The 51,682-nt window shown below is 73.8% G+C and carries 54 protein-coding genes, 1 tRNA gene and 1 riboswitch; of the genes, 21 read left to right on the top strand and 34 right to left on the bottom strand.

Going from position 1 to position 51,682, the window contains the following annotated elements:
* The 3 genes from thrC to lysA all read right to left on the bottom strand — a co-directional run.
* Positions 1 to 554: threonine synthase (thrC, locus tag VFG42_RS08930; protein ID WP_324907450.1), on the bottom strand; the 554-nt coding region annotated here is incomplete at its 3' end.
* 9 nt (positions 555 to 563) lie between these two features.
* A complete protein-coding gene (locus VFG42_RS08925; protein ID WP_324907448.1) occupies positions 564 to 1,784 on the bottom strand; it encodes a homoserine dehydrogenase in 1,221 nt (406 codons plus the stop codon).
* Between the two features lie 4 nt (positions 1,785 to 1,788).
* Positions 1,789 to 3,060: a diaminopimelate decarboxylase gene (gene lysA, locus VFG42_RS08920; RefSeq protein WP_324907446.1), complete on the bottom strand. Its 1,272-nt coding sequence runs from the start codon at positions 3,058 to 3,060 to the stop codon at positions 1,789 to 1,791.
* Between the two features lie 25 nt (positions 3,061 to 3,085).
* Here lysA and VFG42_RS08915 point away from each other — a divergent pair, with 25 nt between their 5' ends.
* The gene (locus VFG42_RS08915) at positions 3,086 to 3,796 is read left to right on the top strand and encodes an alpha/beta hydrolase family protein (RefSeq protein ID WP_324907444.1); all 711 of its coding nucleotides are present in this window, start codon (positions 3,086 to 3,088) and stop codon (positions 3,794 to 3,796) included.
* A 22-nt stretch (positions 3,797 to 3,818) separates the two neighbouring features.
* On the opposite strand, the gene VFG42_RS08910 is transcribed toward VFG42_RS08915, so the two are convergent.
* Positions 3,819 to 5,021: a murein hydrolase activator EnvC family protein gene (locus VFG42_RS08910; RefSeq protein WP_324907442.1), complete on the bottom strand. Its 1,203-nt coding sequence runs from the start codon at positions 5,019 to 5,021 to the stop codon at positions 3,819 to 3,821.
* A gap of 109 nt (positions 5,022 to 5,130) precedes the next feature.
* On the opposite strand from VFG42_RS08910, the gene htpX reads away from it, so the two are divergent.
* Both htpX and pspAB read left to right on the top strand, forming a co-directional pair.
* A complete protein-coding gene (gene htpX / locus VFG42_RS08905; RefSeq protein WP_324907440.1) occupies positions 5,131 to 6,057 on the top strand; it encodes a zinc metalloprotease HtpX in 927 nt (308 codons plus the stop codon).
* Between the two features lie 6 nt (positions 6,058 to 6,063).
* Entirely contained in the window at positions 6,064 to 6,636 is a 573-nt protein-coding gene (gene pspAB / locus VFG42_RS08900) for a PspA-associated protein PspAB (RefSeq protein WP_324907438.1), read from the top strand.
* An 18-nt stretch (positions 6,637 to 6,654) separates the two neighbouring features.
* Here pspAB and VFG42_RS08895 read toward each other — a convergent pair whose 3' ends face one another.
* The 3 genes from VFG42_RS08895 to VFG42_RS08885 are packed head-to-tail and all read right to left on the bottom strand — an operon-like array spanning position 6,655 to position 9,390.
* A complete protein-coding gene (locus VFG42_RS08895) occupies positions 6,655 to 8,298 on the bottom strand; it encodes a GAF domain-containing SpoIIE family protein phosphatase (RefSeq protein ID WP_324907436.1) in 1,644 nt (547 codons plus the stop codon).
* A gap of 16 nt (positions 8,299 to 8,314) precedes the next feature.
* Positions 8,315 to 9,001 (bottom strand): cobalamin B12-binding domain-containing protein, encoded by a 687-nt coding sequence (locus tag VFG42_RS08890; protein WP_324907434.1) that lies wholly within the window; start codon positions 8,999 to 9,001, stop codon positions 8,315 to 8,317.
* Positions 8,998 to 9,390, bottom strand: coding sequence for an ATP-binding protein (locus VFG42_RS08885; RefSeq protein WP_324907432.1), 393 nt, complete (start codon positions 9,388 to 9,390; stop codon positions 8,998 to 9,000). Before VFG42_RS08885 ends, VFG42_RS08890 begins: the two co-directional genes overlap by 4 nt.
* 109 nt (positions 9,391 to 9,499) lie before the next feature.
* Here VFG42_RS08885 and VFG42_RS08880 point away from each other — a divergent pair, with 109 nt between their 5' ends.
* Entirely contained in the window at positions 9,500 to 10,546 is a 1,047-nt protein-coding gene (locus VFG42_RS08880; protein WP_324907430.1) for a hypothetical protein, read from the top strand.
* Here VFG42_RS08880 and pspAA read toward each other — a convergent pair.
* The 3 genes from pspAA to VFG42_RS08865 all read right to left on the bottom strand — a co-directional run bounded on the left by pspAA (position 10,494) and on the right by VFG42_RS08865 (position 12,239).
* Entirely contained in the window at positions 10,494 to 10,796 is a 303-nt protein-coding gene (gene pspAA, locus VFG42_RS08875) for a PspA-associated protein PspAA (protein WP_324907428.1), read from the bottom strand. The genes VFG42_RS08880 and pspAA overlap by 53 nt on opposite strands.
* A complete protein-coding gene (locus tag VFG42_RS08870) occupies positions 10,793 to 11,551 on the bottom strand; it encodes a PspA/IM30 family protein (RefSeq protein ID WP_324907426.1) in 759 nt (252 codons plus the stop codon). The genes pspAA and VFG42_RS08870 overlap by 4 nt, the downstream gene beginning before the upstream one ends.
* A 67-nt stretch (positions 11,552 to 11,618) precedes the next feature.
* Entirely contained in the window at positions 11,619 to 12,239 is a 621-nt protein-coding gene (locus VFG42_RS08865; RefSeq protein WP_324907424.1) for a hypothetical protein, read from the bottom strand.
* Positions 12,240 to 12,243: 4 nt separating this feature from the next.
* A riboswitch (cyclic di-AMP (ydaO/yuaA leader) is annotated at positions 12,244 to 12,388 on the bottom strand.
* A 191-nt stretch (positions 12,389 to 12,579) separates the two neighbouring features.
* Here VFG42_RS08865 and VFG42_RS08860 point away from each other — a divergent pair.
* From VFG42_RS08860 to VFG42_RS08830, 7 genes are all read left to right on the top strand, one after another.
* Positions 12,580 to 13,782, top strand: coding sequence for a cell wall-binding repeat-containing protein (locus VFG42_RS08860; RefSeq protein WP_324907422.1), 1,203 nt, complete (start codon positions 12,580 to 12,582; stop codon positions 13,780 to 13,782).
* On the top strand, positions 13,779 to 14,099 hold the full coding sequence (locus tag VFG42_RS08855) for a hypothetical protein (protein WP_324907420.1): 321 nt from the start codon (positions 13,779 to 13,781) through the stop codon (positions 14,097 to 14,099). The genes VFG42_RS08860 and VFG42_RS08855 overlap by 4 nt, the downstream gene beginning before the upstream one ends.
* Positions 14,100 to 14,166: 67 nt before the next feature.
* Entirely contained in the window at positions 14,167 to 15,189 is a 1,023-nt protein-coding gene (locus tag VFG42_RS08850) for an LLM class flavin-dependent oxidoreductase (protein ID WP_324907418.1), read from the top strand.
* Positions 15,186 to 16,517, top strand: a complete 1,332-nt coding sequence (gene xseA / locus VFG42_RS08845) for an exodeoxyribonuclease VII large subunit (RefSeq protein ID WP_324907416.1) — start codon at positions 15,186 to 15,188, stop codon at positions 16,515 to 16,517. The genes VFG42_RS08850 and xseA overlap by 4 nt, the downstream gene beginning before the upstream one ends.
* Complete coding sequence (gene xseB / locus VFG42_RS08840) at positions 16,517 to 16,747, top strand: exodeoxyribonuclease VII small subunit (RefSeq protein ID WP_324907414.1); 231 nt, start codon at positions 16,517 to 16,519, stop codon at positions 16,745 to 16,747. The genes xseA and xseB overlap by 1 nt, the downstream gene beginning before the upstream one ends.
* Positions 16,744 to 17,802 carry a hypothetical protein gene (locus tag VFG42_RS08835; protein WP_324907412.1) on the top strand — a complete coding sequence of 353 codons (1,059 nt, stop codon included), beginning with the start codon at positions 16,744 to 16,746 and terminating at the stop codon, positions 17,800 to 17,802. The genes xseB and VFG42_RS08835 overlap by 4 nt, the downstream gene beginning before the upstream one ends.
* A gap of 99 nt (positions 17,803 to 17,901) precedes the next feature.
* Complete coding sequence (locus VFG42_RS08830) at positions 17,902 to 18,696, top strand: 3-hydroxyacyl-CoA dehydrogenase family protein (RefSeq protein ID WP_324907410.1); 795 nt, start codon at positions 17,902 to 17,904, stop codon at positions 18,694 to 18,696.
* Here VFG42_RS08830 and VFG42_RS08825 read toward each other — a convergent pair.
* Positions 18,681 to 19,619 carry a LysR family transcriptional regulator gene (locus VFG42_RS08825; protein WP_324907408.1) on the bottom strand — a complete coding sequence of 313 codons (939 nt, stop codon included), beginning with the start codon at positions 19,617 to 19,619 and terminating at the stop codon, positions 18,681 to 18,683. The genes VFG42_RS08830 and VFG42_RS08825 overlap by 16 nt on opposite strands.
* 74 nt (positions 19,620 to 19,693) lie before the next feature.
* On the opposite strand from VFG42_RS08825, the gene VFG42_RS08820 reads away from it, so the two are divergent.
* Positions 19,694 to 20,326 (top strand): glutathione S-transferase family protein, encoded by a 633-nt coding sequence (locus tag VFG42_RS08820; protein ID WP_324907406.1) that lies wholly within the window; start codon positions 19,694 to 19,696, stop codon positions 20,324 to 20,326.
* A gap of 396 nt (positions 20,327 to 20,722) precedes the next feature.
* On the opposite strand, the gene VFG42_RS08815 is transcribed toward VFG42_RS08820, so the two are convergent.
* The 8 genes from VFG42_RS08815 to VFG42_RS08780 all read right to left on the bottom strand — a co-directional run bounded on the left by VFG42_RS08815 (position 20,723) and on the right by VFG42_RS08780 (position 31,112).
* The gene (locus VFG42_RS08815) at positions 20,723 to 22,054 is read right to left on the bottom strand and encodes a hemolysin family protein (RefSeq protein ID WP_324907404.1); all 1,332 of its coding nucleotides are present in this window, start codon (positions 22,052 to 22,054) and stop codon (positions 20,723 to 20,725) included.
* A gap of 83 nt (positions 22,055 to 22,137) precedes the next feature.
* Complete coding sequence (locus VFG42_RS08810) at positions 22,138 to 22,989, bottom strand: glycosyl hydrolase family 8 (protein ID WP_324907452.1); 852 nt, start codon at positions 22,987 to 22,989, stop codon at positions 22,138 to 22,140.
* A 122-nt stretch (positions 22,990 to 23,111) separates the two neighbouring features.
* Entirely contained in the window at positions 23,112 to 24,710 is a 1,599-nt protein-coding gene (locus VFG42_RS08805) for a glycosyltransferase family 2 protein (RefSeq protein ID WP_324907402.1), read from the bottom strand.
* Entirely contained in the window at positions 24,707 to 27,445 is a 2,739-nt protein-coding gene (locus tag VFG42_RS08800; RefSeq protein WP_324907400.1) for a glycosyltransferase family 39 protein, read from the bottom strand. The genes VFG42_RS08805 and VFG42_RS08800 overlap by 4 nt, the downstream gene beginning before the upstream one ends.
* Positions 27,442 to 28,602, bottom strand: coding sequence for a polysaccharide pyruvyl transferase family protein (locus VFG42_RS08795; protein WP_324907398.1), 1,161 nt, complete (start codon positions 28,600 to 28,602; stop codon positions 27,442 to 27,444). Before VFG42_RS08795 ends, VFG42_RS08800 begins: the two co-directional genes overlap by 4 nt.
* A complete protein-coding gene (locus VFG42_RS08790; protein WP_324907396.1) occupies positions 28,562 to 29,770 on the bottom strand; it encodes a glycosyltransferase in 1,209 nt (402 codons plus the stop codon). Before VFG42_RS08790 ends, VFG42_RS08795 begins: the two co-directional genes overlap by 41 nt.
* Complete coding sequence (locus tag VFG42_RS08785) at positions 29,767 to 30,564, bottom strand: glycosyltransferase (protein ID WP_324907394.1); 798 nt, start codon at positions 30,562 to 30,564, stop codon at positions 29,767 to 29,769. The genes VFG42_RS08790 and VFG42_RS08785 overlap by 4 nt, the downstream gene beginning before the upstream one ends.
* Before the next feature lie 257 nt (positions 30,565 to 30,821).
* A complete protein-coding gene (locus VFG42_RS08780; RefSeq protein WP_324907392.1) occupies positions 30,822 to 31,112 on the bottom strand; it encodes a 4a-hydroxytetrahydrobiopterin dehydratase in 291 nt (96 codons plus the stop codon).
* A 13-nt stretch (positions 31,113 to 31,125) separates the two neighbouring features.
* Here VFG42_RS08780 and VFG42_RS08775 point away from each other — a divergent pair, with 13 nt between their 5' ends.
* A complete protein-coding gene (locus tag VFG42_RS08775) occupies positions 31,126 to 32,016 on the top strand; it encodes a cobalamin-binding protein (protein ID WP_324907390.1) in 891 nt (296 codons plus the stop codon).
* A gap of 2 nt (positions 32,017 to 32,018) precedes the next feature.
* Here VFG42_RS08775 and VFG42_RS08770 read toward each other — a convergent pair whose 3' ends face one another.
* The 6 genes from VFG42_RS08770 to VFG42_RS08745 form a co-directional block, all read right to left on the bottom strand.
* Complete coding sequence (locus tag VFG42_RS08770; protein ID WP_324907388.1) at positions 32,019 to 32,855, bottom strand: rhomboid family intramembrane serine protease; 837 nt, start codon at positions 32,853 to 32,855, stop codon at positions 32,019 to 32,021.
* A 49-nt stretch (positions 32,856 to 32,904) separates the two neighbouring features.
* Positions 32,905 to 33,648: an anti-sigma factor domain-containing protein gene (locus VFG42_RS08765; protein WP_324907386.1), complete on the bottom strand. Its 744-nt coding sequence runs from the start codon at positions 33,646 to 33,648 to the stop codon at positions 32,905 to 32,907.
* Complete coding sequence (locus VFG42_RS08760) at positions 33,645 to 34,226, bottom strand: RNA polymerase sigma factor (protein WP_324907384.1); 582 nt, start codon at positions 34,224 to 34,226, stop codon at positions 33,645 to 33,647. The genes VFG42_RS08765 and VFG42_RS08760 overlap by 4 nt, the downstream gene beginning before the upstream one ends.
* A gap of 63 nt (positions 34,227 to 34,289) precedes the next feature.
* A complete protein-coding gene (locus VFG42_RS08755; protein ID WP_324907382.1) occupies positions 34,290 to 34,646 on the bottom strand; it encodes a hypothetical protein in 357 nt (118 codons plus the stop codon).
* Between the two features lie 7 nt (positions 34,647 to 34,653).
* Positions 34,654 to 35,196, bottom strand: a complete 543-nt coding sequence (locus VFG42_RS08750; protein ID WP_324907380.1) for an RNA polymerase sigma factor — start codon at positions 35,194 to 35,196, stop codon at positions 34,654 to 34,656.
* Positions 35,197 to 35,218: 22 nt separating this feature from the next.
* Complete coding sequence (locus VFG42_RS08745; protein WP_324907378.1) at positions 35,219 to 36,883, bottom strand: 1-acylglycerol-3-phosphate O-acyltransferase; 1,665 nt, start codon at positions 36,881 to 36,883, stop codon at positions 35,219 to 35,221.
* Positions 36,884 to 36,930: 47 nt separating this feature from the next.
* Between VFG42_RS08745 and VFG42_RS08740 the strand changes: the two genes are divergently transcribed.
* Complete coding sequence (locus VFG42_RS08740) at positions 36,931 to 37,467, top strand: hypothetical protein (RefSeq protein WP_324907376.1); 537 nt, start codon at positions 36,931 to 36,933, stop codon at positions 37,465 to 37,467.
* A 19-nt stretch (positions 37,468 to 37,486) separates the two neighbouring features.
* A tRNA-Thr gene (locus tag VFG42_RS08735) sits at positions 37,487 to 37,559 on the top strand.
* A gap of 96 nt (positions 37,560 to 37,655) precedes the next feature.
* On the opposite strand, the gene VFG42_RS08730 is transcribed toward VFG42_RS08735, so the two are convergent.
* From VFG42_RS08730 to VFG42_RS08710, 5 genes are all read right to left on the bottom strand, one after another.
* The gene (locus VFG42_RS08730) at positions 37,656 to 38,795 is read right to left on the bottom strand and encodes a hypothetical protein (protein ID WP_324907374.1); all 1,140 of its coding nucleotides are present in this window, start codon (positions 38,793 to 38,795) and stop codon (positions 37,656 to 37,658) included.
* Between the two features lie 192 nt (positions 38,796 to 38,987).
* On the bottom strand, positions 38,988 to 39,578 hold the full coding sequence (locus tag VFG42_RS08725; RefSeq protein ID WP_324907372.1) for a DNA-3-methyladenine glycosylase I: 591 nt from the start codon (positions 39,576 to 39,578) through the stop codon (positions 38,988 to 38,990).
* A 16-nt stretch (positions 39,579 to 39,594) separates the two neighbouring features.
* Positions 39,595 to 39,975: a cupredoxin domain-containing protein gene (locus VFG42_RS08720; protein ID WP_324907369.1), complete on the bottom strand. Its 381-nt coding sequence runs from the start codon at positions 39,973 to 39,975 to the stop codon at positions 39,595 to 39,597.
* Positions 39,972 to 41,312 (bottom strand): right-handed parallel beta-helix repeat-containing protein, encoded by a 1,341-nt coding sequence (locus VFG42_RS08715; RefSeq protein WP_324907367.1) that lies wholly within the window; start codon positions 41,310 to 41,312, stop codon positions 39,972 to 39,974. Before VFG42_RS08715 ends, VFG42_RS08720 begins: the two co-directional genes overlap by 4 nt.
* 13 nt (positions 41,313 to 41,325) lie before the next feature.
* Complete coding sequence (locus VFG42_RS08710; RefSeq protein WP_324907365.1) at positions 41,326 to 42,450, bottom strand: multicopper oxidase domain-containing protein; 1,125 nt, start codon at positions 42,448 to 42,450, stop codon at positions 41,326 to 41,328.
* Positions 42,451 to 42,586: 136 nt separating this feature from the next.
* On the opposite strand from VFG42_RS08710, the gene VFG42_RS08705 reads away from it, so the two are divergent.
* Entirely contained in the window at positions 42,587 to 43,219 is a 633-nt protein-coding gene (locus tag VFG42_RS08705; protein ID WP_324907363.1) for a TetR/AcrR family transcriptional regulator, read from the top strand.
* A 13-nt stretch (positions 43,220 to 43,232) separates the two neighbouring features.
* On the opposite strand, the gene VFG42_RS08700 is transcribed toward VFG42_RS08705, so the two are convergent.
* The 4 genes from VFG42_RS08700 to cysS form a co-directional block, all read right to left on the bottom strand.
* The gene (locus tag VFG42_RS08700; RefSeq protein ID WP_324907361.1) at positions 43,233 to 43,610 is read right to left on the bottom strand and encodes a hypothetical protein; all 378 of its coding nucleotides are present in this window, start codon (positions 43,608 to 43,610) and stop codon (positions 43,233 to 43,235) included.
* Between the two features lie 9 nt (positions 43,611 to 43,619).
* Positions 43,620 to 44,267, bottom strand: coding sequence for an RNA polymerase sporulation sigma factor SigH (gene sigH, locus VFG42_RS08695; RefSeq protein WP_324907359.1), 648 nt, complete (start codon positions 44,265 to 44,267; stop codon positions 43,620 to 43,622).
* A gap of 333 nt (positions 44,268 to 44,600) precedes the next feature.
* A complete protein-coding gene (gene rlmB, locus VFG42_RS08690; RefSeq protein ID WP_324907357.1) occupies positions 44,601 to 45,497 on the bottom strand; it encodes a 23S rRNA (guanosine(2251)-2'-O)-methyltransferase RlmB in 897 nt (298 codons plus the stop codon).
* On the bottom strand, positions 45,494 to 46,861 hold the full coding sequence (cysS, locus tag VFG42_RS08685) for a cysteine--tRNA ligase (RefSeq protein ID WP_324907355.1): 1,368 nt from the start codon (positions 46,859 to 46,861) through the stop codon (positions 45,494 to 45,496). Before cysS ends, rlmB begins: the two co-directional genes overlap by 4 nt.
* 129 nt (positions 46,862 to 46,990) lie before the next feature.
* Here cysS and VFG42_RS08680 point away from each other — a divergent pair, with 129 nt between their 5' ends.
* From VFG42_RS08680 to VFG42_RS08660, 5 genes are all read left to right on the top strand, one after another.
* Positions 46,991 to 48,250 carry an alpha/beta fold hydrolase gene (locus VFG42_RS08680; protein WP_324907353.1) on the top strand — a complete coding sequence of 420 codons (1,260 nt, stop codon included), beginning with the start codon at positions 46,991 to 46,993 and terminating at the stop codon, positions 48,248 to 48,250.
* Between the two features lie 148 nt (positions 48,251 to 48,398).
* On the top strand, positions 48,399 to 49,373 hold the full coding sequence (locus VFG42_RS08675; protein WP_324907351.1) for a lysophospholipid acyltransferase family protein: 975 nt from the start codon (positions 48,399 to 48,401) through the stop codon (positions 49,371 to 49,373).
* 3 nt (positions 49,374 to 49,376) lie between these two features.
* Positions 49,377 to 49,865 carry an SRPBCC family protein gene (locus tag VFG42_RS08670; protein ID WP_324907349.1) on the top strand — a complete coding sequence of 163 codons (489 nt, stop codon included), beginning with the start codon at positions 49,377 to 49,379 and terminating at the stop codon, positions 49,863 to 49,865.
* A 32-nt stretch (positions 49,866 to 49,897) separates the two neighbouring features.
* Complete coding sequence (locus VFG42_RS08665) at positions 49,898 to 50,599, top strand: response regulator transcription factor (protein ID WP_324907347.1); 702 nt, start codon at positions 49,898 to 49,900, stop codon at positions 50,597 to 50,599.
* A gap of 14 nt (positions 50,600 to 50,613) precedes the next feature.
* On the top strand, positions 50,614 to 51,682 hold a 1,069-nt coding region (locus VFG42_RS08660; protein ID WP_324907345.1), incomplete at its 3' end, for a histidine kinase dimerization/phospho-acceptor domain-containing protein.

The raw sequence follows: 51,682 nt of genomic DNA, 5'->3' as shown, positions 1-51,682 counted from the left end.
TTGCCGACCGGGATGCACAGCGCGTCGAGCTCGCCGGCCAGGTCCTCGGCGATCTCGAACGCGGCCGTCTTCTGGCCTTCGACGCGGAAGTCGTTGACCGAGTTCACGAGCGAGATCGGGTGACGATTGACGAGCTCGCGGACGAGCTTGAGCGCCTCGTCGAAGTTGCCCCGCAGCGCCACCACGCGGGCGCCGTGCATGAGCGCCTGGGCGAGCTTGCCGGTGGCGATCTTGCCCTCGGGGACGATCACCGCGCCGCGGATCCCGGCGCGCGCGGCGTAGGCGCTCAGCGACGCCGCCGTGTTGCCGGTGGAGGCGCACAGCACGGCCTCCGCCCCGTTGCGCACGGCGTCGCTCACCGCGCACGTCATGCCGCGGTCCTTGAAGGAGCCGGTCGGGTTGGCCCCCTCGATCTTCAGCCAGACGTCCGCGCCCACGCGCTCGCCGAGGCGCGGCGCCGGCACCAGCGGCGTCGATCCCTCCTGCAGCGAGATCACGGGGTCGTCGGGCGCGAACGGCAGGCGGTCGCGGTAGCGCTCGATCAGGCCGGGCATGGGCGCTTCTCAGAACTCCTCGTCGATGACGCGAATCGCCCGCGGACGGGTGCGGACGAACTCCAGGCCGGCGATCATCTCGACGGCCGCGAACAGCTTGGACTCCAGGACCGGGTGGACGACCATCACCAATCGGGCGTCCCCACCCATCCCCTTCTGGACGAACGACTTCACGCTGACGCCCTGCAGGCCGAGGATCTGCGCGATCTGGGCCAGGACGCCGGGCTCGTCGGCGACCTCCACGTGGAGGTAGAACGACGACTTGACGTCGGTCACGAGCGTCAGGCGTTGGCTGGGCTCCGGCGTGGAGGCGGGCGGGATCATCGCGCTGACGACGTCGCCGAGGACGGCCGACGCGGTCTGCGGGCCGCCGGCGCCGGGGCCGCTGAGCGTGATCTCGGTGATCGCCGGCGACTCGATCGTCACCGCGTTGAACGGGCCGTTGATGCCCGCCAGCGGGTGCGCGCCGTAGAGGAACGCCGGGTGGACGCGGACGCTGAGGCCACCGTCGACGCGCTCGGCGGTGCCGATGAGCTTGAGGCCGAGGCCGAGGTCGCGCGCGTACTGGAGGTCGTCGGCGGTCAGGTGCTCGATGCCCTCGTAGGGCACCTCGGAGAGCGAGACCGGCGTGTCGAAGGCCAGGCGCGCGAGGATCGCCATCTTGGCCGCGGCGTCCTTGCCGGTGACGTCGTCGGTCGGGTCCGCCTCGGCGTAGCCCAGGCGTTGCGCCTCGGCCAGCGCGTCGGCGTACTCGGCGCCGGTCTCGGCCATCCGGCTGAGGATGAAGTTCGTGGTGCCGTTGACGATGCCGTGCAGGCGCTCGACGTGCGCGGCGGCCAGCGACTCCTGCAGGACGCGGACGACCGGGACGACGCCGCCGACCGCGGCCTCGAAGCGCAGCTGCACGCCGTGCTCGCGGGCGGCCGCCCACAGCTCCTCGCCGTGCTCGGCCAGCAGCTGCTTGTTGGCGGTGACGACGTGCTTGCCGGCGCGCATCGCGGCGAGGACGTACTCGCGTGCGGGCTCCAGGCCGCCGATCAGCTCGACGACGAGGTCCGCGTTGTCCAGGACGGTCGGGAAGTCGCCCTCGGAGCGGCGCAGGACGCCGGTGATCTCGGGGCGCAGGCCGGTGACGTTGGCGACGTCGTCGGCGCGGTCGGCCAGCAGCGTCGCGAACGCGCCGCCGACCGTGCCGCGGCCGAGCAGGCCGATGCGGAAGGGCTGGGACATGGGGCTAGAGATCCCTCCGGGTCAGGTCCTCGTAGGTCTCGCGGCGCACGACCGCGCGGTGCTCGCCGTCGCGCACGAAGACGATCGGCGGGCGCGGTTGGCCGTTGTAGTTGTTGGCCATCGCGTGGCCGTAGGCGCCGGTGACCGGGGTCGCGACGACGTCGCCGGGGCGGGTGTCGGGCAGCAGCGCGTCGTGGATCAGGATGTCCGACGACTCGCAGTGCTTGCCGGCGAGGTGGCGCGGCGCCTTGGGCGCGTCGAGCGGCTTGCCGAGCACGACCGCCTCGTAGCGCGCGTCGTAGAGCATCGGGCGCAGGTTGTCGCTCATGCCGCCGTCGGTGGCGACGTAGTCCACCACGTTGTGCTTGACGGACTGCACGGTGTAGAGCGTGACGGTCGAGTGGGCGACGAGCGCGCGGCCGGGCTCGTCGGCGATGCGCTTGCCCGGGCCGAGGATCTCGCGCAGGAGCGCGACCTTGGTCTCGACGTAGTGCTCGATCGTCGGCGCGGACTGCTCGTCGAGGTAGGCGACGCCGAGGCCGCCGCCCATGTTGTAGGTCCGGAAGTCGCCGAGCGGGGCGACGGCCTCCAGCGCGGCGCGGAAGGGCTGGAGGTCGAGGATCTGCGACCCGATGTGGAAGTGCAGGCCGTCGAGGTCGAGCTTGTCGGAGGCCTGGGCGATCGCGATCGCGCGGCGCGCGTCGTCGAGGTTGAACCCGAACTTGGTGTTGGGGCCGCCGGTGGAGATCTTGGGGTGGGTGTCCGGGGACACGCCGGGCGCGACGCGCAGCAGGATGCGCTGGCGAGCGCCGGGGCGGATGAGGTCGATGAGCGCGTGCAGCTCGTCGAGGTTGTCCACCACGATGTCGCCGATGCCGGCGTCGAGGGCCTGCCGCAGCTCGGCGCCGGACTTGGCGTTGCCGTGCAGGTGGATCTTCTTGGGGTCGAACCCGGCGTTGAGCGCGAGGTGCAGCTCGCCGCCGGAGGCGACGTCGCAGGCCAGGCCCTCCTCGGCGAAGAGGCGCAGGACCGCGGTGGCCGGGAACGACTTGGAGGCGAAGTGGACCTCGAAGTCGTCGGCGTGGTGCCGGAAGGCGTCCAGGAACGCGCGGGCGCGGGCGCGCAGGTCGTCCTCGGCGACGACGTAGGCGGGCGTGCCGTAGACGCGCGCGAGCTCACGGGCGTCGACGCCGCCGAGGGTCAGCGTGCCGTCGGCGTCGAGGGTCGTCCCGAGGGGCCAGACGTGAGGGATCTGCGTGGTCGGCGTCGTCGCCATGGGCGGGGCGGCATGATGTCAGTTCGTGCGCACCGTTCGAGCTGAGGGCCCCGTCGAGACCGGCATCTCTGACGGCTTGTCATGGGCTCGCTTCGCCCCGAGCCGCGACCGAGAGCCGATCGGCGCGGTGGTGATCCTCCACGGGGCGGGCTCCCACAAGGAGTCGCACTACGACTTCGCGCGCGCCTGCGCGGCCGGCGGCCTCGCCGCGCTGGCCTTCGACGCGCGCGGGCACGGCGAGTCGGAGAGCCCGATGGACGGCCGCGCGATCGACGACGTCGCGCGCATGGCCGACCTGCTGCGCGAGCGCGGCGACGTCGAGAAGGTCGTCCTGCGCGGGTCCTCCATGGGCGGCTACCTCGCGCTGGCCGCCGCGGCCGAGGCCCGCGCCTCCGCCGTCGTCGCCATCTGCCCCGCGCCCGCGCTCGGCCTCGCCACCGGCGTCCGCGCCCGCCGCTTCCCGTTCCCGACCGACCGCGACGCGCTCGTGACCATGTTGAAGGCCAACGACGAGACCGCCGCCATCCGCGCCCTCGACGCCGCCGGCACCCCGGTCTTCCTCCTGCACGCCGAAGCCGACGAGATCCTCCCTCCCGACCTCTCCCGCGACCTCCACGCCGCCGCGCCGGCCCACTCCACGCTCACCGTCGTGCCCGGCGGCCACCACCGCTCGATCCAGCACGACGCCGAGCTTCAGGGCGAGACGGTGCGGTGGATGTCCCGGGCGCTGCGCTGAGCGCGTTCGCGCGGCGGCGCCGCTACAGGTAGTTCATCGGGTTCGTCACCGCGCCGTTGATCCGCGCCTCGAAGTGCAGATGGGGGCCGGTGGAGAAGCCGGTGTTGCCGGAGAGGCCGATGATCTGGCCTTGGGAGACGTGTTGGCCGACCGAGACGAGGATCTTGGACTGGTGGCCGTAGCAGGACGAGAGGGTCGCCGTGTGCTGGATGCAGGTGTAGTTGCCGTAGCCGCCGGCGGGGCCGGCCAACCGCACGGTGCCGCCGTCGGCGGCGCGGATGGGCGTGCCGATCGGGACGGCGATGTCCATGCCCGGGTGGCAGGCCTCCCAGGCGCGCCTCTCGCAGAAGGGCGCGGTGATCGGGCCGTTGACGGGCCAGATGAAGCGGCCCGAGCCGCCCTTGATCGGGCCGGCGGGCAGCGAGCCGGAGAGCTGGGCCTGGACCTTGGCCGACTCCTTCTGCAGCTCGTCGAGGTGGTCCTCCAGCTCGTGGCGCTCGCCGCGGACCTTCGTCAGCGCCTTCTGCTTGCCGGCCTTGGTGTTCTCGTAGCCGACACGCGTGCCGATCAGCTGGTTCTTGACCTGCGCGACCTGGTCGCGGCGCTGCAGCACGATCGCGGTGAGCTGCTGCTGGCGCGCTTCGAGCTTGTCGAGGCGCGCCGCGGTCGACGTCGCGTCCTTCTTGGCGCTGCGCACCAAGGTGATGATCTTGTTGTCGGCGTCCTGGATGCGGTTCAGGAACTCGCCGCGCTCCAGCAGGTCGGCGAAGCCCTTCGAGTTCAGCACCACCGTGACGAGGTCCGGGGCGTCGGCCTCGTAGATGTCGGTCAGCCGCGCGGCCAGGATGCGGCGGCCGTCGGCGAGCTTCTTCTTCAGCCGCGCCAGCCGCGCGCGCTCGTCGCGCAGGTCCTTCTGGGTCTGCGCCAGCTCGGCGCGGCGCGCGTCCAGGTCGGTCTGGATCTTCTGCTCGCGCGTCTGCAGCGTGGAGATCGACCCCTGCAGCTTGCGGATCTTGCTCGAGTACGCGGCGATGTCGGACGAGAGCACCTTCTCGGTGCCCTTCCGCTTCCCGATCTTCCCGCGGGTCGTGTTGATCTTCTGCTGGAGGGAGCCGGCGCGGGCCTGCGGCGAGTCCGCCTCGGAGCCCAGCGGCAGCACGAGCCACAGCGCCCCGCAGAGGACCAGCGGGAGGACCGCACCCGCGAGCCAAGAGCGCAGGCGCATGCGACCGCGCATGCTAGGCCCGCCACGGCCGTCACCCTGCAACTCCGCGTGCGGGCCCGCTCGGGAGACGTTCAGAATTCCCTAAGCCCCGATCACTACCCTTACGCCCATGAACACGTCGTTCGGTCGCGACACGGGCCTGCAGGTCCGGATGCTCGTGACGATGCTGCTGCTGGGACTGGTCTACGTCGTCTTCGCCGGCGTGCTCTTCGCGAGCACGAGCGGCGCCGTCGCGCTGATCGGCTGCGCGCTGCTGCTCGGCTTCCAGTTCTTCGCCTCCGACAAGCTCGCGCTGCGCTCGATGGGCGCCCACGAGGTCTCCCCGCAGGAGGCCCCGGAGTTCCACGCGATGATCGAGCGCCTCTGCGTGCAGGCCGACATCCCCAAGCCGAAGGTGGCGATCGTCAACTCGCCGATCCCCAACGCGTTCGCGATGGGCCGCTCGCCCAAGAGCGCGACGGTCTGCGCGACCACCGGGATCATGGACCTGCTGTCGCCCAGCGAGCTCGAGGGCGTGATGGCCCACGAGGTCACGCACATCGTCAACCGCGACGTGATGATCATGACCATGTGCGGGTTCTTCGCGTCGATCGCGTCGATGATCGTGCAGTTCGGCTTCTTCTTCGGCGGCGGGTACGGCGGCGGCTACTCCAACAACGACGACGACGACGGCCCGTCGTTCATGGTCATCATCTTGATCTCGGCCATCGTCTGGGTCGTGTCGTTCTTCCTCATGCAGGCGCTGTCGCGCTACCGCGAGTTCGCGGCCGACCGCGGCGCCGCGGTCATCACCGGCCGCCCGTCCGCGCTGGCCAGCGCGCTGCTGAAGATCAGCGGCGTCAACGAGCGCATCCCGCAGGGCGACCTCCGCGCCCACTCCGAGATGAACGCGTTCTACATCGTGCCCGTGCAGGTGAAGGCGTCGCTCTACAACCTGTTCTCGACGCACCCGCCGATGGAGAAGCGGATCGCGGCGCTCGGTCGCCTGGAGTCCCAGCTGCAGTCCTCCGGCCCCGTGCGCCCGGCGCTCGCGTAGTCGCACATGGGCTTCCTCGACGCCCTCCTGGGCAAGCGCAAGGTCAAGGGCCCGGCGCCCGACCGGCTCTTCGCGATCACCACCGCGTCGATCGCGCTGGAGACCGGGCCGGGCATCCGGACCCGCGGCAGCGCCGCGATCGTCTTCCAGCCGCTGGCCACCGGCGACTTCGCGCAGATCGTCTCCGAGATGGAGGAGGTCGTGCGCGGCACCGGCGAGGAGACCGGCACGACGCTGACGACCTCCGACGACACCTACGGCTACCGCTGGATGGTGCTCAACGACCCCGACGTCGAGGACCTCGCGGTCGGCGTCAACGCGGTCTCCGACGCGCTGGAGCTCGGCGGCTACGGCAACCGCGTGCTGTGCGCGGTCTTCGCCTTCGAGGACGCGTCGAGCAGGCCCGTCTACTTCATCTACAACTACAAGCGGGGCACCTGGTACCCGTTCGTCCCCGCGAGCGGCGAGCAGCAGCGCTCGACCGAGCGCGAGCTGCAGATCAAGGCCCAGATCGGGAACGAGCTGCCGGTCGAGCAGGAGCTCGAGCGCTGGTTCCCCCTCTGGGGCATCCCGATCTAGGCGCCGGCGGCGGCGGGCTCAGCCGCGCGCGACGGCCAGCAGCGCCACGTCGTCGGGCCAGACGCCGCCGTCGGGCGCCAGCGCCTCCAGCACGCGATCGCAGAGCACGTCCAACGCGTGCGGCGACGAGGCGACGACCGTGCGCAGCGCCTCGAGGCTGCGGTCCAGGCGCTCGTCGCGCCGCTCGACCAGGCCGTCGGTGTACAGCAGCAGCCGCGCGCCGTGGCCCAGGCGCAGCCGCTCGGCCGCCTCGGCGGCGGGGGCGCCGCAGCCCAGCGGCGGCGTCAGGACGCCGGTGACCAGCCGCGTCCCCGCGGCGTCGGTCAGGACCGCCGGCGGATGCCCGGCCGACGCGATCGCCAGCTCGCCGTCGGCGTCGATCGTCATGAACAACGCCGTGGCGGTGATGTCCATCGCCCCGACGAAGCCGTCCAGCCGCGCGAGCACGCGCGCGGGATCCGGGTCCTCCAGGGCGTAGGCGTGCAGCGCCGCGCGGACCTGGCCCATCGCGGCCGCCGCGGCCAGGCCCTTGCCGGCGACGTCGCCGATCGCCAGGCCGACGCGATCGCCCGGCAGCGCCACCGCGTCGTAGAAGTCGCCGCCGACCGGGCCCTCGGCGCCCCGCGGCAGGTAGCGCGCGGCCAGCCGCACGCCGGCGGCCGCGGGCAGGACGCGCGGGAGCAGCGAGCGCTGCAGCGTCTCGGCCAGGTCGCGCTCGCGCTCGCGCAGCTGCGCGTGGCCGATGGCCAGCGCGGCGCGGTCGCCGACGGCCTCCAGCAGCCGCAGGTCGTCCTCGCCGAAGCGGCCGATCTCGCTGGTCGACACGTGCAGCGTGCCGATCACCTCGCCGTCCAGGCGCAGCGGCACGCCGGCCAGCGAGCCGCTGAAGCGGCGGTGCTCGGAGGCCAGGCCGTCGACGAGCGAGATGTCGTCGAACACCATCCCCCGCCCCGCGGACGCGATCAGGCCCGAGACGCCGGTCCCCATGTGCGCGTAGTCGCCGACCAGGCCCTCCATGCCCAGCGCGGCGCGCACGCGCAGCCGGCGTCGGTCGTCGTCGTCGGACAGCAGGACGGCGGCGCGCTCGCCGCCGAGCGCCTCGCGCGCGAGCACCAGCATCCGCTCCAGCGCGACGTCCAGCGACGTCGCGGTGAAGCCCGCCAGCGTGATCGCCTCCAGCCGCCGCAGCCGCTGGCCCGCCTCCTCCGCCCCGGCCTGCGCGCGGGTCACCTCGCGCTGGCGGCGGCCGAGGTCGCGCTGGCTGGCGATCAGGTCGTCGTTGAGCCGCAGGACCTGCTCGACCAGGCGGTCGCGCTCGTCGCCGTGGGGCTCGGCGACGACCAGCACCTCGCCGTCGGCCATCGCGCGCACGTGCACCAGCCGGTCCTCGGCCGCGGTCGAGCCGCCCTGCCAGAAGCCGATCGTCAGGCGCGCCCAGGCGTCGGCGGGCGCGCTCGCCAGGTGGGTGGCCAACGCGGGGCGCTGCGGCGCGGCGACGACCGCGTCGAAGCGCTCGCCCGCCAGCGCACCGCCCGCCGCCGCCTCCAGCGCCGGGTTGGCGTCCCGCACGACGCCGTCGCGGTCCACGCGCGCGGCGTAGAGCGTGCGGCTGGCCCAGAGCAGCGCCCGCAGGACCTCCTGGTCGAACTCCTCGCGGCTCATCGTGGTGGGGATGAACCTAGTGCAGCCGCAGCGCCAGCTCGCGCAACAGGGCCTCGGGATCGGCCGCGAAGACGTCGGCCCCGGCCAGCAGCGCGCGGTCGCCGTGGCCTTCGTAGGCGCGGCCGCCGGCGATCAGCAGCGGCGGGGCGTCGAGCTCGCGCAGCCGCGCGAAGACGTGGCCGGCGGCCAGCAGGTTGAACGACAACGAGGTCGAGAGCGCCACGACGTCGGGCTCGCGCCGCGCGGCCAGCGCGACGATCTCGCCGACCGGCGTGTCGGGGCCGAGCAGCAGCACGTCCCAGCCCGAGGCCTCCAGGAAGTCCGCGACCATCCGCGCGCCGATGCCGTGCAGCTCGCCGGGCGTCCCGGCCACGATCGCCCGGCGGCGCCGGCCGCCCGCGAATGCCGCGGCGGCGTCCTCCAGCGACGGCGCCAGCCGCGCCAGCACGGTCTGGGTGATCTGCGTCGCCAGGTGCTCCTGCGCGACGCCGATCCGCGCGGTCTCCCACAGCTGCCCGATCTCGACCATCGCCGGGGTGAGGACGTCGAGGTAGACCTGCTCGGCGCGCGCCCCGCCGTCCAGCGCGGTGGCGATCGCGTCCCACGCCCCGCGCGCGTCGGGGGCCAGCAGATGCTCCAGGTACCGACGGCGCACCTCGCCGAGATCGACCGTGCCCGCGGCGGAGGACGTCCGGCCCGTCAAGAAGACGCGCTCGGGCCCGGCGCGCCGGCCGCCAGCTCGAACCAGACGTGGGTGCTGCCCTCGCGCACGCCCCAGCGGCGCGAGAGCGTCTCGACCAGGTGCAGCCCCCATCCGCCCTCGACCGTCGACGGCCGGTCGCGCGCCTTGGGGACGAAGCCGTGGCCCTCGTCCACCACCTCGCAGCGCAGCTCGCCGCCCTGGACGGCGTCCAGCAGCACGCGGACGTGCTCGCCCTCGCCGTGCCGGACCGCGTTGGTGACGACCTCCGACAGCAGCAGCCGCGCCCGCTCGGCGCACCGCGCCTCGACCGCGTCGCCCAGCTCGTCCACCATCCGGCGGGCGACCGCGGGGGCGCGAGGGTCTCGGGGGATGTCCTGGGCGACGATCACGTGCGCGGCTCGGAGGATAGGTACCCCGGCGGCAGACGCACCACGCGGCGCGGCGCCGACGGACCGGAATCCCCCCGGGATCGACGGCCCGTGGCGTAGCATGGCCCCGATGGCCGGCGATCCCCAGTTCGGGCCGGCCCCGGACCCCGGCGCCCCTCCGCGGGCGCAGACTCCGCCCACCACGCGCGATCCGGTCGCGCTGCGCGAGGCGGTCACGGCATCCTCGGCCGCCGGCGAGGAGCCCGGCGCCATCTACGCGCGCGTGCTGCGTCCGCCGCTGGCCGAGGCCGAGGCGACGAGCGTCGCGGGCGGTGGTGGCCCGATCGCCGACGAGCGCCGCGCGCTGGCGCGCTCGGGCGCCCAGGCCGCGCTGGCCGAGCTGGTCGGCCGCCTGCCGACCACCGACGAGGGCCTCGGCCGCCGCGCCGCGGTGCTCGTGCCCGCCGGCGTGCTCGGCGAGCTGGACGGCCAGGCGCTGGCCGACGCGCTGGACGCGGGCGGCTGGGGCGTCACCGCCGTCGCGCTCGACCAGGACGCGGAGGCGGTCGTCGAGGCGATCGGCGCCGCGCGCGCCGAGGTCGTGGTCGCGCCCGCCGGCGACGCCGCGCAGGTGCTCGCCTCCCAGCGCGCGCTCTCGCTGCTGCGCCGCGTCACCGCGCCGCCGCTGATCGTCGGCGTCGCGTTCGCCGCCGCCGACCACCCGTCCGGGATGGCCGCCGACCACGTCGTCGGCACCACCGACGCGCTCGCGCCGCTGCTGCGCCGACGCATGGGCCGCGGCGGCCACGGCGCCGTGCCGTGGGGCGTGCGCCTCGGCCGCGACGGCGCCCGCCTGACGGTCGCGCCGATCGGGCTGCTGGATCCGCCGTCGGTGGCGCGCCTGCGCGAGATCGTCGAGACGCGCCGCACGCTCTACCCACGGATCGTGCTCGACCTCCGCGAGCTGATGGCCGCCGACGCCGAGGGCCTCGGCGCGCTCGTCGCCTGGGACGCCGAGCGGCCGTGGGATCCGACGGTCGCCGCGCTGGGCGACCCGCGGACGGTGGCGGCGCTGGCGGAGGCAGGGCTGGCCGACGCCCTGCCCCTCGCCGAGCCGAGCCGAGCTAGTTGTCCTGGGCCGCGGGCTCCGTGTCCGGAACCAGGCCCTCGCCGTTGAAGTCCTGGCCGGCCTCGTGGAACGTGAGGTCGGCGGGCGGCAGGATGATGTGCGAGCCGCGCAGGTCGTCGTCGGCCAGCATCTTGCCGTTGGAGCGCACGAAGTCCAGCAGCGCCTCGAAGGCCCGGTAGAAGCCGGACTCGTCGCCGGAGTCGACGGCGGCGACGGTCGCGTCGTCGAGGTCGTTGAGCTGGGAGTGGAGGTCGTCGGAGAGCTCGAACTGGCCCTCGTCGGAGATGCGCACGATCACGCCTGGCCCTCCTCGAGCTGCTTGTTGGCGTCGCCGCCGCCGGAGCCGGAGCCCAGCTCGGCCTTCATCTTGGCCAGCTCGTCGTCGACCGCCGCCCCGCTGGACAGCTCGCGCAGCTGCTTGTCGATGTCGTCCTCGCCGGAGCCCAGCTGCGTGAGGTCCTCGAACGTGCCCGCGGCCTCCAGCTCGGAGACGGCGTCGGCGCGGGCCTTCATCTGGTCGGTCTTGTCGACCGCGCGCTGCATCGCCAGCCCGACGTCGGCCATCTGCTCGCCGACGCCCGTCGCGGCCTCCGAGATGCGCACCTGCGCCTCGGCCGCGCTGTACTGGGCCTTGATGACTTCCTTCTTGGTGCGGAAGGCCTCGATCTTCGCGCGCAGCTTCTGCTCGCTGTCGGTCAGCTTCTGCTGCTGGGCCTCCAGCTCGGAGACCTGCGAGTCGAGGTTCTGAAGCTCGGTCTGGGCGACGTTCTTGCGCTCCAGCGCGACGCGCGCCAGCTCCTCGTTGCCCTGGGACAGCGCCTGCCGCGCCTGCGTGTCGAGCTTGACGACCGACTGCTCCAGCTTGGTGGACTGCATCTGCAGACGCTTCTTCGCCGTGACGACGTCGGCGATGCCCTTCTTGACGTTCTGCAGCGACTCCAGCTGCTTCTGGTAGCTGTAGTCGAGGGTCTCGGCCGGGTCCTCCGCGCGGTCCAGCAGCTTCGAGATCTTCGCCTTGACGACCGTGGAGAAACGGCCACTCACACCCGGCATCGGGCCTCCGTACGAATCGGGGGAAGGGGGAGGCTCCTAGCCTACCCAGCCCCAGGCCTTCGGTGGCCTAGAAGCCGATCGGGTGACGTGCGGTGAAGCCCTTGGTGCTGCGCAGGACCGGGCGCCAGCGCGGGCCCTTGGCGCCGGACGGGTCGCCCGCGGCCGAGGTGTCCAGGCGCAGGCCCGCGATGACCACGAACGCGTGCGACGGGTTCGTGTAGATCGTGAACCACGTGCCGGCGCCCTTGGCGCCCCACTTCATGAAGGACGAGGAGTCCAGCGGCTTGCTCAGCAGGTCGGCGCCGTGCAGCGCGTAGGAGACCGTGCCGGAGCAGTCGTAGCCGCGGGAAAGGAACCTCGAGTTGTGCCCGCCGCCGTAGACGTAGGGCTTGCCGACGATCGCGTTGGCCGCGGCGATTGCGTCCTTGACCTCCTGCGGGGCGGTCGCCGGAGCGGCGGCGTAGCCGGTCGGGAGGACCGTCGCCGACTGCTCGGGCGTCAGCTGCGTGGTGGCCGGGTTCGGCTGGCCGTAGGCCGCGCCGCCGGTGGCGACCGCCGGGTCGACGACGGTGGCCGGTGCGCTGCTGGTCGTGTCCGTGCCGCCGGTCGACGGGGTCGTCTGCGCCGCCGCCGTGGAGGCGAAGGCAAGCGAACCGGCGATCGTCAGCGCAAGGGCGTATGCCCGCAAGGCAGTTTCCTCTTTCGTCGGCCTGCGGGGTTAGCTGACGGGCTAGCGCTAAAAGAGCCTGCGCCTCCCATGGCGAGCCATGAGATTCGCCCCAAACAACCTGGGTCCCCCGCCCCGGGCTCCTCACCCGGGTTCGGCGTGGGCGGAAACCTACACCACCGGGACGAAAGATGCACATCGACGTCCCGCAATGCAGGTTGCACTCCGGGGGTCGGCTCCGAAATGCGGGGTGAAGAGGCCGATTGTCACCCGGCGGACCGATGATCCCCCGGTCGGGGAGGGGTTCGGAGGCCGTTGGCGGCGCGGTCGCCGCGCCGGACGCCGTAGCCTCTCCGGCCTCATGCGCTCACCGCGAATCGTCCTCGCGGCGCTGCTCGTCGCGCTGCTGGCCGTCGGCTGCGGCCGCAGCTCCGCCCCCAACGGCGGCCAGAAGGATCGCACCACGCCGACGACCGGCGCGAAGGGCACCGAGCGCACCGCCGCGACCGACCTCGGCTTCCCGACGTTCGCGACCAAGAACACGACGCGGATCGGCGGCGCCGACCCGGTCGCCGACGCGGCGGCTGCCGCGCGCGCGGTGTACAGCGGCGCCTCGCGGATCACGCGGCCCCGGGCGGTCGTGCTGGCCGACGACTCCGACTGGCGCGTCGGGCTGGCCGCGTCCGTGCTGATGTCGTCCCCGATCCGCGCGCCGCTGCTCTACGCGCACGGCACCGACGACCTGCCCGCCGCGACGATCGACGCGCTGAAGGCGCTCGCGCCGACCGGCTCCAAGGACGCGGGCGGCGCCCAGGTCATCCGCGTCGGCGACGTGCCCGCGCCCGACGGCCTGAAGACCACCGACCTCAAGGGCGCCGACCCGGTCGCGCTCGCGCGCGCGATCGACGCCTTCCAGTCCGCCGCGCGCGGCACGACGTCGGACCGCGTGATCGTCGTCGGCTCCGACGACCCGGCCTACGCGATGCCCGCCGCCGCGTGGGCGGCCAAGGCCGGCGACCCGGTGCTGTTCGTCGACAAGGACTCGATCCCGCCCGACACCAAGGCCGCGATCTCCGCCCACCAGCAGCCCAAGATCTACGTGTTGGGCCCGAAGTCGACGGTCTCCGACAAGGTGATGACGCAGCTGAAGAAGCTCGGCTCCCCGACGCGCATCGCCGGGCCCGACCCCGCCGCCTCGTCGGTCGCCTTCGCGCGGTTCCTGGACGGCTCGTTCGGCTGGGGCGTCGTCGACCCCGGCCACGGCTTCGTGTTCGCCAACGCCTCGCGGCCCGGCGACGCCGGCGCGGCCGCGCCGCTGAGCGCCTCCGGCACCTACGGACCGCTGCTGGTGTCCACCAGCGCCGACCAGCTCCCGCGCGCGCTGTCGAGCTATCTCCTGGACGTCCAGCCCGGCTACACCAGGGATCCGGTCCGCGGCGTCTACAATCACGGTTGGATCGTCGGCGACGAGTCCGCGTTCAGCGTGGGCGTGCAGTCGGCGATCGACTCCCTTCTGGAGATCGTCCCCGTCAACGAACGCGGAAGCAACGACAGCACCTCATGAGCCAGGCCGAGAGCCCCGACCGCCTCAACCGCGACGTCACCGTCGATGACGTCCGTCAGCTCATGGGGGCCTCCACCCCGCACTTCGCGCTGCAGCTGCGCAACCGCATCGCGCGGCTGATCGACCCGCTGCCCGCCGACCATCCGGCGCGCGCGCTGGGCGAGCAGGAGATCGCGCGCCTGACGCGGCTGGGCTTCAGCGGCGAGACGCGCGGCCACGCGGCCGAGGCGGGCCTGCCGCCGCTGCGCTCGGTGACGGGCGCGGGCAACGTCGGCGGCGTCGGGTCCGAGACGCCCGAGCCGCACACGACGATCTAGCCCCGCCGGGACCTCCGGACGTCCGCCGCGGCCCTGAGCGGCCGGGCCCGGCGATACCCTCGCGACGATGCGCGCGGGAGCCTTCCTCGCCTATTGGCCCTGGTTCACGCCTGCCGAGCAGGTGGAGTTGGCGGTGCTCGCCGACCGGCTGGGGCTGGACAGCGTCTGGGTCGCCGAGGCGTGGGGCCAGGACGCGGTCAGCGTGCTCGGCCTGCTGGCCGGCAAGACCGACCGGATCGCGCTCGGCTCGGGCCTGATGCAGATCCCGGCGCGCAAGCCGACCGCGACCGCGATGGCCGCCGCGTCGCTGGACGTGCTCAGCGAGGGCCGCTTCCGGCTCGGCCTGGGCCTGAGCGGACCGCAGGTCTCCGAGGGCTGGTACGGCGTCCCGTTCGTGAACAACTTGAAGCGGACGCGCGAGTACGTCGACACGGTTCGGCGCGTGCTGGACCGCGAGCGCGTGTCGCTGCCGCTGGAGGGCGGCGCGGACGGCACCGGCCTCGGCAAGCCGCTGAAGCTGCTGACCCGCACCGTGCAGGACCACCTCCCGATCTACCTCGGGGCGATCGGGCCCAAGGCGGTCCGCCAGACGGGCGCGATCGCCGACGGCTGGCTGCCGTTCATGCTCGACCCGCGGGAGCCCGAGACGTTGTTGGGGCCCTTGCGCGAGGGCGCGGAGGCGGCGGGCCGGTCGCCGGCCGACATCGACGTCGCGCCGGTCGTGCCGCTGGCCGTCGACGAGGACCTCGCGACCGCCCGCGACGCCGTCCGCCCGTGGCTGGCGTTCTACCTGGGGTCGATGGGCGCCAAGGACAAGAACTTCTACGTCGAGCTGGCCGAGCGCCAGGGCCACGGCGCGGCGGCGCGCGACGTGCAGGCCCACGCGCTGGCGGGCGATCGCGCGGGCGCCGTCGCGGCGGTGACCGACGACCTGGTCGACGCGGGCGCGATCGCCACGACGCCCGCGGGCCTGGACGAGCGGCTGGCGATCTACGAGCGCGCGGGCGTCACGACGCTGGTCGCGGTGCCCTGCGGCGAGGACAAGCCCGGCGTGCTGCGCGCGCTGGCGGCGGCGACGGTGACGCGATGACCGCCGGTCCTCTCCCACGTCCCGAAGGCATCGCCGGCTCCGCGCTGGCCGGCCCGTTCCCGGTCGGCAGCTACGCGGAGAAGCTGCGCGAGTACCTGCGCCAACGCGCGCGGGTGCAGCTGTTCGGCGAGGTCTGGAACTTCCGCGCCAGCAAGGCCAAGGTCTACTTCGAGCTGCGCGACGGCGACGGCGCGGTGCCGTGCTCGATGTGGCGCGACGCGTTCGAGCGCGCGGGCTTCGCGGCGACGACGTTCGTCGACGGCTGCGCGGTCGTCGTCGCGGGCGGGCCGGACTACTACCCCGGGTCGCGCACGTCGTCGCCGTCGTTCTCCTTCGACGTCACCGCGCTGCGGATCGCCGGCGAGGGCGACCTGCTCGCCCAGATGGAGGCGCTGCGCCGCGCGCTCGGGGCCGCCGGGCTGTTCGAGCCGCAGAAGCGCCTCCCCCGCCCCGCGCTGCCGCGCTGCATCGGCGTCGTGACCGGCGAGGGCGGCAAGGCGCGCGACGACGTGCTGGCCGGGCTGCGCCGCCGCGGCTGGGCGGGCAGGTTGGTGTGGGCGTTCGCGCCGGTGCAGGACCGGCACGCGGCGCCGCGGATCGCGCGGGCGCTGCAGGACCTCGCGGCGGTCGAGGAGGTCGACGTCATCATCGTCGCGCGCGGCGGCGGGTCGCTGGCCGACCTGTTCGCGTTCTGCGACGAGACGCTCTGCCGGACCGTCGCGCTGCTGCGCGTGCCGGTGATCGCGTCGGTCGGCCACCACACCGACCGGACGCTGATCGACGACGTCGCCGCCGTGTCGTGCTCGACGCCCACGCACGCCGCCGAGAGCGCGGTCCCGGCGCACCCGGTCGAGGCGCGCGCGGCGCTGGCGCGGTGCGCGACCGCGTTGGAGGCGCACGGGCGCCGCGCCGTGGTGGGACGGGCGCGGCACCTCGCGGCGCTCTCGCGCGCGCCCGCGCAGGCGATCGCGCGCCACCGGACCGCCCTGCACCAGCGGCTCAAGGAGCTGCGCGCCGCGTCACGCCGCCGGGTGGCGACCGACCGCGAGCGCGTCGCCCGCGGCGCGCTCGTCCTGGAGCGCAAGGCCGGCGCCGCCGCCGGCCCGCAGGACCGCGCGCGCCGCGCCGCGCTGGACTCGCTGGCCGCCGCGCTGGCCGCCCACGACCCCGAGCGCACGGTCGCGCGCGGGTACGCGATCGTCGACGACGGCGCCGGCGGGATCGTGACCAGCGCCGCCCGGGCGCGCGAGCTGGGCGACGTCCGGCTGTTCTTCGCCGACGGGCCGGTGGACGCCAAGATCAACGACGACAACAAGAAGGGCTCGTGATGTCTTCCGAGACCGAGACCATGTCCTACGAGACCGCGACCGCGCGCCTCGAGACCATCATCAAGCGCCTGGACTCCGGCGAGGCCGGGCTGCGCGAGACGCTCGACCTCTGCCAGGAGGGCCGCGGGCTGGTGGAGTTCTGCGCCGGCGAGCTGGACGCGGTCGGCCAGGGCCTGGAGGAGCTGCGCCTGGACGAGCTCGTCGCCCGGCTGGAGCAGCGGCCCGCATGAGCGACTCGCTCTGGTCGCGGATCTCCGGCCTCACGCTGGAGATCGAGGACTACGCCTTGGAGCGCCTGGAGCGCGCGGTCTCGTCGGACTTCACCCGCGTCTCGACGGTGATCCGGCTGCGCGGCGGCGACGGCCACGAGGGCCTGGGCGAGGACGTCTCCTACGACGCCGACGACCAGCGGGCGCTGCAGGAGGCGGGCGCGACGCAGCCGCTCGCGGGGTCCTGGACGCTGGAGTCGTTCTGCGACATGTTGGCGGGGCTGGACCTGTGGCCCGAGCCCGCGCGCCACGACGCGTCGGTGCAGTACCGCGTGTGGGCCTACGAGTCGGCGGCGCTGGACCTCGCGCTGGCCCAGAACGGGCTGTCGCTGCAGGACGCGCTCGGGCGCCGCGCCGAGCCGCTGACGTTCGTCTGCTCCCTGCGCCTCGGCGAGCCCGCGACGGCCGAGCCGCTGCGCACGCGCCTGGCCAAGTACCCCGGGTTGCGGTTCAAGCTGGACCCGACGAAGTCCTGGGACGACGCGCTGGTGGCGGAGCTGGTGCGGACGGGCGCGGTCGACACGGTGGACTTGAAGGGGTTGTACGTGGGGTCGGTCGTCGACAACACGCCCGACCCGGCGCTCTACCGCCGCGTGGCCGAGGCCTTCCCGGACGCCTGGATCGAGGACCCCGGGTTGACGGACGAGACCGACCCGGTGCTCGAGCCGTACCGCGACCGGATCACCTGGGACGCGAACATCCACTCGGTCGACGACATCATCGGGTTGCCCTTCGCCCCGCGGATGGTGAACGTCAAGCCCTCCCGGCTCGGCGGGATCCGGCCGCTCTTCGCGGCGTACGAGCACTGCGAGGGGCACGGCATCCGCATGTACGGCGGCGGCCAGTTCGAGCTGGGCGTCGGGCGCGGGCAGATCCAGTACCTCGCGTCGATCTTCCATCCCGACGGGCCCAACGACGTCGCACCGGGCGGCTACAACGACGTCGATCCGCCGGCCGGGTTGCCGTCCTCGCCGCTGCCGGTGCTGGCGAGCGCGACGGGGTTCCGCTGGGGATAGGGGTGTTGGTGGCGGCGCCACCAACTGACCGAACCGTCGACTGGCCAATCAACCAGGGTCGCCGCGCGCGGCCCCTCCAATCTGTAGAACTCCGCATCTATGGATGAGAGACTTGGCATCGTCGGCAGCGGCGCCATCGCCTGCGGCCTGGCCGCGGCGGCGGCGCAGCACGGAGAGGTCGTCCTCTGGGCGCGCTCGGACAACTCCGCGGATCGCGCGCGGAAGACCGTGGACAAGGCGACCTCGAAGATGGAGGACGTAGACGGCGCCCAGGTCACGATCGTCCAGGACCTGAGCGAGCTCGAGGGCGCCGACATCGTCATCGAGGCGATCGCCGAGGACGTCGAGGCCAAGGCCGAGCTGTGGGGCCGGCTGAGCGAGGTCGTCAACGGCCACACGCTGCTGGGCTCCACGACGTCGTCGCTCTCGGTGGCGCAGATCGCGTCGGCCAGCGGCGCGCCGGACCGCTTCGTCGGCCTGCACGTCTTCAACCCGGTGCCGCGGATGAAGCTCGTCGAGCTGGCGTTCCCGGCCGAGGCCTCCGCCGAGACGCGCGAGCGCGCGACCAAGCTGGTCGAGACGCTCGGCAAGACGCCGGTGATCGTCCCCGACATCCCGGGCTTCGTCGTCAACCGCCTGCTGTTCCCGTTCCTGTTCAGCGCCGTCGCGCTGCAGGAGGAGACCGGGCTCTCGTCGGAGGCGATCGACACCTGCATGAAGCTCGGCGCCGGCCACCCGATGGGCCCGCTGGCGCTGCTGGACTTCGTCGGCCTGGACGTCTCCAAGGCGATCGGCGAGGCGATCGGGGCCGACGTCCCGGCGTCGCTGAGCCGGCTCGTCGACGAGGGCGCGCTCGGCAAGAAGACCGGGCGCGGCTTCTACACGTACGACTGAGACGCCGCCCGCGCCCGCGGCGCGGCCGGCAGCAGGGCCTCGGCGGTGGTGCGCAGCGTGCGCACCACCGCCGTCGCGCTTTCGGGGCGCGGTCCCGCGACCGCGGTGACCGCGCTGAGGACCCGCGTCGGCGCCGCGCCCGCCAGCGGCCGGGCGACCGCGCGCTCGCGGTGGGCCAGCGCCAGGAACGGCACGAGCGCGACGCCCGCGCCCGCGGCCACGAAGCCCTGCACCGCGCCGTAGTCGGCGCTGGAGAAGACGACGTCGGGCTCGAAGCCCGCACGCGCGCACGCGGCGCGCACGACGCCGGCGCAGAACGCGGTCGGCGCCACCCACGGGTCGGCGGCCAGCCGCGCGAGGTCGATCGCCTCCTCCCCGGCCAGCGGGTGGCCGGCGGGCAGGACCGCCCACAGCGGGTCGTGGGCGACGACCGTGCGGTCGAGCCCGGCGAGATCGGTGTCCCCGAGCGCGTTGGGCTCGAAGACGACCGCGACGTCGCAGGTCCCGGCGCGCACGGCGGCGACCGCCGCGACCGGATCCTCCTCGGCCAGGTGCAGCTCGACGCCGGGGTGCTCGGCGCGGTAGCGCGACATCGCCGCGGGCACCAGCGCGGTCCACGCCGACTCGAAGGCCGCGACGCGCACCGAGCCGCCGCGCACCCGCTGGAGGTCCTCCAGCTCGGCGCGCGCCGCCGCGAGCTGGCCGAGCACGAGCGCCGCGTGGCGGTCGAGCACCGCGCCGGCCTGCGTGAGGCGCGTGCCGCGCGGCCCGCGCTCGACGAGCACCGCGCCGGCCTCGCGCTCCAGCGCCGCGATCTGCTGGGAGATCGCCGACGGCGTGTAGCGCAGCTCGGCCGCGGCGGCGGCGAACGAGCCGTGCTCGGCGACCGCGCGCAGCACCCGGAGCTTCCTCGCGTCCAGCATGAAGGGCAGCTTATGGCTGACGTCAAGAACTCCAGTCGCGCTGACGGCGCGGCGCTGGGATCGTCCCCAGCACCATGAGGCTCCACGCGATCCCGCACTCCACCAACGTCCATCGCGTCCGGCTGGCGCTCGCGCTCAAGGGCCTGGACGACGTCGAGGTCGTCCAGCATCCCGCCGGCGACCGCTCGGGCGTGCGCGCGGTCAGCGGCCAGGACCTCGTGCCGGTGCTGGAGACCGACGCCGGCGAGGTCCTCACCGACTCGATGCCGATCGTCGCGTGGATCGACGCCACCTGGCCCGACCCCCATCCGCTCTACCCGGCCGACGAGCGCGCACGCCGCGAGGTCCAGGCGTTCATCGACTTCTTCAACTTCGTCTGGAAGGTCCCGCCCAACGCGATCGACGCGGCGGACCCGGGCGACCCGCGCATCCCCGGCTGGCGCGAGCAGCTGCGCGCCTGGCCGGTCGGCTTCGACGCGCTGCTGGCCGACCGCCCGTTCCTGCTCGGCGACCGGGTCGGCGCCGCGGACGTCTGCGCCTACCCCTTCCTGCGCTTCGCGACGAGCGTCGATCCCGACGACGACGACCTCTTCCACGGCATCCTGATCGACGCGCTGAGCGAGGCTCCGCCGCCCCGTCTGACGGCCTGGATCGACCGCATGTCCAGACTCTCGCCCGCTCTTGCCGGGCCCATCGCCAACCTTTAGCGCGGCTTCAGGAACCGGGCAGAGAATCGCTCTCGCGAACGTACTCGCACGTGCACCTCCTCCCAGAAGCACGATCCGGCCCGCCACCCAGGCGGGCCGGTTCGATTTCGGGGGAGGTTCCGCGAGGCCCGCGCGACGCCGCCGCGTCCGCCTCGCCGCCTGGCCTCCGCCTCGCCGCGCGTCCGCCTGGCCTCGTCTCGGAGGGCGACCGGCCAAACGGCAGGAGATCCAAGCCGGTCGCCCTCAAGACGTCCCGGACGAGCCCACCCCGGCTCGCCCGATGTCGGTCCCGGCTGTCCCACGAGCCGGTCCCGATGGGTCCCCGGTTGTTGTCCGTCCACGGAGTCCGGGGTCCGTTCCACCGGCTACAACGGCGGCGGGCCGGCGAACTTGCGGTCAGTCGTCGCGCTGTTCGCCGCCGGACACCACGCCCTGCGGGGCGCGGCGCTCGCGGATGCGGACGGCCTCGATGCGGTTGTCGCGCACGCTCTCGACGCGGATCGAGTAGCCGTCGGCGGTGATCGTGTCACCGCGCTTGGGCAGGCGGCCCAGCTCGGCGAAGACGAAGCCGCCGACCGAGTTATAGGCGTCGGTGTCGACCGGCAGCTCGACGCCGTAGTCCAACAGGTCGGTCACCGCGACGTGGCCGCGGACGAACCAGTCGCCGTTGGCCAGGCGCCGGATCTGGCCGCCCGCCGGGTCGGTCTCGTCGTCGATCTCGCCGACGACCTCCTCGATGATGTCCTCGACGGTGACGATGCCGACGACGCGGCCGTACTCGTCGACGACGACCGCCATCGAGGAGCGCTGGCGCTGGAGGTCGGCCAGCAGGTCGTCCAAGGCCTTGGTCTCGGGCACGATCACGGCCTCGCGCACCAGCGGCTCCAGCGACGCCGACGGCCCCTCGGCCATCAGCGAGCGCGCCAGCGAGTTGGAGTGCACGATGCCGCGCACGCGGTCGCGGTTGTCGTCCTCGGTGACGACCAGGCGCGTGTGGCCGGAGGAGATGCAGCGGCGCAGCGCGGTCTCGACGTCCTCGCTGAGGTCGACCGTGACGACCGCCGGGATCGGCGTCATCACCTGGCGCGCCTCCTGCTCGTGCAGGTGGAACACGCCGGTCAGCATCCCCGCCTCGCCCGCGTCGAGCTTGCCGCCCGCGCGCGCCTGGGAGATCAGGATCTGCAGCTCCTCGGGCGTCGCGCCCTCCTCGCTGGCCGCGTCCGGGTCGACCCGCAGCAGCCGCAGGATCGCGTTGGACACCACGTTGAGCAGCGAGATGAACGGCTTCATCGCGCTGTTGAAGGCCTTGAGCGGGCGCGCGATCAGGATCGCCACCCGATCCGGGTGGATGATCGAGTAGATCTTGGGGACCTGCTCGCCGGCCACCACGTGGCTGCCCGTGACGATGATGTAGGCGATCGCCACCGAGATCGCGACCGACAGCTCGTGCGACAGGCTGCCGAACAGCGGCTCGAAGAGCTTGGCGATCGCGGGCTCGCCCAGGAAGCCGATGCCCAGCGACGCGAGCGTGATGCCGAACTGGCAGGCGCTCAGGTACTGGTTGAGGTCGTCGTGCAGCGACAGGGCGCGGGCCGCGCCGGCGTTGCCGTCCTCGGCCAGCTCCTGCAGGGAGGCGCGCCGCGAGCGCACCAGGCCGAACTCCGCCGACACGAAGAACCCGTTGACGGCGATCAGCACCACCACCGCTGCGAGAAGCAGGACGGTCACGCGTTGGGGCCGGGTCCGTGCCCGGCGCTACTTCGAGAAGGGTCGTCGTTCATGGAGCGACGGCCCGAACGGTACCAGCCCGCTCAGCGCCCTGGACAGCTTCCGAGCCGATTGGACTGCAACAGCAGCCGTCCGAGGGCCACCCAGGCCGATCCGTAGTAGGTCGGCGCGTCGGCGTCGCGCCGCGCGGCATCGTCCATCAGCGCGCTCGCGTCGGCCGTGTCGCCGCGGGCCTGGGCGGCCGCCGCGCGCGCCATCAGGAAGACCGGATGGTCGCTCGGCGCGCGCGTCTTCAGGCCGCTGAACGACGCCGCGACGCGCCGGTCGGCGGGGTCGCAGGACGCGGCCAGCCGGATCGGCACGCGCGCGGCGTCGTAGCCGTAGGACGGCCCGCCGTCGCCGCCGCCCGGCGGCCCCGAGGCGGCCGGTGGCGGGCCGAGGGTCGCCCAGTCCGGCGGCGCGTCGGCCTGCCACACGGGCGCCAGCGCCGCGCGCGTCGCGTCGGCGACGTCGTCCATGCGCAGGGCCGCCAGCGCCCGCGGGTCGAAGTAGGAGGGGTTGGTGACGCCGCGGCCCTTGGCCCACGGCCCGGCGACGATCACGCCGTCGCGGATCTCGGCGCCGCGCATCGCGTCGGCGATCCGCCGCGACGCCTTGGCGTAGTCGGAACGACGCCACGCGCCGGCCGCGAGCTTCAGCGCGTGCGCCGCGTCGAGGTCGGCGTCCGCGGCGGGCTGCGGGTCGCCGGGACGCCAGGACAGCAGCCCGTCGCCGCGCCGCAGGTGCTTGGTCGTCCAGCCCCACACGCGGGCGAACGTCGCGCGGTCGCCGGTCCCGACCGCGGCGAGCATGGCGTAGGCCTGGCCCTCGGAGACCGTGTCGCCGCCCTGGTCGCGGCGCACGACGCGGCCGTCGGGCTCGACGTAGCGCCGCAGGAACGCGCGCGCCGCGCCGGCCGGCGTGGTCGGCGGCGCCTGCGCGTCGCCGCCGCCACCGCAGCCGGCGGCGGCCGTGAGCGCCAGGAGCGCGAGCGCCAGGGCGGTCGCGAGCGCGCGCCTCAGGCCGCCACCCGCTCCCGCTCGCGCTCCCGCCGCCGCGCGGCCGCCGCCGGCTCGGAGACCGGCGTCTCGTCCACCGCCGCGGCGGGCGGCGCGTCGGGCCGCGACAGCGCCGGCCACGCGCCCGCCATCAGGATCGAGATGTGGAAGCCCGCGAAGGCCACGTTGTTGACGGTCGCCGGGGACGGGTCCTTCAGCACGCCGTAGATCGCGACGCCGAGCAGGATCGCCACGACCGTCAGCGCCGGCCAGACCGCGCCCGGCTGCCGGCGCAGCTCGCCCTCCTTGGGCGTCACCACGAAGCGCCCGCGCCGACCGACCGCGGCCAGCAGCGACGCCCGCACGTGGATCCAGAACGAGGACGTCGCCAGCGCGAAGCCCGCGAACGTGAACGAGCCCGCGCCGGCCACCGCGACCATCCCGAGCGCGACCGCGTAGTACGGCGCGAAGTGCAACAGGAACTGGTCGGCGGTCGCGCCCGCCAGCGGCTGGGCGCCGGCGAGGATCCGGACGACCGGCATCGTCAGGTACACCAACACGGTCCAGCCGCTCAAGAAGTACATCGACGAGAGCAGGTACTGGGCCTTGGTCCGCCGCGGCAGGTCGGCGCGCCACGCGCTGCGCAGGCCGCCGAGGCAGCCGCGTGCCCAGCGCTGCTGCTGGCTCACGTAGGACTTCATGTCCTCCGGGCCCAGCCCGGACGCCAGCACCTCGGGCACGTAGGTCGTCCGCCAGCCGCGCTCGTGGAGCTTGACCGACAGCTCGAAGTCCTCGGTGACCGAGTCCTCCGGGAACCCGCCCGCGTCGGTCAGCGCGGCGCGCCGGAACACCATGTTGGTGCCGCAGCAGAACATCGCGCCCATGCCGTCCTTGCCGCGCGCGATCGCTCCGAAGAACAGCGCCTGCTGCGCCCACGCGGCGGCGGCCACGCGGTTGGCGCCGGCGTTGGCGTAGTACTGCGGCGTCTGGACCATCGCCACGCGCTCGTCGGCCAGGTGGCCGAGCGTCGCCTCCAGCATCCGCTCGGCGGGCACGTGGTCGCAGTCCAACACCACCAGGAACTCGCCGTCGGTGCGCGGCAGCGCGTCGTTGATGTTCCCCGCCTTGGCGCCGGCGCGGCGCGCCCGCGTCAGGTAGCGCGCGCCGCGGCGGGCGGCCATCGCGCGCATCGCGTCGCCGCGCCCGTCGTCCAAGACGTACACCTTGAGATCCGCGCCACGCATCCGCATCGCCGCGGCGACCGTCGGCTCGACGACCTCGACCGGCTCGTCGTAGGTCGGGATCAGCACGTCGACCCGCGGCGGGCTCGCCGCGCCGACCAGCCGCAGCGCGGGCCGGTTGCGCTGGCGCGAGGCCGTCCACCAGAAGCCGACCGCCTGGACCAGGTTGAACGCCTCGGCCGCGATCAGGATCGTGTACAGGATCGGCGAGCCGATCCGGCCCGGCGACAGCAGCCACCCGAAGTACCACAGCGCCAGCGGCAGGGCCAGCAGCGCCATGAGCCGCACGCGGGCGGCGGCGTGGGCGCCGGGGCGGGCGTCCCATGCGGGCGGCGCCAGCCGGGGGTCGGTGCGCACGGTCGTCTCGGTCGATCTCATCGGTACACCCACACCTTCACCTGGGGCTTCTTGAAGTGGTCGATCTGCTTGCGGCCGCCGCGGGACAGCTGCGTCAGGCCCTTCGCGGTGCCGTCGGAGTACTGCTTCAGGTCGAGGAAGCTCGCCAGCAGGAAGACCCGCCGGCGGTGGCGCGGGTCGGCCTTCGGGATGCCCTTGTCCAGCGGCACCGCCCTGAGGCCCGGCTGCATGTAGCGCACCAGGTCGCCCAGGTAGTCGGGCTCGTAGAGCACGACGTCGCCGGGCTTGGCCTGGCTGTCGATCCGCGCTAGCGCTCCCTTGAAGTCATACAACCTGGGGTTGGAGCGGTTGAGCTGCTGGTCGGCGGTGCCGACGCCCAGCGAGGCCACCGCCGCGCCGGTGGCCAGCAGCGCGCCCGTCCGCGAGGCCGTCCAGCCGGTCGTCGCCCGGGCCATCAACAGCAGGACCATCGGGGTCAAGGCGATGAAGTAGCGCGCCTCGAACAGGAACGGCTTGGCCTCGCCGAGCACGGTCATGCCCAGCGCGGGGACGACCGCGACGGCGGCGACCAGGCCCGAGCGGCCGGGGCGTCCGCGGCCGAGCAGCAGCAGCGCGCCGAGCATCAGCGCCGGCCACAGCGCGGTCAGCGCGGCCATCGTCGAGTTGGAGTGGTAGCCCCACACGGCCCAGACGAGGTTCGTCAGCGCCGAGTAGACGCCGGGCCCCTGGCGGCCGCCGTCGACGTCGCCGCCGGCCTGCGACGGCGACTGGTCGAAGCCGCGGCCCGCGGCCTCGTTGGCGTGGAACTGCGACAGGGCGAAGTGCGCCAGCGGCGCCAGGAGCAGCGCGGTCAGCGCCAGCGCGCCCAGCCAGCCGAGCAGGCGCGGCTTGACGTCCTCGCCGTGGCGGCGCGCCTGCCAGAGCTGCCAGGCGGTGCCCGCGTGCAGCGTGGCGACGACCAGCGCGGCGAAGTACTGGCTCCAGATCAGCGCGGCGCCGGCCACCGCGAAGGCGGCCCACCAGCGCGCCCGGCCCGACCGCATCGCCCGCAGCTGCGCGTACAGCGCGCACGTCGCGAAGAACATGAAGAACGCGTACATCCGCGCTTCCTGCGCGTACCAGACCGCGAACGGCGCGACCGCGGCCAGCGTGGCGGCGGCCAGGCCCGCGCGTGGGCCCCACAGCTCGCGGCCGGTCAGCCACAGCACCGGGACCATCAGCGTCCCGGCGACGATCGACGGCGCGCGCACGACCAGCTGGTCGGTCCCGAAGAGGTGGATGACCACCCATAGCACGGCGTGGTGCAGGGGTGGGTGGACGTCGGTCGTCCGCAGCGCGTGCAGCATGTCGCCGAACGGCATCGACGCCTGCGTGACCGAGGTCGCCTCGTCGAGCCACAGGCTGCGCGTCGCGACCAGGCGCAGCAGCAGCGCCAGCAGCGTGATCGCGGCGACGAAGGCCAGCGAGCGGCGGTGGTCGCGCGCGGCCTCGGCCGCGCGCGGCCCGGTGCCGACCCGCGGCACGGCCGGCGTGCGCGGGAACGGCAGCACGACCGCGCCGCCGCCCGCGTAGGAGGCGCCGACCAGCAGCGTCGCCGCGCCGAACGTGCACGCGGCCACGGCGCCCGGCGTCCGGGCGAAGGCGAGGATCGCCAGCGCCTGCAGCGCCGCGACGCCGCCGACGCCGGCCGCGAAGCGCCACCCGGCGCCGGTCGCGCAGCGCTGGGCGACGAGCACGCGGGCGATCCCGAGGATCGCCATCGCGCCGACGTACGGCGCGACCAGCCCGGCCACGCCCGCGAACTTCGCGCCGAAGCCGATCGCGACGATCGCGTGCGGCGCGAGCGCGACGACCGCGATCGCGCCGAGCCCGAGCGCCGCGGCGGCGCCGAGCGCGGCGGTCAGCGCGCGCGCCTCTCCCCCGCGCGCCCGCGGCAGCAGGACGAGCGGGATCGTCGTCGTCGCGAACGCGGCGATGCCGCCGAGCGTCGAGAGCACGGCGAACTCGCCGGCCGAGCGGTCGCTCAGCAGCGCGTTGGCCAGCAGGACGTCCTGGTTCTGCACGAGCGCCAGCGCCAGGAACGCGGCCACGGCCGGACCGGTGGCCGACGGCGCGACGGCCGCGTCCGAGACCGCAGGCGGCGCCCCGGGACGGTGGCCGCGCGCGGCGACCGCCAGCGCGGCCCAGCCGCCGGCGACGACGGCCAGCGCGGCGCCGGGGGCGCCCGCCGCGGCGGCCAGCGGGATCCCGAGGCCGAGGCGGACGGCGGGCTCGACCAGCAGCGATCCGGCGGCGCGCCCGTGGCGGCGCGCGCCGAACAGGCGGCCGCGCTCGAGCGCCAGCGGCATCGCGCACGGGACGCCGACGGCGAGCACGAACGCCAGCGCGACCGGCAGGCCGAGGACGGGCGCCAGCGGCACGCCGAGCAGCGCGACGACCGCGCCGAGGCCGATGCCGCCGGCCACGACGTGGCGGCGGACGCGGCCGGCGAGGCCGTGGTCCAGCGCGCTGCCGGCGCTCAGCGACGAGGCCGGGACGTGGACGAGCAGGTAGAGCGCCAGGAACGCGGCGACGTCGGCGAAGCCGCCGGGCGACAGCAGCCGCGCGGCGATCACCGCGAACGCGGCGTTGCCCAGGCCGGCGACGACCTGCGCGGTCGCCACGCCCGCCTGCTCGGCGGCCAGGCGCCGGAGGTCCAGGCGCGCGGCCTGGCGACGGGCGGTCTTCGAGGCGGATGCGGGGACGGCGACGCTCAAGCGCGCACCTCCTCGGGGACGGTCCAGGGCTCGGGCGCGAGCGGCAGGCCGCTGACGTCGTCGGCGGGCCGCCCGCGCCCGCGCGTCAGCACGAGCGCCAGCAGGCGGAAGCCCTCCTCGGCGCGCGCGACCTCGGCCTTGATGGCGGGCGCGCCGGCCGGCGGTCCGCCGATCGCGTTCAGCGCGGCGGCGCCGAGCGCCTCGGGCGTCGCGGTGCCGCCGACGACCGGCTGGCGCAGGCGCCGGGCGATCGCCGCCAGCTTGGGCTCGTGCGCGTAGGCGACGAACGGCGTGCCGGCGGCGGCCGCGGCCATCGCCGCGTGGAAGCGCAGCGCGACGACCGCGCCGAACTCGCGCGCCAGGTCCCGGGCCTCGATCAGGTCGGCGGGCGGGACGATCAGCTCGGGCACGCCGCCGAGGCGGTCGCGCACCGCGCGACCGAGCTCCAGGTCGTCCGCACCAGGAACACCAACTTGAAATGGCTGCAGGACGAGCGGGACGCCGGCGGCGAGCACGGGCGCCAGCGCGTCGGCGAGCCGCGCGGCCAGGCGCGGGCCGCCCGCGTGGTGGGAGAGGACGACGAGCACGCCGCGGCGCGCGCGGGCGGCGGCGTCGACCGCGCCGCGGCCGTTCAGCGGCGCGTCGAGGAACAGCGTCCACGCCGGGTCGGCGCCGACGCGAAACGGCGTCCGGGCGCCGGCGTCCGTGAGCACGGCGGCGGACTCGTCGTCGCGCAGGATCAGCAGGTCGGCGCGGTTGACGAGCCGGCGCGCCAGCGACTGCGCGGGCGCGCTGGGCAGCGCTCCGGCTCCGACGCCGACCATCGCCAGCGGGCGCCCGAGCGCGGACGCGCCCGAGGCCAGCGCCAGCGCGCGGCGCAGCAGCGACAGCGGCGGACGGCCGCAGGCGCTGCCCAGCGTCTTGAAGACCGTGCCGCCGGCGAAGACGACGGCGTCGGCGCGGGCGACGGCACGGGCGACCGCGACCGGGTCGTCGGAGCGGACCGGCGTGCAGCCGGCCAGCGCGGACTCCGGCGCGCCGAACGCGGCGGTCGCCGTCAGGTCCCAGCCCTCGAGGCCCGCCGCGAAGGCGGACAACAACGCGTCGTCTCCGGGGTTACGCTGCCCGAAGGCCCCGGCGAGCACGGCGGTCGGCATGGCTCACCTCCTCGTAGAGGTCCAGGTGCCGGCGGGCGACGGCGGCCCAGGTGCGGCCGTCCAGCAGCTCGCCGGCGACGTCGCGCAGCGCGTCGCGGGCGACGCCGTCGTGGGCGAGGTCGCGCAGGCGCGCGGCCAGCGCGGCGTCGCCGTCGGGCGCGACCAGCGCGTCCGGGACGCCCGCGTTGCCGGCCAGCGCGCGCGACACGAGGATCGGCGTGCGGTGCGCGAGCGCCAGGGCCAGCGCGCCGGAGGTGCCGACCGGCTGCGGGTAGAGGAACGCGGCCAGGTCGGCGGCGCCGAAGCACGCGGCGACGTCGGCGTCGGGCACGCGGCCGGTGAACGTCGCGACGTCGCCGTAGGCGTTCACCAACTCGTCGGCGTAGCCGCCGGGGCCGCCCATCCGCGGGTGCTCGCCGCCGGCGATGACGACGTGGACGGACTCGGAGGCCAGGCGACCCGCGCGCAGCAGGCGCTCCAGCCCCTTGTAGGGCGCCAGGAAGCCGAAGGCCAGCACGACCAGGCGGCCGTCGTCGAGGCCGTGGGCGGCGCGGAACGCCGCGACCGCGTCCGCCGGCCCGCCGCCGGGCTCGACGCCGTGCGGCACGACGCGCGACCCGTCGACGACCTCGGCGAACCCCGGCTCGTGGACCACGACCGCGTCGGCCAGGCGCCGGATCGACGAGCGCACCGCGGCGATCCCCGCGCGCGCCAGCCCGACCGGCGCGCCGACGCGGTGCAGCGCGACGAAGTCCGCGTCGACGGCCTTGGGGTCGACGACGTGGTGCATCGTCACGACCGTCCCGCGACGGGCGCGCAGCGCGGCCAGCGCGGGCGCCAGCCCGGCGACCGACGCGGGCCCGCCGTACAGGAACGTCTCGTGCTGAAGGTGGGTCAGCGGCGCGCCGGTGCGGCCGGCGGCCCGCGCGGCGGCGGGCAGCGCGGCCGGGCCCGTCGCGAACGCGCGGTGGATCGCGACCGGGCCGTCCTGGGAGCGCTCGGGCTCGCCGTCGGCGCGCGGGGCCACGACCTCGACGCGCGCGCCCGCGTCGCTGAGCGCGTGCGCGAGATGGGCGGTGTAGGACGCCACGCCGCTGTGGCCGCCGTGGCGCTCGCCGCGCGGCGGATAGGGCGAGATCAGGCAGACGTCGGGGGTCGGGCGGCTCATCGGCGGCCTCCGATCAAGGCAGGGACATTGGGTCGGTCGAAGCGGCGCGCGGCGGCGGGCCTCGCCGCCGGGACGGCCGGGACGCGGTCGCGCTCGCGCCGCCGCCGCCGCGCGGCCCACAGCCGCAGCAGCCCGGCGCCCATGCGGCGCGTGTCCTTGACCGCGCTGACGCGCGAGCCGTCCTGGTCGACCCAGATCGTCGGGACCTCGGCCAGCGCGTGGCCGCGGTCGCGCGCGACCTGGAGGAGGTCGACGTCGAACAGCAGGTCCCTGGTCGACAGCGCGGGCAGCACGTCGGCGACCACGTCGCGCCGCAGGACCTTCGCGCCGCACTGCGTGTCGGCGTAGGGCAGCCCGAGCAGGCGGCGGACGGCGAACGAGAAGCCCGCGCTGGTCAGGCGGCGCAGCGGCGGCCGCGCCGCCGGGAGCACCGCGCTGGGGTGATGGCGGCAGGCGATCGCGCCGCCGACCTCCCGCGCGGCGTCGGCGATCCGCAGCAGCTCGCCGGGCGGCGTGGCGCCGTCGGCGTCGACGAAGCCGACCAGGTCGGCGTCGGAGCGCGCGAAGGCCTCCATCACCACGCCGCCCTTGCCGAGCTTGGGGAACTCGTGCGCCACGACGCGCGCGTCCCGGCGCGCGTGGTCGGCGACGATGTCGGCGGTGGCGTCCGTGCAGGCGTCGAGCGCGACCACGAACTGGGTCTGCGGGTCGGCGCACACGGCCCGATAGCTGTCCAGCGTCGGGCCGATCCGGTGTTCCTCGTTGTGCGCGGGCATGACGATGTCCAGGCGCAAAGCGATTCCTCCCGATCCGGGATGGGGGTGTCCAACTGGTGGCGGTCGCGTGCGGGCGCGGGGACGCTCCGGTCCCACGTTCGCTGCACGATGCTGCGTGTTCAGGCCGACGACGCGGACCCGGGAGTCCTACCCCTTTGCCGTCGACACGCGCAGCGGTCCCTGCCGTCGCGCACACCAACACCTACCCGACGACGCGGGCCAGGTCGCGTTCGTGTGACCGCGATCACACGACGCGGGGTTTGCGCGCAGACGCCTCAGCCGCCGGGCAGCGCGTCGATCGTCGCGGCCAGGTCGAAGTCGGCCTGCGTCAGGCCGCCCGCGCTGTGGTTGGTGACCGTCAGCCGGACCTTGTTCCAGCCGTGGACGAGGATGTCCGGGTGGTGGTTGGCGGCCTCGGCCGCGTCGGCGACCGCGTCGACCCACCGCATCGCGGCAGCGAAGTCCTCCAACTCGCGATCGCGGACGATGGCGTCGCCGTCGCGCCGCCAGCCCTCCAGCGGCGCCAGCCGCTCGTCGATCTCGGAATCCGTGAGCAGGTCTGCCATATCCTCGTCTCCGATGCGGATCGTGAGCCTGGTCCCCCACGCTACCGAGTTGCTGTACGCCCTGGGCCTGGGCGACCAGGTCGTGGGCGTCACCCACGAGTGCGACTACCCGCCCGCGGCACAGGAGCTGCCGAAGATCACGCGCGACGCGCTGCCCGCGGGCCTGAGCGCGCGCGAGATCGACGAGGCGGTGCGCGAGCGCACGGCCAAGGGCGAGGCGATCTACGCGCTGGACGAGGACATGCTCGCCGACCTGGAGCCCGACCTGATCGTCACCCAGGAGCTGTGCCCGGTCTGCGCGGTCTCCTACGACGAGGTCAAGGAGGTCGCGGCCAAGCTCGACCCGTGCCCGCAGGTCATCGCGCTGGACCCCAAGACGTTCGGCGAGACGATGGGCGACATCCGCACGATCGCCCAGGCGACCCACACGCGCGACGCCGCGCTGGAGCTCGTCTCGCGCCAGCGCTCGCGCGTCGACCGGGTCAAGATCGCGGTCAAGGGCGTCCGGCGCCGGAGCGTCGTCGCGATCGAGTGGTTCGACCCGGTGTTCATCGCCGGGCACTGGACGCCGCAGCTGATCGAGCTGGCCGGCGGCACCGACCTGCTCGGCTTCGCCGGCGAGCACTCCGAGCAGCTGCCGTGGGAGGCGATCGAGGCCGCCAAGCCCGAGGTCGTGCTGTGCATCCCCTGCGGCTACGACGGGCCGCGCGCGCTGGCCGAGGCCGAGCAGCATACCGGCCACCTGCGCGCGATCGGCGCCCAGGAGGTCATCGCCCTGGACGCCGCCGCCTACTTCTCGCGCCCCGGCCCGCGGCTGGTCGACGGGCTGGAGACGCTCGCCCACGCGCTGCACCCCGACCGCGTCCCGGAGGCGCCGGGCCGGGTGCACCGCGTGATGTTGTAGCGCTACAGCTTGTAGTTGTGGAGGTTGCCGGAGACGGCGATCGAGCCGATCACGGCGCCCACGATCAGCAGCGCGCAGAGCGCGTAGCCGGCCCACGGCGCGCGGCGCTTGTCGGACTCCGAGAACGCCCAGGCGGTGATGACGCCGGTGATCAGGCCGCCGATGTGCGCGCCGACCGCGATGTTGAACGACGGGATGAAGCCGATCACCAGGTTGATCAGGATGAGCCCGCCGATCCCCCCGCGCAGCGGGTCGAAGCCGCGGCGCCACTGCTCGTAGGCGACGTAGCCCATCAGGCCGAAGACCGCGCCCGAGGCGCCGACGATGACCGCCGTGCTCGTCTGCACCAACGCGCCGAACGACCCGACCAGCAGCGCCGTGAAGTACACGGTGGCGAAGCGCCGCGAGCCGATCGCCGGCTCCAGCTGGCGGCCGAGCAGGTACAGCAGGTACATGTTGAACCCGATGTGCAGCAGGCCGGCGTGCAGGAAGCCGCTGGTCACCAGCCGCCAGTAGTCGTGGCCGAAGTGGATCGTGGTGATCCCCTGCAGCGCGAAGTGCTCGTAGATCCAGCCGGTCCCGGTGGACTCCAGGCCGATCCCGCCGCCCTCGGCCAGGAAGAGGACCACGCAGACCACGATGATCGCCATCGTCACCACGGGGTTCTCGGACGCCGCGCGGATGTGCGCGGCGTTGCGGACCTTCGTCTTCTGCTTGGCGCACTCGGGGCAGCGCATGCCGACGGGCGTCGGCGTCATGCAGTCGGGGCAGATCGGACGCCCGCAGTTGGAGCAGGAGACCCCGGTCTCGCGGTTGGGATGGCGGTAGCAGGTGGCCATTTGGGCGCCGCACGCTAGCAGCGCCGGGTTGCGCGTCCCTAAGCGACGGCTACGCGAGCTTCGCGCCCGCGACGGGGCTGCTCGTCGGCTGGGGACTGCCGCCCGGCGGCTCGGCGGTCACCAGGACCTGGTCGGCGCCGTCCAGCGGCTCCGGGATCTCCACGCGCGCGCGCCCGTCCGCGGGGACGGTGAACAGCGCGCGGGTCGCGCGCGGCTGGGCCGTCCCGGTCACCAGCCATACCTGGTAGACGTGGCCCTCGGGCGCCTGCGGCATCCCGAGCAGCTCGAGCCGGCCGTGGTCGTCGTCGACGTGCAGCGCCACGCTCGCGCCGTCGGGGCCGAAGCCCGTGAACGTCCGCTCCGCCTCTCCCCCACCGACCAGGACCACGGTGGCGACCCCGATCGCCACCACGACCGCGACCAGCACCCCGACCGGGACCGGGCGCAGCCAGGCCGGACGGCCCTGACGGCGGCCGCGGCGATGGCGGTGCCCCGGCGAGCGGTCGGCCCCGGCGCCGCCGACGGCGCCGGCGTCCGCGCCCGCCCCGCTCGCCGCGCCCAGCAGCGCGGCCTCGGACTCCACCACCGCCATGATCCGGTCCTTCAGCGCCGGCGGCGGCAGCTCCTGGGGCGCGGCCATCGGCAGCACGTCGGCGACCGGCTGCAGCGCGGCGACCTCGGCCCGGCAGCCCTCGCAGCGCTCCAGGTGCGCGGCGAACGCGCGCGTGTCGGCGTCGTCCAGCGCGCCGAGCACCCACGGTCCCGCGTCGTCGCGGTGCGGGCAGCCGCTCACGCCGGCGCCTCCATGACGTCGCCGAGGTGGCCGCGGAGCTTCTCGAGCCCGAGGCGGATGCGTCCTTTCACCGTGCCGACGGGGGTGTGCAGCATGCTGGCGATCTCCGAGTGGGAGAAGCCTCCGAAGTAAGCAAGCTCGATGACCTTACTCTGCTCGGCCGGGAGCGCGGCGAGCGCGTCGCGGATCTCGGCGGCCTCCTGGCGCCGTGCGGCCGCGACGTCGGTGCGGTCCGGCGCCTCGAAGCGGTCCTCCAGGCCCTCGTCCGACGCGCGCCGCTCGTCGTGGCGCAGGTTGCGCCGCAGCACGTCGATCGCGCGGTGGTGGACGACGCCCAGCACCCACGTCCGGACCGAGCCGCGCGTGTGGTCGTAGCGCGCGCCCGCCCGCCAGATCGACAGGAACGCCTCCTGGACGACGTCCTCGGCCGGGCCGCGCCGTCCGGTCATCCGGTAGGCCAGCGAGAACGCCGCGGTCGCGTGGCGCTCGTAGATCAGCTCGAACGCGCGCGGGTCGCCCCGGCTCACGAGCTGCATCAGGTCCTCGTCGGCGAGGAGGCGGCGGTCGACGTCTGCCACGGCATCCGCTCCTACGCGACGGGCGGCCGTCCCGGATCACCGTCGACGCGCCAGGCGCGCCGATCAGCGGTCGAGGATGCGGCGCGTCTCGTCGGCGACCGCGTGCAGCGTGCGCTCGGCCAGGTCGATCGGACCCGACGACTTGGCGGCGCGCTTGCGGTGCTGCTGGCGGACGCGCAGGACGACGAGCGCGGCGCCCGCGGTCGTGCCGATCGCGGCGGCCGCGACCGGGCGCACCCAGTTGCGCGGGTCGCGCATCGCCGACAGCTCCCAGGACTCCAGCTCGTCGTGGGCCAGCTCGGTCAGCTCGGTCAGCGTCGACTCCAGGCGCAGCGTGAGGTCCGCCGGCGGGTCGACCGGCGTCAGCGCCCGCTTGACCAGGTGCTCGAACTCGCCGAAGGACGACGTGTCGCTGCTCATCGGTCCGTCACCTCCCTCCAATTTGGCCCGCCCGCCCCACGATCTCCTCCAGCTGCTTGATCGCTCGATGCAACAACACCTTGGTGGCGCCGTCGGTGCGGCCCATGGCCCGCGCGATCTCGCGGTTGTCCATGCCCAACGCGAAGCGCATGATCAGCGCCTCGCGGCGGTCGTCCGGCAGCTCCTTGACCCCTTCCAGGATTCGCGCCAGCTCGTCGCGTCCCTCCACGAGGTCCTCGGTCGTGTGCATCGCGCTCAGCGTCTCGGAGTCCTCGATCGGCGTCTGCGGCTTGCGCGAGCGGTCCCGGTAGAGGTTCGCGGCGAGGTTGTGCGCGATCCGGATCAGCCACGGCCGCATCGGCCGCCCGTCGGACTCCGCCTGCGCCCGCTCGAAGTGCCGGTAGGCCTGCAGGAACGTCTGCTCCGTCAGGTCCTCCGCGTCGTGATGGTTGCCCACCCGGTAGTAGGCATAGGAGTAGACGTCCTTCAGGTGCGCCCGGTAGAGCTCCGCGAAGTCCGCATCCAGCTTGGCCTTGTCGGAGTCGGGCACGCACCGCAGCCTATTCCCTCGATCACGCGGCGCGGACGAAGCGCTTGGAGCGCTTGGCGGGCGGGGCGGTGATCGTGGCGGCCCAGTCGGTCGCGTCGACGCGACCCTCGACGACCGCGGCGAGCCCGGCGACGGCGGGCGCGTCGACGCCGGCGTCGCTCAGCGCGTGCGCCAGCAGCGGCAGCGCGTCCAGCGACTCGGGCGTCTGGCCGATCGCGGTCTCGATCTCGGTGACGGGCGTGCCGGCGGCCAGCAGCTCGCCGGCGCGGCGGTTGCGCGAGCCGGCGGCCAGGACCGTCGCGACGAGGTCGCCGGCGCCGGCCAGGCCGGCGAACGTGTCGGGGTGCGCGCCGCGGCGGCGGGCGTAGGCGTCGACCTCGGCGAAGACGCGGCCGGCGGCGGCGCCGACGGCGTTGGGGCCGGCGGGCGCGGCGGCCGCGGCGGCCAGCGCGGCGGCGTTCTTGGCGGCGCCGGCCAGCTCGACGCCGACAGTGTCGGAGGACCGCTCGGCGTACAGCGCGGCCTTGGCCAGCAGGTCGGCGAGCTGGCGGCTGAAGCCGCGGTCGGTGGAGGCGACGACCAGCGCGGCGCCGTGGTCGAGCGCGTCGGCCGCGTGGGCGGGACCGCCGAGCGACGCCAGCGCCCGCGCGCTCGTGCGCTCCGCGACGTAGGTGCTGGGCAGCGCGCCGTGCGGCGCGACCAGGCCCTTGGAGGCGACCAGGACGCCGGCGCGCGCCGGGATCGAGGCGCCGTGGGCGGCCATCGCCTCGGGCAGGGCGCGCGCGGGGACGGCGAGGACGACGAGGTCGTGGCGGCCCAGCTCGAGGTCGGCGCAGGGCACGACGTTGATGGCGTCGGCCAGGACCTCGCCGGGCAGGTAGCGCTCGTTGACGCGCGTGCGGTTGAGGTCGTCGGCCTGGGTGAGCGTGCGGGTGCCGAGATCGACCTCGACGCCCGCGCGGGCCAGCGCGACGGCCAGGCCGGTGCCCCACGAGCCGGCGCCGACGACCGCGGCGCGGCGAATCGGCGGGAGCCCGCCCAACCACTCCCACTGGAGCATCACGCAGGGCCAGATGCGCTCGGTGACGGCGGCGGCGAGCTGGGGCGACGGCTCGACGACGTGCGGGAACCGCAGCGGCGCGCCCGCGCGGATCGACACCTTGTGCGGGCGGATGCGCCAGCCCTTGCGGATGTCCTCGGTGCCGATGACCGCGACCGGGACGACCGGCGCGCCGGTCTCCAGCGCGAGGCGGCCGACGCCGCGCTTGGGCGTGCCGAGCGTGCCGGGGCGGGTGCGCGTGCCCTCGGGGAAGATCAGGACGGCGTCGCCGCGCTCCAGGATCTCGCGCGCGGTGGCCATCGCGTCCTCGTCGGCGTTGCCGCGGTCGATCGGGAACGCGCCGAGGCTGTTGAGGAACCACGCCGTGAGCTTGTGGGCGAACAGCTCCTTCTTGGCGACGTAGTAGAGCGGCCGCCGCGACATGCACGCGATGACGAACGGGTCCAAGAACGAGCGGTGGTTGGCCGCGAAGATCACCGGCCCCTCGGCGGGGATGTGCTCCCGGCCGATCCGCTGCATCCGGAAGTAGATGTGGAAGAACGGCTGGAACAGGGCCCGGACGATCCAGTAGACGAACGGGTTGACGCCCTTGTTGCGCGCGCGGGCCAGGTGGCGGTTGCTCTCCATCGGTAGATGGCGTACACCTGCGGGTTGTCGGTGGTTACAGTGCGGGCATGGCCATCGACCGCGCCCGCACCGCCCGTGGAGCCCTCGCCGGAGCCGTGGCCGCCGGCGTCTGGGTCGCGCAGCAGCCGCTGGACCAGAAGGTCTTCGGCGTCCGCTACGACGACACCGAGCTGCTCGGCAAGGCCGTCACGCGCCGCGACCCCGCCTGGCGCGTGGTCGGGACGGCGATGCACCTGGCCAACGGCGCCGTGTTCGGCGCGGTCTACGCGAACGTCGCGCGCCGGGCGCCGCTGCCGTCGTGGCTGCGCGGTCCGGCGGCCGGCCTCGGCGAGCACGTCGCCGCGTGGCCGCTGGTGGTCGTCACCGACCGCGTCCACCCCGCGCGCGACGAGCTGCCGACGCTCGGCACCTCCGCCGCCGCCTTCGCCCAGGCGACCTGGCGCCACCTGCTCTTCGGCTTCGTCCTCGGCGAGCTGGAGCGTCGCCTGAACGCCGAGGAGGACGAGGAGCTGCCCTCCTACGAGCACGTCGTCTCCACCAACGGCCACGGCAACATCGACCACGCCATCACCGGCGCGGCCTAGACTCCGGCGCAGCGTCCTTGCCGGGGTAGCTCAGCTGGTAGAGCAACTGATTTGTAATCAGTAGGCCGCGGGTTCGAATCCCGTCCTCGGCTCTGCCTGCGTGCACGCGGACGCGTCGGCCGCCCAACGCGCGACGCCCGGCGCGGAGGCCGGGCGTCACGTACAACAAGAGGTCTGGAGCGGAGCGGCTAGAGCCGGTCGCGCCAGGTGACCGCGGCGCTGGCCACCTGGGCCAGGGCCTCTTCCAACTTGAAGCGGTTGTCGGTCTTGCGGGCCATGGCCAGTGCCTTGAGCGCGTCGGCGACCAGCGCCGGGCCGGCCGGGCCGTCGGAGCGCAGGGCCTCCAACTCGGCGGTCGTCAGCTTGCGCGGCGCGCCGGTCGCGGCGACCGCGACCTCCGCGTACTCGCGCTCGGCCCGGGCGGCGCGCGCCTCGGCCTTGGCGGCGACCTCCTCGGCGGCGGCCGCGCGGGCCAGCGCCTCGTCCAGGACCGCCTGCTCCGGCGGGGCCTCGACGACCGTCTCGACGCGCACGGCGGTCGCGCGGGCCTCGGCCAGCGCGGTCTCGGCGGCCTCGGCGCGCACGATCGCGGCCTCGGCCGCGGCCTGCGCCTCGGCCAGCTCGGCGCCGACGCCGCGCTTGGCGGCGCGCGTGTCGTTGATCGTCGCCTCGGCGCGCTCCAGGCGCGACGCGAGCTTGGCGGCGGTGCGGCGCGCCTCGGCGGCGTCCATCTTCGCCTCGGCCAGCTCGGCCTTCAGCGTGACGGCACGTCCCTCGGCGGCCTCGCGCGCACGGGTGACCCGCGCCAGCGCGGCGGCGTCGGTGACGCGCTCGCGGACGATCTTGGTCTTCACCTTCGGCGCCGCGGCGGCGCGCGCACGCGCGCGCTCCAGCTGCGTCGCCAGGCGCTCGGCGCGCGTCTCGGCGTCGACCGCGCGCGCCAGGGCGGCGTCGATCGCCACGCGGGCGTCGTGCTCCAGGCGCGCGGTCGCGCGAGCGCTCAGGTCGACCTCGGTGCGACGGCGCGGGCCGCGCTTGGCGGGCTCGAAGCCGGCCGCGCGGATCGCGCGCTCCAGCGAGCCGTCGAAGCAGCGACGGGCGGCGTTGGCCGACGGGTAGGCGGAGCCGCAGATCGGGCAGCCGGCGCGGTAGCGGTCGATCCGCCACACCTGGCCGGTGATCTTCGCCTGCCCGGGGTTGAGGTCCGCGAGACGCGGGACCTCGCCGTGGGCCTCGACGAAGTGCTGGATCTCGCGGATGACGGACTCGGGCGTCCACTGCGGGGTCTTGCCCCGGCGTGGGGCCCCCGCGAGTTGAGCGGGGGCCATGTGAAGCAGGCCCCCTTAGCGAAGACGCCGAGCGTCGCTCGGCTCGATCAGCCGCGCGCCGGAGGGCGGCGCGGCGGGTCCGGAGCAGCGTCCGGACGCAGTGGGGTTCAAGTAGGGGTGCTTCATGTGCTCCCCCACCGTATCGACACGGACGCCGCGATCCAACAGACGAGCGTCAGATCTCACACTTCTTCATCGCCGAACGGCATGTTGGGCCCGCTCGGTGGCCGTTCGGGCGACGCATCCAGCCAGGTGGTCGTTGACCAGGCCGCACGCCTGCATGGCCGCGTAGGCCGTCGTCGGGCCGACGAACCGGAAGCCGTGCTTCTTAAGGGTCTTGGCCAGCGCCGTGGACTCCGGCGTGACCGCCGGCACGTCGCCCCACGCCGCCGGCGCCGAACGGCCGTCGTCGGGACGGTGCGCCCAGACGACCTCCTCCAGCGACGTCCCCGCCTCGCGCAGCTCGAGCACCGCGCGAGCGTTGGCGATCGTCGCCTCGACCTTCAGCCGGTTGCGGACGATCCCGACGTCGGACAGCAGCCGCGCCACGTCGTCGCCGCCGAACCGCGCGACGCGCTCCGGGTCGAACCCGGCGAACGCCGCGCGGAAGTTGTCGCGCTTGCGCAGGATCGTGATCCACGCCAGCCCCGACTGGAACGCCTCCAGCGAGATCCGCTCGTACAGCCCGCGCTCGTCGAGCACGGGCCGTCCCCATTCGTGATCGTGGTACTCGCGGTAGAGCGGGTCGTCCGCCCCGAAGCACCGCAGCTCGTCGTCCGCCATCGCGGACGCAGCCTACTCAGGGCTTCTTCTTCACCGTGATCGTCATCTTCATCTCCTCCTCGTGGAAGGTGCAGATGATCTTGTAGGTGCCGGGCTTGGTCAGCTTGCGCTTGAAGTCGTCGCCGGCCGCCAGCGGATCGGAGTGGAACTTCTTGACGCCCTTGGGCGCCGACTTCAGCGAGACGTCGTGCACGTCCTCGACGTCATCGCCCCAGGTCCAGTCGACGCTGTCGCCGACGTGGACGGTGAGCTTCGACGGCGCGTAGTAGTTGTCGTGGACGCCGACCTTGCGGGTCTTGCCCTTCGTGGTCTTCGTGGCACCGGAGGCCAGGGTGGCCGGGGCCACGGCGAACGCCGTGGCCCCCACCAGCATCAGGGTCGCCTTGCGGCCGATCACGGGGCCTTCGTCCCCGTGTAGTCGCTGTAGTGGAACAGCGGCACGATCCCGTTCTGCGCCGGGTGGTCGTGCTGCACGAGGAACTGCTCGTGCGTGCCGTCCAGGGCCCAGTTGACCAGCTCACCCTGCGCGCTGCCGTCGAAGGCGTTGGCGCCGGTGAACGGGCAGGTCGCGAACGTCGACCCGTCGGCCGGGACCGTCACCGCGACGCCGGTGTTGCCGGCGATGCAGTTGTCGGAGCCGTTGCCGTCGTAGACCAGGTCGCGCCCGTTGGTGTCCGTGCCGTTGAGGCCGAACTGGTTGTTGGTGATCTGGTTGCCGATCAGGTCCGAGACGTCCGGCATCTTCGGCGCCAGGATCAGCTGCTGGATCATGCCCGCGCCCGCCAGCCAGTTGCCGTAGATGCGGTTGTTGTCGATGCGGTTGTGGCGGCCGCCGAACAGCAGCGCGCCGACGCCGACCGGATAGGGCGTCGAGTCCGCCGCCGCCTTGCCCACCTTGAAGGGCGCGCCCGCGTAGTAGTTGAAGTTGTTCCAGAAGATGTCGTTGTCCGTGATGATGTTGTCCTCCTCCGGCGGGTACTTCTCGGAGGACAGCGTGTTCGGGACGACACCCGTTCCGTTGTTGTAGAACTTCGACTTGGTGATCGTGACGTACCGCATGTTCGTCCCGGACCATCCGAGGACGTTGCCGTACGACGTGATGTTCTTGACGATCGAGCGCTTCGGCTTGGCCTGCGGCGGCGTCTGGCCGATGTAGAAGCCCGAGTCGCTGTTCCACGCCGCCTGGGAGTCGGTGATCGTGCCGCCGACCGAGTTGAAGGCGTAGATGCCGTAGACGCCCACGCGGTAGGCGCGGAGGTTGGTGAAGGTGTAGTCCTTCGTGTTCAGCGCGAAGAAGCCGTTGGCGCTGTAGTGCTGGGCCGTGAGGCCGTTGACCGTCACGTTGACCGTGCCCAGGATCTGGACGCCGTTGGCCTTCTTGAGGCCCTTGCCCTCCAGGACGACCTTGCTCGGGTCCTTCGGGTTGCCGACCAGCTTGATGTAGCGCTTGGAGGCGCCGCTGATCTTCACGGCCTCCTTGTAGGTGCCGTTGGCGACCTTGACCGTGTCACCCGGCTTGGCCTTGTTGACCGCCGACTGGATGGTCGGGAAGCACGACTTCTTCTTGCCCTTGCAGACCTTCAGGGTCTTGAACGGCCCCTTCGGCTTGGCGGCGTTGCTGCCCTGCGGGAAGGACGGCGCCGGGTAATCGACCGCCCCGGCGACCGGGGCGAGCGCCAGCGCCGCGGCCACGGAGGTGGCGGCGGCGAGAGCGATGGACCTGCGATGCGACACGTGAGTGCTCCTCCTACTCGACGAGATACCAGCCCGCCATCCCCGCGTCCTGATGCGAGAAGACGTGGCAGTGGTAGAGCCACCGGCCGGGGTTGTCCTCGACGAAGTGCACCGTCGTGGTCTCATTCGGACCGACGGACGGGGTGTCGACGAACGCGCCGGCGCTGTCCTTCCAACGGTGGCCATGGATGTGGAAGTCGTGGAAGTTGTTGTCCATCCCGAACACGTGCAGCGCGACCTCCTGGCCGACGCGCGCGCGGACGATCGGGGTGTTGCCCGCGTAGGCGCGGCCGTTGATGCACTGGTAGGAGCGCTTCAGGCCGGTGACGGGCGGCTGCAGCTGGTGCAGGAACAGCGACTGCTCGACGGCGGGGACCAGCGCGCCCTTCTCGCGGACGACCAAGGACCCGAACATGCCCCGGAACGTGTTGAGCGTGTGGTTGGGGCCGTGGTCGTGGTAGGGCCAGGCGCCCACCGACTCCGGGACGCACTCCCAGGTGTAGGTGAACTCCTCGCCGGGCTCGATGAAGCCGCCCGCGCGCGTGTACTGGCCGAGGTAGACCCCGTCGTACTCCGGGTTGTACTTCACGCCGTGCGGGTGCATCGTCACGGCCTGGTCGAGCTTCTTGAAGGCGTTGCGGAAGTGCACGACGATGACGTCGCCGACCTCGGCGTGCAGCGTCGGGCCGGGGATCGCCGCCGGGCCCAGCGCCGCGGCGAAGCCCTCGGTCATCTGCTGGTAGACGGTCGCGGTGAACGTCGAGGTCCCGGGGATCTTCACGTCGTGCCAGTCGTCGCGCTTGGACGGCACGATCGTCCACTTGGTCTCGACGGCCTGGATCCAGTACTCGACCCTGTTTCCGCCCGGCTGCGGCGACGGCGTGACGTAGGTCTGCTGCTCGGTCGGCTCGACCTTGGCGCCGGTGCCGGCCGCGGGCTTGGTCGCCGCGGCGCGGCCGACGAGGCTCGGCGGGCGCGCGACCTTCGCGGCGGCGGCGTCGGCCTTGGCGGCGTCGCCGCGCTTGGCGACCGAGACGGTCTCGCCGCCGATCGTGCAGAGGAAGGCGCCCGCGGCGCCGACCTGCAGGAAGCGACGGCGGCTGCTGGTGGGGTCGAACGGCTCGAGAGGGTCCGGCATGCTCAGGCGATCAGTCTGCCGGGGGAACGGGACAGGACGCGCTGGCAGCGCTCTCCCCCGGCGAGGCGGCGATCTTACACACGTCTTGGACAGTTGTCCAAGACATTTGAACGACAGTGAGATACCGTGCGCGGAGATGGCCACGCCGCCGCCCACCACCGCGCCGACGCGCGGGCGTCGCGACCGTCGCGGCGAGCTGCGCCGCGCCGAGCTGCTGGACGCCGCGATCCGCCTCATCGGCGAGCACGGCCTGGACGCGGTGACCCACCGCGCGGTGGCCGCCGAGGCCGGGGTCCCCGCGGCGTCGACGTCCTACTACTTCCGCTCCAAGGACGAGCTGATCGACGAGGCGCTGCGGACGCTGGCCGAGCGCGAGATCGAGCGTCTGCGCGAGCGCCGCGCCGCGCTGGGCGCGGCGGGCGCCGCCGACCTGGAGGCGACGACCACCGCGCTGTCGGTGTGGATCGAGGAGCAGGTGGCGCCCGAGGGGCGCGTCGCGATGCTCGCCCAGTACCAGCTGCAGCTGGAGGCCGCGCGCCGGCCCGAGGCCCGGGAGATCCTCGAGGCCTGGAAGGAGGGCACCGACGACCTCGCCGAGACCGCGATGCGCGCGCTCGGCGCCCGCGACGTCGAGACCGCCGGGATCCTGCTCGTCTGCGCGATCGACGGGCTGCGGCTGCGGCTCATGGCCTCCGGCCACGCGCCGCTGGCGGGCGCGGAGCTGCGCGCGGTCGTCCGCGCGCTGCTGGCCGGGCTGATCGCGGTCTAGCTGGAGGTCTCGGCTAGAGCGCCGTCCAGGCGCCCTCGCGGCGCCCGAGGATGACGGTGGTCGCGTCGCCGTCGGGATGCTCGGCGCGAAAGACGGCCTGGTCGGAGTCGGTGCCGGGCTTGTCGACGACCTGGATCAGGTGCAGGGCGACGACCTCGCGCGGGGCGACGGCGGCGCGGGCGGCGCTCTCCATCGTCGCCCGCTCCCAGCCCTTGTCCTGCGCGCGCGCCGTGGCGAGCTCCTTGTTCGCGGCGGCGATCCGCTCCCGAAGGTTGTCGGCCAGCTCGGCGTGGCGGCGGCTCGCGGCGACGTAGCCGCCGACGAAGAGCAGCAGCAGGACGACGAGCACCACGATGACGACGATGCCGATGGTCGAGACGGCGAGGATCATGGGTTCGTCCTACAGCATCACGTTGCGCGCGGTGAGATGCGTGCCGACCTTGCGCTTGACCCGCTGCAGGGCGTTGTCCACCGTCTTGGTGTCGCAGCCGAGGCGCTCGCCGACCTGCTCGTAGCTGTAGCCGTCGAGGTAGAGGCTCAGCACGCGCGACTCGAGCTCGCTCAGCGCGGTCGAGAGGCAGGAGACCAGCGACTGCAGCTCCTCGGAGGAGATGACCTGGTTGACCGGGTCGTGGACCGGCGAGCCCGGGATGACCTCGTCGAGCGTCGGCTCGCCGTCCTGCGCGGAGGCGGGCGTGGCCGAGAACGAGACGTACTGGTTCAGCGGCGTGTGCTTGTTGCGCGTCGCGGTCTTGACCGCGGTGATGATCTGGCGCGTGATGCACAGCTCGGCGAAGTTGCGAAACGAGCTCTCGCGGTCGGTCCGGTAGTCGCGGACCGCCTTGTAGAGGCCGACGAGGCCCTCCTGGATGAGGTCGTCCGCGTCGCCGCCGGCGAGGAAGTACGACGAGGCCTTCAGCCGGACGAAGCCGTAGTAGCGGCGCACGATGCGGTCGTACGCGATGGGGTCACCCTGCTTGGCCAGCGCGATGAGATAGCCATCGTCGACCTGGACCTGTCCTTGAGGGTTGAAGGAGAGACGTGCCACGAGCGAATCCTTTCTGCACGAATGCAGGGGCTTTTGCTCAGTGGCGCACTCCTCCCCTGGCGCCATCTGAAATCTGTTCACGGCCGACCGTTCGGTCCTCAACCTCAGGTCGACCCTTATGTGGGGCGGCACACTTCCACAGTTATGGAGCGCCGTCAAGGCTTTGCAGGGATTCTTGCGGCGCATCCGAGCGAAGTTGTAGGGGTTCGAGCCCGCGCGGCGAACGCGGGGCGCGCGTTCGCGGGCTGGAACGCCGGGCGACAGCCGGGCCGTGGGCCGGGCGGTGGCGGGCCCGGAGGGCCGTGGGCGGTGGGCGATGGGCCGTGGGTCGGCCTACTCGCCGTGCGCCTGCGAGCGCGCGTCGAGCACGCCGTAGAGCAGGACCGCCGCCGCGGCGGAGACGTTGAGCGAGTCCACGCGGCCGCGCATCGGCAGCGAGACGATGTCGTCGCACATCGCGCGGACGCGGGGCCGCAGGCCGGTGCCCTCGGCGCCCATGACCAGGACGACGCCGCCGGTGTAGTCGGGCCGGCGGTAGGGCGTGCCCTTGGCGGCGGCGCCGTAGACCCAGCACCCGGCCTCCTTGGCCTCGGCGAGGTAGTCGGCGACGTTGCGCACGCGCGCGATCTTCAGGTGCTCGACCGCGCCGGCCGACGCCTTCGCCGCCACGGCGGTGACCTCGGCGGAGCGATGGCGCGGGATCACGATGCCCGACGCGCCGGCGGCCTCGGCCGAGCGGGCGATCGCGCCGAGGTTGCGCGGGTCCTGGACCTCGTCGAGCGCGACGATCAACGGCGCGGGGCCGGTCAGCAGCTCGGCCGGGTCGGCGTACGGGTACGGCCCGACATCGGCGACCAGGCCCTGATGGGTGTCGGTCCCGGCGCGCTGGGTCAGCCAGTCGGCGTCGGCGGGCTCCAGCATGACGCCGTCCAGCCACGGCTCCTTGGCCGCGCCCGACGTCGCCCAGATCCGCTTGACCTCGCGCCGCCCGGAGCGCAGCGCCTCGAAGATCGGGTTGCGGCCGTAGAGGACGTCGAGCGGCTCCTTGCGCTCGCGCGGCAGCTTGACCTCCGCGCCCGCGCCCACGCCGCGCGTGGGCCGCCGCCCGGCCCGGCGCTCCTTGGACGGCCGGTCGCGGTCGCGGCGCGGACCGCCCCCGCCCCCGCTGCCGCGCGACGAGCCGCCGCCCTTCGAGCCGCCGCCGCCCCTGGAGGGCCCGCCCGGCGTCACGGGCGCACCAGCTCGGCGCCGTCGGGTCCGTCGCGCACGACCCAGCCGGCGGCGGACAGCGCGTCGCGCAGCCGGTCGGCCTCGGCCCAGTCCTTGGCCTCGCGCGCGGCGTTGCGCGCCGCGAGCAGCGCGACCGCCGCGTCGTCCGGGCCGTCGCCGTCGTCCTCTCCCCCGCGCGCCAGCGCGGCCAGGCCGAAGATGTCCAGCATCTCGACGAGCTGGTCGCGCCCGGCGCCCTCGCGCCGGTTGGCCTCGCTGACCCACGCCGCCAGCGCGGCGACCGCGCGCGGCGTGTTGAAGTCGTCGCGCAGGGCCTCGAAGAACTCGTCGCGGATCGGCGCCATGTCGTCGGGCGACGGGCCGTCGACCAGCCGCCGCCCCGCCTCGCGGACGCGCCGGACGAACCCCTGCGCGTCGCGCAGCGTGTCGGGCGCGAAGACGAGCGGCTGGCGGTAGTGGCCGCGCGCGAAGAACATCAAGATGGTCTCCGCGCCCCACTCGTCGATGACGTCGGGCAGCAGCGAGATGTTGCCGACCGACTTGGACATCTTCTCGCCGCGCATCTCCAGCATGCCGTTGTGCATCCAGATCTGCGCGAGCTCGGCGCCGCGCCCCAAGCGCGTCTGCGCGGCCTCGTTCTCGTGGTGCGGGAACACGAGGTCCGACCCGCCGCCGTGGATCTCGAAGCCGACGCCCAGCAGCTCCTCGGCCATCGCCGAGCACTCGATGTGCCAGCCCGGGCGACCGCGACCCCACGGCGCGTCCCACGCGGTGTCCTCGCCCTCCTTCTGCGCCTTCCAGAGCGCGAAGTCCAGCGGATCCTCCTTCAACGCGGGGCGGGTGGGATCCGGGTCCCCCTCGCCCTGGTCGAGGTCGTCGAGGTGGCGGTGCGACAGCGAGCCGTACTCGGCGTCCTTGCGCACCCGGAAGTAGACGTCGCCGTCGACCGCGTAGGCGGCCTCGCGGTCCAGCAGCGCTTCGATCAGCGCGACGATGCCGTCGATCGTCTCCGACGCCAGCGGCTCGTGGTCGGGCCGGCCGAGCCCGAGCGCGTCCGTGTCGGCCACGTAGTGGGCGGTCATCTCGCGCGCGAGGTCCTCCGAGGGGATCCCGCGCGCGCGGGCCGCGTCGTAGATCTTGTCGTTGACGTCCGTCACGTTGGCTACAAACGTGGCGTCATAGCCTTCGTGGACGAGGAAGCGCTTCAGCCAGGAGAACACGACGAACGGTCGCGCGTTGCCGATGTGGATGCGGTTGTAGACCGTCGGCCCGCAGGCGTAGATCCCGACCTTCGCGCCGGGTTCGCGCGCGACGAGCGGTCGCTGTTGGCCGCTGCGGGTGTCGTGGATCCGGATGTCTGGCACCTCGCGGAGCCTACCCAGGCGGTGGGTCCGTGCTCTTGCTGACACAGGTTTGAAGCGGGCATGGCATGGAATGGACACATGGCTGATCCACTTCGTGACACCTCGGCCCGTAATGTGCCGCCACCCCGCATGCCGCCTTCGACCCTGCAAGACCACGCGCTGAGCCTCGTCGAGGAGGGCTTCCGCACGCTGCCCGCGCGGTACCTGGGCGGCCCGGAGGGGTTCGACGTCACCTACCACGTGCGCCTCGGCGACATCGGCCACACGTTCGAGGTGCGCTGCACGGAGCAGGCCGCGCGGGTCCGCAAGGGCATCAGCCAACGGCCCGCGGACGTCGTCATCGGCACCGACGCGCAGACGTGGCTGCGGCTGCGCGCGGGCGAGTTGAGCGCCGTCCGGGCCTTCCGCGAGCGGACGCTCTACGCGCGGGGCGCGCTCGACGACGCGGTCCGCTTCGAGGGCCTCTTCCGGCTGCCCGACGGCCGCCATCCGCTGATGCGGGTGCACGACGTGGACGTCGACGGCGTGAGCGTCTCGACGCTGACGCTCGCCGGCGATGGCCCGGACGTGCTGCTGATCCACGGCCTCGGCGCCGCCAAGTCCTCGTTCTTCGACTGCGCGGCGCTGCTGGCCGAGGCCGGATACCGCGTCCACGCGCTGGACCTGCCCGGCTTCGGCGGGTCGTCGAAGCCCGCGACCGCGCCCTACAGCGCGACGTGGTTCGCCGAGAAGGTCTGCGGCGTCATGGACGCGCTGGAGATCGAGTCCGCGCACCTGGTCGGCAACTCGATGGGCGGGCGCGTCGCGCTGGAGATCGGCCTGCGGCAGCCCGAGCGCGTGCGGTCGATCGCGGCGCTGTGCCCGGCCGTCGCCTTCATCAAGCGGGACTTCCACCCGCTGGTACGCCTGCTGCGCCCCGAGCTGGGGTTGCTGCCGCACAGGTTCCGCCGCGGGATCGTGGAGCGCCAGCTGTGGTCGCTGTTCCGCGATCCGGACGCGCTGGATCCCTCGGTGGGCGACGTCGTCGTGGACGAGTTCCAGCGCATCATGGGCAACGCGGGCGCCCGGGTCGCGTTCTACAAGTCGGCGCGCAACATCTACCTGGACAAGCCCTTCGGGGGCGGCGGGTTCTACCCGCGCCTGGCCGCCCTGCGGCCGCCGGCGCTGTTCGTCTGGGGCACGCACGACAAGCTGATCCCGGCGGGCTTCCGCCGGCACGTCGAGGAGTGGCTGCCCGACGCCGAGCAGCTGGTGCTCGAGGGCTGCGGCCACGTGCCGCAGGTCGAGCGCGCCGAGCAGACGGCCGGGCTGCTGCGCCGGCTGTTCGCCCGCGCGGACGGCGCGGGCGCGGGCGCCGCCGGGCGGCGGTTCGCGCGGCGGGCGGCGTAGGCGCGAGCGCCTCGGCCCGCATCCCCGCGCCTACGCCCCGCGATGGCGGACGCGTTCCACCCGGACGCCCGCTTCCGCCCCTGTCCTCCCCGGCCGACGTCGGCGTCTCCTCCCCGCGCCACGGGTAGGGTTCAGCCAAGACCATCGAATGGCCGCCGCCTCGCACACCACCGTGAACGGCCACGGCGCGCCCCCGCAGGGGTGGGATGATGTCCCGCGCCCGGGCGAAGCCGACGATGAGGGCACCGCGAGCGGCCCGTTCGGCTTCGGTTCCTCGCTCCTGACCCGCGCGGCGAAGGCCGTCGCCTCCCAGGTCCAGCGCCGGGTTCCCCGCGCCGATCTCGACGAGCGCGATCCGGACTACATCCGGGAGACGCTCCCGCGCCTGTGGTTGCTTTCCAGCCTGTACTTTCGTGGCGAGGTCCGGGGCCTGGGGAACATCCCCGACGAGGGCCCGGTCCTGCTCGTCGGCAACCACTCCGGCGGCAACATGACGCCGGACACGACGGTCTTCAGCCTCGCGTTCCACGCCTACTTCGGCGTCGAGCGCCGGTTTCACCAGCTGGCCCACAACCTGGTGCTCAACTGGCCCGGGCTCGGGTTCCTGCGCCGGTACGGGACCGTCGCTGCGTCGCCGGAGAACGCCAAGGCCGCGCTGGACGCCGGCGCCGCGGTGCTCGTCTACCCGGGCGGCGACCGTGAGGTTCACCGGCCATCGTGGCAGGCCAACACGATCGACTTCGGCGACCGCACCGGCTACGTCCGGCTCGCGGTCGAGGCCGGCGTCCCGATCGTCCCGGTCGTCGCCATCGGCGGCCAGGAGACCGCGCTCTTCCTGACCCAGGGCGAGACGCTCGCCAAGCTCCTGCGCCTCGACAAGGCCCTGCGCCTGAAGGTCCTGCCGATCTCCCTCGCGGTCCCGTGGGGCCTCAACGTCGGCGACGTCCTCGGCCACGTCCCGCTGCCGTCCAAGATCGTCGTCGAGGTGCTGCCCCCGATCGACCCCCGCGAGGAGTTCGGGGACGACCCCGACGTCGACGAGGTCCACGAGCACGTCACCCGCCTCATGCAGGACACGCTCGACGCGCTGGCCTCCGAGCGCCGGCTCCCGGTGATCGGCTGACCGATGCGCGTCGGCGCCGCCATCGACGTCACCGCGCCGCCGGACGCGATCTGGGCGTTCGTCGACGACCCGTCGCGCTACCTGCACTTCATGGCGGGCATCACGCGCTGGGAGGTCGTCTCCGACGACGCGTCCGGCCTCGGCGCGCGGTACCGGATGCTCATGCACGTCGGCTCGGCCGAGATCGGCGGGCTGGTGGAGGTCGTCGAGCACACGCCCGGCCGCGACCTGGCGTGGACGAGCGTCGTCGGCATCGACCAACGGGGTCGCTGGCGGCTGCGCGAGACCCGCCGCGACGGCGTCACGCGCGTCGAGCTGCGCCTGTCCTACGGCGTCGCCGGCTCGGGCCCGTTCGGCTGGATCGCCGAGCGCGTCGCCGCGCCGACGGTCCGCGGCCACCTGCGCCGCTCGCTGCAGCAGCTCAAGCGCCAGGTCGAGCACGAGCAGCTGCGCAGCGCCGCGGCGGCCCGCCGCGCGGCGCGCGTCGCGTAGTTTCCAGAGTTCATACTCTGCATGGTTCCGCCATGCCACCCGGGTCCGCGCTCGACATCCTGGTCGTCGACGACGACGACGCCCTGCGCTCCATGCTCACGCGCTCCTTCGAGCGCGAGGGCCATCGCATCACGGCCGTCCCCGACGGCCACGGCGCGCTGGAGGAGGTCGGCCGCGGCCAGTTCGACGTGATCCTGCTCGACGTCGCGCTCGGGCCCGGCCCGACCGGCTACGACGTCGCCCGCGCGCTGCGCGCCCGCCGCAACGTCACGCCGCTGATCATGCTGACCGCGCTGGACTCCGAGGCCGACGCGGTCCAGGGCCTGGAGGCCGGCGCCGACGACTACGTCACCAAGCCCTTCGGACTGGCCGAGCTGCGCTCGCGCATCCGCGCCGTGCTGCGCCGCGCGCACGGCAACCTCCTCGACGACGGCCTGCTGGAGATCGGCGGCGTCGTCCTGGACCAGCGCCAGCGCGAGGTCTCGGTCGACGGCAGGCCGGTCCGCCTCACCTTCGCGGAGTTCGAGTTGTTGCAGTGCTTGATGGCCAAGCCCGGGCGCCTGCAGAACCGCCAGGAGCTGCTGCGCGCGATCTGGGGCGACAGCGCCTACCGCGACCCGCGCGCGATCGACGTTCACATCCGCCACCTGCGCGAGAAGCTCGAGCCAGAGCCGGACAAGCCCCGTTACATCCTCACCGTGCGCGGCGCGGGCTACCGGCTGCGGGGACGCTGAGGGAACGGTCGCGGATGTCGATCCCGAGCCTCGCACGGCGCGCACGCGGCGCGATCGGGCTGCGGGGCCGGATCGTCGCGGTCGTGCTGATCACGACCGTCGCGACGCTCGCGATCGCCGCGGTGCTGCTGCTCGGGCCGCTCGAGCACAGCCTTCGCAACGCCGACGAGGCCGCCCTCAACAAGGCGCTGCCGGCACAGATGATCGGCGGGCTCAAGCAGCTGCCGCTCGGCTACATCATCGGATCCGTCCCCCGGCACGACGCCGCATCCTCGACGGGCACCCGCACGCCCCCCGCGCGCGCGTCGGGCACCGGCGCGAAACGGGCCGGGGGACGCGCCGGCAGGCCCCAGCCGCCGACCTGGTCGCAGGTCCGACGCGAGCTGTTCAAGAAGCTGCAGGACATCGGAACCCGCGTCGGCGGCAGCGCGGTCGTGCTCGCCGCGCCCGGTCTCGACGGGAGGGGCAGCCAGCCGTTGCCGATCGCCCCTCGGCCCGGTGCCGGTCCCAGCGGCAGCCCGCTGTCGGGCGATGACTACTCCGACGTCGCCCAGGCGTTCATCAACGGGCACAGGATCCACAGCTCCGCGTCGATCGACGGCACCGAGTACGCGCGCGTGGCGATTCCGTTCTTCAACCGCAACAACCCCAACCAGCGCTCGGTCCGCTACGTGCTGGCGGTCCGCAAGTCGATCGGCGAGATCCCGGAGGCCGTGCGCGTGATCAGCCGCGCGTTCCTCGAGGCGGCGGCCGCGGGTCTGGTGTTGACGCTGTTGCTGGGCGTCGGCCTCTCCGGCCGCCTGGTGGCGCGCTTGCGCGCGCTGCGACGCGCCGCGATCGAGGTCGAGAGCGGCGGCGCGGAGGTCGTGCCGGTCGACCGCACCCGCGACGAGGTCGGGGATCTCGCCCGCTCGCTGGCGGCGATGCAGGAGCGCCTGCGCCGCCAGGAGGAGGCACGGCGCGCGTTCGTCGCGACGGCGTCGCACGAGCTGCGCACGCCGCTGACATCGCTCGACGGGATGCTCGAGCTGCTCCAGGACGACCTGCGCTACGACGATCCCGACGTCGCCGACGCGCGCGAGC

This window comes from Baekduia sp. (assembly GCF_035685985.1).
In the GTDB taxonomy this organism is placed as follows: domain Bacteria; phylum Actinomycetota; class Thermoleophilia; order Solirubrobacterales; family Solirubrobacteraceae; genus Baekduia.
Note: the sequence above shows the minus strand (reverse complement) of the source record. Positions and strands in the feature narration are given on the sequence as shown.

Bases quoted from the DNA above. Each gene is read 5' to 3' on its own strand.
- VFG42_RS08710 (WP_324907365.1), bottom strand. From the start codon at position 42,450: ATGCCGGACCCTCTCGAGCCGTTCGACCCCACCAGCAGCCGCCGTCGC.
- VFG42_RS08830 (WP_324907410.1), top strand. From the start codon at position 17,902: ATGGATGAGAGACTTGGCATCGTCGGCAGCGGCGCCATCGCCTGCGGC.
- VFG42_RS08825 (WP_324907408.1), bottom strand. From the start codon at position 19,619: ATGCTGGACGCGAGGAAGCTCCGGGTGCTGCGCGCGGTCGCCGAGCAC.
- VFG42_RS08850 (WP_324907418.1), top strand. From the start codon at position 14,167: ATGCGCGCGGGAGCCTTCCTCGCCTATTGGCCCTGGTTCACGCCTGCC.
- VFG42_RS08740 (WP_324907376.1), top strand. From the start codon at position 36,931: ATGGCCATCGACCGCGCCCGCACCGCCCGTGGAGCCCTCGCCGGAGCC.
- xseA (WP_324907416.1), top strand. From the start codon at position 15,186: ATGACCGCCGGTCCTCTCCCACGTCCCGAAGGCATCGCCGGCTCCGCG.
- VFG42_RS08820 (WP_324907406.1), top strand. From the start codon at position 19,694: ATGAGGCTCCACGCGATCCCGCACTCCACCAACGTCCATCGCGTCCGG.
- VFG42_RS08675 (WP_324907351.1), top strand. From the start codon at position 48,399: ATGGCCGCCGCCTCGCACACCACCGTGAACGGCCACGGCGCGCCCCCG.
- VFG42_RS08895 (WP_324907436.1), bottom strand. From the start codon at position 8,298: ATGAGCCGCGAGGAGTTCGACCAGGAGGTCCTGCGGGCGCTGCTCTGG.
- VFG42_RS08860 (WP_324907422.1), top strand. From the start codon at position 12,580: ATGCGCTCACCGCGAATCGTCCTCGCGGCGCTGCTCGTCGCGCTGCTG.
- VFG42_RS08835 (WP_324907412.1), top strand. From the start codon at position 16,744: ATGAGCGACTCGCTCTGGTCGCGGATCTCCGGCCTCACGCTGGAGATC.
- VFG42_RS08680 (WP_324907353.1), top strand. From the start codon at position 46,991: ATGCCGCCTTCGACCCTGCAAGACCACGCGCTGAGCCTCGTCGAGGAG.
- VFG42_RS08725 (WP_324907372.1), bottom strand. From the start codon at position 39,578: ATGGCGGACGACGAGCTGCGGTGCTTCGGGGCGGACGACCCGCTCTAC.
- VFG42_RS08745 (WP_324907378.1), bottom strand. From the start codon at position 36,883: ATGGAGAGCAACCGCCACCTGGCCCGCGCGCGCAACAAGGGCGTCAAC.
- VFG42_RS08925 (WP_324907448.1), bottom strand. From the start codon at position 1,784: ATGTCCCAGCCCTTCCGCATCGGCCTGCTCGGCCGCGGCACGGTCGGC.
- VFG42_RS08670 (WP_324907349.1), top strand. From the start codon at position 49,377: ATGCGCGTCGGCGCCGCCATCGACGTCACCGCGCCGCCGGACGCGATC.
- VFG42_RS08910 (WP_324907442.1), bottom strand. From the start codon at position 5,021: ATGCGCCTGCGCTCTTGGCTCGCGGGTGCGGTCCTCCCGCTGGTCCTC.
- xseB (WP_324907414.1), top strand. From the start codon at position 16,517: ATGTCTTCCGAGACCGAGACCATGTCCTACGAGACCGCGACCGCGCGC.
- VFG42_RS08770 (WP_324907388.1), bottom strand. From the start codon at position 32,855: ATGGCCACCTGCTACCGCCATCCCAACCGCGAGACCGGGGTCTCCTGC.
- VFG42_RS08805 (WP_324907402.1), bottom strand. From the start codon at position 24,710: ATGAGATCGACCGAGACGACCGTGCGCACCGACCCCCGGCTGGCGCCG.
- VFG42_RS08780 (WP_324907392.1), bottom strand. From the start codon at position 31,112: ATGGCAGACCTGCTCACGGATTCCGAGATCGACGAGCGGCTGGCGCCG.
- VFG42_RS08700 (WP_324907361.1), bottom strand. From the start codon at position 43,610: ATGATCCTCGCCGTCTCGACCATCGGCATCGTCGTCATCGTGGTGCTC.
- htpX (WP_324907440.1), top strand. From the start codon at position 5,131: ATGAACACGTCGTTCGGTCGCGACACGGGCCTGCAGGTCCGGATGCTC.
- VFG42_RS08880 (WP_324907430.1), top strand. From the start codon at position 9,500: ATGGCCGGCGATCCCCAGTTCGGGCCGGCCCCGGACCCCGGCGCCCCT.
- VFG42_RS08755 (WP_324907382.1), bottom strand. From the start codon at position 34,646: ATGAGCAGCGACACGTCGTCCTTCGGCGAGTTCGAGCACCTGGTCAAG.
- VFG42_RS08870 (WP_324907426.1), bottom strand. From the start codon at position 11,551: ATGCCGGGTGTGAGTGGCCGTTTCTCCACGGTCGTCAAGGCGAAGATC.
- VFG42_RS08730 (WP_324907374.1), bottom strand. From the start codon at position 38,795: ATGGCCCCCGCTCAACTCGCGGGGGCCCCACGCCGGGGCAAGACCCCG.
- VFG42_RS08855 (WP_324907420.1), top strand. From the start codon at position 13,779: ATGAGCCAGGCCGAGAGCCCCGACCGCCTCAACCGCGACGTCACCGTC.
- VFG42_RS08705 (WP_324907363.1), top strand. From the start codon at position 42,587: ATGGCCACGCCGCCGCCCACCACCGCGCCGACGCGCGGGCGTCGCGAC.
- lysA (WP_324907446.1), bottom strand. From the start codon at position 3,060: ATGGCGACGACGCCGACCACGCAGATCCCTCACGTCTGGCCCCTCGGG.
- VFG42_RS08665 (WP_324907347.1), top strand. From the start codon at position 49,898: ATGCCACCCGGGTCCGCGCTCGACATCCTGGTCGTCGACGACGACGAC.
- VFG42_RS08795 (WP_324907398.1), bottom strand. From the start codon at position 28,602: ATGCCGACCGCCGTGCTCGCCGGGGCCTTCGGGCAGCGTAACCCCGGA.
- VFG42_RS08775 (WP_324907390.1), top strand. From the start codon at position 31,126: ATGCGGATCGTGAGCCTGGTCCCCCACGCTACCGAGTTGCTGTACGCC.
- pspAB (WP_324907438.1), top strand. From the start codon at position 6,064: ATGGGCTTCCTCGACGCCCTCCTGGGCAAGCGCAAGGTCAAGGGCCCG.
- VFG42_RS08790 (WP_324907396.1), bottom strand. From the start codon at position 29,770: ATGAGCCGCCCGACCCCCGACGTCTGCCTGATCTCGCCCTATCCGCCG.